Origin of the sequence: Pseudomonas sp. NPDC086251, from assembly GCF_044746405.1 — a bacterium.
Classification (GTDB): Bacteria; Pseudomonadota; Gammaproteobacteria; order Pseudomonadales; family Pseudomonadaceae; genus Aquipseudomonas.
In genome coordinates, this window is the sequence record NZ_JBIVBY010000018.1 from 1 (window position 1) to 57,671 (window position 57,671).

The 57,671-nt window shown below is 55.7% G+C and carries 46 protein-coding genes and 2 pseudogenes (1 of these 48 running past the window's edge); 21 read left to right on the forward strand and 27 right to left on the reverse strand.

The genetic code is table 11. The features are described from left to right. The 5 genes from ACIPL2_RS20780 to ACIPL2_RS20800 form a co-directional block, all read right to left on the reverse strand. Window positions 1-156 (reverse strand): hypothetical protein (locus ACIPL2_RS20780; protein WP_401359376.1); only part of this gene is annotated, 156 nt, incomplete at its 3' end. Window positions 157-226: 70 nt separating this feature from the next. After that, window positions 227-892, reverse strand: a complete 666-nt coding sequence (locus ACIPL2_RS20785; RefSeq protein WP_401359086.1) for a TetR/AcrR family transcriptional regulator — start codon at window positions 890-892, stop codon at window positions 227-229. A gap of 87 nt (window positions 893-979) precedes the next feature. Continuing rightward, window positions 980-2,521, reverse strand: a complete 1,542-nt coding sequence (locus ACIPL2_RS20790) for a DHA2 family efflux MFS transporter permease subunit (RefSeq protein ID WP_401359089.1) — start codon at window positions 2,519-2,521, stop codon at window positions 980-982. Continuing rightward, on the reverse strand, window positions 2,514-3,698 hold the full coding sequence (locus tag ACIPL2_RS20795) for an HlyD family secretion protein (RefSeq protein ID WP_401359091.1): 1,185 nt from the start codon (window positions 3,696-3,698) through the stop codon (window positions 2,514-2,516). The genes ACIPL2_RS20790 and ACIPL2_RS20795 overlap by 8 nt, the downstream gene beginning before the upstream one ends. Next, entirely contained in the window at window positions 3,688-4,155 is a 468-nt protein-coding gene (locus ACIPL2_RS20800; protein WP_401359093.1) for a MarR family winged helix-turn-helix transcriptional regulator, read from the reverse strand. Before ACIPL2_RS20800 ends, ACIPL2_RS20795 begins: the two co-directional genes overlap by 11 nt. Window positions 4,156-5,487: 1,332 nt before the next feature. On the opposite strand from ACIPL2_RS20800, the pseudogene ACIPL2_RS20805 reads away from it, so the two are divergent. Next, window positions 5,488-5,613: pseudogene (locus ACIPL2_RS20805) on the forward strand (HAMP domain-containing protein); the annotation flags it as partial. Between the two features lie 147 nt (window positions 5,614-5,760). Continuing rightward, window positions 5,761-6,474 (forward strand): methyl-accepting chemotaxis protein, encoded by a 714-nt coding sequence (locus tag ACIPL2_RS20810; RefSeq protein ID WP_401359379.1) that lies wholly within the window; start codon window positions 5,761-5,763, stop codon window positions 6,472-6,474. A gap of 51 nt (window positions 6,475-6,525) precedes the next feature. Here the strand turns inward: ACIPL2_RS20810 and ACIPL2_RS20815 are convergent, their stop codons facing one another. Then, complete coding sequence (locus ACIPL2_RS20815; protein ID WP_401359095.1) at window positions 6,526-7,560, reverse strand: helix-turn-helix domain-containing protein; 1,035 nt, start codon at window positions 7,558-7,560, stop codon at window positions 6,526-6,528. Between the two features lie 110 nt (window positions 7,561-7,670). Between ACIPL2_RS20815 and ACIPL2_RS20820 the strand changes: the two genes are divergently transcribed. From ACIPL2_RS20820 to ACIPL2_RS20840, 5 genes are all read left to right on the forward strand, one after another. Then, complete coding sequence (locus tag ACIPL2_RS20820) at window positions 7,671-8,840, forward strand: acyl-CoA dehydrogenase family protein (RefSeq protein ID WP_401359098.1); 1,170 nt, start codon at window positions 7,671-7,673, stop codon at window positions 8,838-8,840. A 9-nt stretch (window positions 8,841-8,849) separates the two neighbouring features. Further along, window positions 8,850-9,962: an acyl-CoA dehydrogenase family protein gene (locus tag ACIPL2_RS20825; RefSeq protein WP_401359101.1), complete on the forward strand. Its 1,113-nt coding sequence runs from the start codon at window positions 8,850-8,852 to the stop codon at window positions 9,960-9,962. Between the two features lie 428 nt (window positions 9,963-10,390). Beyond that, complete coding sequence (locus ACIPL2_RS20830) at window positions 10,391-11,017, forward strand: TetR/AcrR family transcriptional regulator (protein ID WP_401359104.1); 627 nt, start codon at window positions 10,391-10,393, stop codon at window positions 11,015-11,017. 104 nt (window positions 11,018-11,121) lie between these two features. After that, complete coding sequence (locus ACIPL2_RS20835) at window positions 11,122-11,874, forward strand: SDR family NAD(P)-dependent oxidoreductase (RefSeq protein WP_401359107.1); 753 nt, start codon at window positions 11,122-11,124, stop codon at window positions 11,872-11,874. Window positions 11,875-11,906: 32 nt separating this feature from the next. Further along, on the forward strand, window positions 11,907-13,364 hold the full coding sequence (locus tag ACIPL2_RS20840; protein WP_401359110.1) for an aldehyde dehydrogenase family protein: 1,458 nt from the start codon (window positions 11,907-11,909) through the stop codon (window positions 13,362-13,364). A 185-nt stretch (window positions 13,365-13,549) separates the two neighbouring features. Here the strand turns inward: ACIPL2_RS20840 and ACIPL2_RS20845 are convergent, their stop codons facing one another. The 8 genes from ACIPL2_RS20845 to ACIPL2_RS20880 all read right to left on the reverse strand — a co-directional run bounded on the left by ACIPL2_RS20845 (window position 13,550) and on the right by ACIPL2_RS20880 (window position 25,693). Next, a complete protein-coding gene (locus ACIPL2_RS20845) occupies window positions 13,550-15,877 on the reverse strand; it encodes an enoyl-CoA hydratase-related protein (protein WP_401359112.1) in 2,328 nt (775 codons plus the stop codon). A gap of 81 nt (window positions 15,878-15,958) precedes the next feature. Then, on the reverse strand, window positions 15,959-18,412 hold the full coding sequence (locus ACIPL2_RS20850) for a CaiB/BaiF CoA transferase family protein (protein WP_401359115.1): 2,454 nt from the start codon (window positions 18,410-18,412) through the stop codon (window positions 15,959-15,961). 108 nt (window positions 18,413-18,520) lie between these two features. Beyond that, on the reverse strand, window positions 18,521-19,657 hold the full coding sequence (locus tag ACIPL2_RS20855; RefSeq protein ID WP_401359117.1) for an amidohydrolase family protein: 1,137 nt from the start codon (window positions 19,655-19,657) through the stop codon (window positions 18,521-18,523). A gap of 47 nt (window positions 19,658-19,704) precedes the next feature. Further along, on the reverse strand, window positions 19,705-20,781 hold the full coding sequence (locus ACIPL2_RS20860; protein WP_401359119.1) for an acyl-CoA dehydrogenase family protein: 1,077 nt from the start codon (window positions 20,779-20,781) through the stop codon (window positions 19,705-19,707). Between the two features lie 15 nt (window positions 20,782-20,796). Continuing rightward, the gene (locus tag ACIPL2_RS20865) at window positions 20,797-21,981 is read right to left on the reverse strand and encodes an acyl-CoA dehydrogenase family protein (RefSeq protein ID WP_401359122.1); all 1,185 of its coding nucleotides are present in this window, start codon (window positions 21,979-21,981) and stop codon (window positions 20,797-20,799) included. Beyond that, window positions 21,978-23,264 carry a MaoC family dehydratase N-terminal domain-containing protein gene (locus ACIPL2_RS20870; RefSeq protein WP_401359124.1) on the reverse strand — a complete coding sequence of 429 codons (1,287 nt, stop codon included), beginning with the start codon at window positions 23,262-23,264 and terminating at the stop codon, window positions 21,978-21,980. Before ACIPL2_RS20870 ends, ACIPL2_RS20865 begins: the two co-directional genes overlap by 4 nt. Before the next feature lie 36 nt (window positions 23,265-23,300). Further along, complete coding sequence (locus ACIPL2_RS20875) at window positions 23,301-24,131, reverse strand: enoyl-CoA hydratase (RefSeq protein ID WP_401359127.1); 831 nt, start codon at window positions 24,129-24,131, stop codon at window positions 23,301-23,303. Between the two features lie 23 nt (window positions 24,132-24,154). After that, window positions 24,155-25,693: a class I adenylate-forming enzyme family protein gene (locus ACIPL2_RS20880; protein WP_401359130.1), complete on the reverse strand. Its 1,539-nt coding sequence runs from the start codon at window positions 25,691-25,693 to the stop codon at window positions 24,155-24,157. A gap of 398 nt (window positions 25,694-26,091) precedes the next feature. Between ACIPL2_RS20880 and ACIPL2_RS20885 the strand changes: the two genes are divergently transcribed. The 6 genes and pseudogenes from ACIPL2_RS20885 to ACIPL2_RS20910 all read left to right on the forward strand — a co-directional run. Further along, the gene (locus ACIPL2_RS20885) at window positions 26,092-27,177 is read left to right on the forward strand and encodes an amidohydrolase family protein (protein ID WP_401359132.1); all 1,086 of its coding nucleotides are present in this window, start codon (window positions 26,092-26,094) and stop codon (window positions 27,175-27,177) included. Window positions 27,178-27,225: 48 nt separating this feature from the next. Then, window positions 27,226-28,539: a phenylacetate--CoA ligase family protein gene (locus ACIPL2_RS20890; RefSeq protein WP_401359135.1), complete on the forward strand. Its 1,314-nt coding sequence runs from the start codon at window positions 27,226-27,228 to the stop codon at window positions 28,537-28,539. Further along, complete coding sequence (locus ACIPL2_RS20895) at window positions 28,536-29,225, forward strand: hypothetical protein (protein WP_401359138.1); 690 nt, start codon at window positions 28,536-28,538, stop codon at window positions 29,223-29,225. Before ACIPL2_RS20890 ends, ACIPL2_RS20895 begins: the two co-directional genes overlap by 4 nt. A gap of 15 nt (window positions 29,226-29,240) precedes the next feature. Then, window positions 29,241-30,797 (forward strand): AMP-binding protein, encoded by a 1,557-nt coding sequence (locus ACIPL2_RS20900; RefSeq protein WP_401359141.1) that lies wholly within the window; start codon window positions 29,241-29,243, stop codon window positions 30,795-30,797. A gap of 366 nt (window positions 30,798-31,163) precedes the next feature. After that, window positions 31,164-32,807, forward strand: a complete 1,644-nt coding sequence (locus ACIPL2_RS20905; RefSeq protein WP_401359143.1) for a DUF1302 domain-containing protein — start codon at window positions 31,164-31,166, stop codon at window positions 32,805-32,807. Between the two features lie 253 nt (window positions 32,808-33,060). Continuing rightward, window positions 33,061-33,315 (forward strand): annotated as a pseudogene (locus ACIPL2_RS20910) (nuclear transport factor 2 family protein); the annotation flags it as partial. A 582-nt stretch (window positions 33,316-33,897) separates the two neighbouring features. Here the strand turns inward: ACIPL2_RS20910 and ACIPL2_RS20915 are convergent. The 5 genes from ACIPL2_RS20915 to ACIPL2_RS20935 all read right to left on the reverse strand — a co-directional run bounded on the left by ACIPL2_RS20915 (window position 33,898) and on the right by ACIPL2_RS20935 (window position 40,368). Then, the gene (locus ACIPL2_RS20915; RefSeq protein WP_401359145.1) at window positions 33,898-35,190 is read right to left on the reverse strand and encodes an MFS transporter; all 1,293 of its coding nucleotides are present in this window, start codon (window positions 35,188-35,190) and stop codon (window positions 33,898-33,900) included. Between the two features lie 50 nt (window positions 35,191-35,240). Then, window positions 35,241-36,422: a M20 aminoacylase family protein gene (locus ACIPL2_RS20920; protein WP_401359147.1), complete on the reverse strand. Its 1,182-nt coding sequence runs from the start codon at window positions 36,420-36,422 to the stop codon at window positions 35,241-35,243. Between the two features lie 112 nt (window positions 36,423-36,534). Next, window positions 36,535-37,440 (reverse strand): LysR substrate-binding domain-containing protein, encoded by a 906-nt coding sequence (locus tag ACIPL2_RS20925; protein WP_401359150.1) that lies wholly within the window; start codon window positions 37,438-37,440, stop codon window positions 36,535-36,537. Window positions 37,441-37,898: 458 nt separating this feature from the next. Continuing rightward, window positions 37,899-39,248, reverse strand: coding sequence for an aldehyde dehydrogenase family protein (locus ACIPL2_RS20930; RefSeq protein WP_401359153.1), 1,350 nt, complete (start codon window positions 39,246-39,248; stop codon window positions 37,899-37,901). 13 nt (window positions 39,249-39,261) lie between these two features. Beyond that, entirely contained in the window at window positions 39,262-40,368 is a 1,107-nt protein-coding gene (locus ACIPL2_RS20935; RefSeq protein WP_401359155.1) for an NAD(P)-dependent alcohol dehydrogenase, read from the reverse strand. 270 nt (window positions 40,369-40,638) lie between these two features. Here ACIPL2_RS20935 and ACIPL2_RS20940 point away from each other — a divergent pair, with 270 nt between their 5' ends. The 4 genes from ACIPL2_RS20940 to ACIPL2_RS20955 all read left to right on the forward strand — a co-directional run bounded on the left by ACIPL2_RS20940 (window position 40,639) and on the right by ACIPL2_RS20955 (window position 47,460). Next, a complete protein-coding gene (locus tag ACIPL2_RS20940; RefSeq protein WP_401359158.1) occupies window positions 40,639-42,072 on the forward strand; it encodes a DUF1329 domain-containing protein in 1,434 nt (477 codons plus the stop codon). A gap of 207 nt (window positions 42,073-42,279) precedes the next feature. Further along, on the forward strand, window positions 42,280-43,443 hold the full coding sequence (locus tag ACIPL2_RS20945) for a WD40/YVTN/BNR-like repeat-containing protein (RefSeq protein ID WP_401359161.1): 1,164 nt from the start codon (window positions 42,280-42,282) through the stop codon (window positions 43,441-43,443). Between the two features lie 30 nt (window positions 43,444-43,473). Continuing rightward, entirely contained in the window at window positions 43,474-45,978 is a 2,505-nt protein-coding gene (locus ACIPL2_RS20950) for an RND family transporter (protein ID WP_401359164.1), read from the forward strand. A 39-nt stretch (window positions 45,979-46,017) separates the two neighbouring features. Continuing rightward, the gene (locus ACIPL2_RS20955) at window positions 46,018-47,460 is read left to right on the forward strand and encodes an MFS transporter (RefSeq protein WP_401359166.1); all 1,443 of its coding nucleotides are present in this window, start codon (window positions 46,018-46,020) and stop codon (window positions 47,458-47,460) included. 67 nt (window positions 47,461-47,527) lie between these two features. Here ACIPL2_RS20955 and ACIPL2_RS20960 read toward each other — a convergent pair whose 3' ends face one another. Then, entirely contained in the window at window positions 47,528-48,649 is a 1,122-nt protein-coding gene (locus ACIPL2_RS20960; RefSeq protein ID WP_401359168.1) for a nitronate monooxygenase, read from the reverse strand. 14 nt (window positions 48,650-48,663) lie between these two features. Between ACIPL2_RS20960 and ACIPL2_RS20965 the strand changes: the two genes are divergently transcribed. After that, window positions 48,664-49,740 (forward strand): flavin reductase, encoded by a 1,077-nt coding sequence (locus ACIPL2_RS20965; protein WP_401359170.1) that lies wholly within the window; start codon window positions 48,664-48,666, stop codon window positions 49,738-49,740. A gap of 48 nt (window positions 49,741-49,788) precedes the next feature. Here the strand turns inward: ACIPL2_RS20965 and ACIPL2_RS20970 are convergent, their stop codons facing one another. Then, window positions 49,789-50,667 carry an acyl-CoA thioesterase gene (locus ACIPL2_RS20970; RefSeq protein WP_401359172.1) on the reverse strand — a complete coding sequence of 293 codons (879 nt, stop codon included), beginning with the start codon at window positions 50,665-50,667 and terminating at the stop codon, window positions 49,789-49,791. Between the two features lie 187 nt (window positions 50,668-50,854). On the opposite strand from ACIPL2_RS20970, the gene ACIPL2_RS20975 reads away from it, so the two are divergent. Genes ACIPL2_RS20975 through ACIPL2_RS20985 form a run of 3 tightly spaced genes read left to right on the forward strand, consistent with a single transcriptional unit; the run spans window position 50,855 to window position 53,020 of the window. Next, window positions 50,855-51,628, forward strand: coding sequence for an SDR family NAD(P)-dependent oxidoreductase (locus tag ACIPL2_RS20975; RefSeq protein WP_401359174.1), 774 nt, complete (start codon window positions 50,855-50,857; stop codon window positions 51,626-51,628). 10 nt (window positions 51,629-51,638) lie between these two features. Then, window positions 51,639-52,655, forward strand: coding sequence for a phosphotransferase family protein (locus ACIPL2_RS20980; protein WP_401359177.1), 1,017 nt, complete (start codon window positions 51,639-51,641; stop codon window positions 52,653-52,655). Beyond that, window positions 52,655-53,020, forward strand: a complete 366-nt coding sequence (locus ACIPL2_RS20985; protein ID WP_401359179.1) for a DUF6285 domain-containing protein — start codon at window positions 52,655-52,657, stop codon at window positions 53,018-53,020. The genes ACIPL2_RS20980 and ACIPL2_RS20985 overlap by 1 nt, the downstream gene beginning before the upstream one ends. A 38-nt stretch (window positions 53,021-53,058) precedes the next feature. On the opposite strand, the gene ACIPL2_RS20990 is transcribed toward ACIPL2_RS20985, so the two are convergent. The 6 genes from ACIPL2_RS20990 to ACIPL2_RS21015 all read right to left on the reverse strand — a co-directional run. Continuing rightward, entirely contained in the window at window positions 53,059-53,853 is a 795-nt protein-coding gene (locus ACIPL2_RS20990) for an enoyl-CoA hydratase/isomerase family protein (protein WP_401359181.1), read from the reverse strand. Window positions 53,854-53,891: 38 nt separating this feature from the next. Next, a complete protein-coding gene (locus tag ACIPL2_RS20995) occupies window positions 53,892-54,683 on the reverse strand; it encodes an enoyl-CoA hydratase-related protein (protein ID WP_401359183.1) in 792 nt (263 codons plus the stop codon). Between the two features lie 60 nt (window positions 54,684-54,743). Then, entirely contained in the window at window positions 54,744-55,175 is a 432-nt protein-coding gene (locus ACIPL2_RS21000; RefSeq protein WP_401359186.1) for a Zn-ribbon domain-containing OB-fold protein, read from the reverse strand. Continuing rightward, complete coding sequence (locus ACIPL2_RS21005) at window positions 55,172-56,365, reverse strand: thiolase C-terminal domain-containing protein (RefSeq protein ID WP_401359188.1); 1,194 nt, start codon at window positions 56,363-56,365, stop codon at window positions 55,172-55,174. Before ACIPL2_RS21005 ends, ACIPL2_RS21000 begins: the two co-directional genes overlap by 4 nt. Window positions 56,366-56,481: 116 nt before the next feature. Then, window positions 56,482-57,327, reverse strand: coding sequence for an alpha/beta fold hydrolase (locus ACIPL2_RS21010; protein WP_401359190.1), 846 nt, complete (start codon window positions 57,325-57,327; stop codon window positions 56,482-56,484). 42 nt (window positions 57,328-57,369) lie between these two features. After that, window positions 57,370-57,671 carry the 3' portion of a TetR/AcrR family transcriptional regulator gene (locus ACIPL2_RS21015; RefSeq protein ID WP_401359193.1) on the reverse strand. 337 nt of this gene lie beyond the right edge of the window, so 302 of the gene's 639 nt are visible here — the last part of the coding sequence; its start codon lies off the right edge, out of view; it ends in the stop codon at window positions 57,370-57,372.

The following is a 57,671-nucleotide window of genomic DNA, read 5'->3' on the forward strand; positions in this document are numbered from 1 at the left end:
GCGATTGGTGATCAGGTCAACGAGGAAAGCTTCTTCGCCAGCCGGGGGATTTTTCAGCAGCTCGACCAGGCCTGCAGTTTGTTCGGCGTTAAGCGCCAAGGGCGGAAGCCCTTCATCGGCGCGGTGTTTCACGTGATGGTTGTAGGCGTCGAGCACTGCAGGATCTCCGATTTTTGTGTGTGTAATAGGAGTGGAACGTCAATTGTGTATGTCACGCGCGAGGGGCCTAAGCACATAGCGCACCCATCACCATGGCAGTGAGTTGGGCCGTCAGCTCCGAAGTGTCCAACTGAAGGGTTTCGTCGAACCAGAACGCCACGCTGGAAAGCATGGCAAGCACCGTTTGGATGGCAGTCGGCAAGTGCTGCGGACGAAATATCCCGCTATGCATGCCCCTGCTGATGATGGTGCTTAAACAATTGCGGTAGCGCTTTAGCAGCACCTTGATCTCTGCCCTTGATGCGGCGTCGAGGCTGCGCAACTCTAGATTGCTCAACAGTGATAATGCTTGGTGCTGAATGTGGATCTTGATATGGACGCGGATGAAAGTTCTAAGCTGCTCCAACACGTCACCGGCCTTTCTCACCTCAACTTCGACGCTGTCCAGGAGGTTGTGCAGGTGATCGTCAATCAATTCAAAAAGCAGCGACTGTTTACTGTCCAGATGGTTGTAGAGGGAACCTGCACTAAGGCCAAGCGGCGCCGCCAGTTGGCGCAAACTGACATTGCCGTAACCCTCTGTGACGAATAGGTGCAAAGCGGCATCACGAATTTGCTGGTAGCGGACCTGGGTTCCAAAAGAAGGCGCGGTTCTCCGATCTTCCATTGTCGGCACATGTGGATACTCAGCGAGATCATGAGGTGCAGGCGCTTGTGTAGAGGCTCGGTGCATGGTGGCGATCCAGAATTGAGCGATCCTCGCGGGGTCGATCCGTAGGCAATTTCAAACTGGTTACATGTATATCATATGTATGATTATCTATTCCAGTACAGGCCCATGATCATCACGAGCGATCACTGTCGGTGGTTTGATGACCAACAGCAGCGGCATGACTGCCAGAGAAAGCAGCATCAGCAGTTTGAAGTCGTCGAGATAGGCGATCCAGAGAGCTTGTGTGCTAATCATGCCGTCGAGCATTGCCCGGCCACTCACCGTCATAGGATCGAGGACACTGTTGAGTGGCCAGGCATGAAGCAGACGATTGAATCCTGTGATATGCGCGCCGATTTGCTCATGATTGACTTGGGTGTTTTGCACCAATAGCACGGTGACGATGGAGATCCCTACGCTGGAGCCGACGTTGCGCGACAGGCTATAAAGCCCTGTGCCGTCGGCTCGAAGCGAGGCGGGAAGGGTGGCGAAGGCAATGGTCGACAAGGGCACGAATAGCAGGCCCAGGCTGGCACCTTGAATGAAGCCGACATAGATGATGGTTTGCATCGACACCTGAGGTGTCCAGCCTGTCATCAGCCACATGGAGCCTGCGGACAATGCCAGCCCCCAGAACAGCAGCCAACGACTGTCGACCTTACTTATCAGTCGCCCGGCAAGGTACATCGTTGCCATCGTGCCCAGGCCACGCGGGCCCATGGCCATGCCAGCCTTGAGTACCGGATAACCCATCAGGTTTTGCAGGTAAGGCGTCATCAGCGCCAGCGAGGCCAGGTAGGTGATACCGATGATGAAAATGAACACCACGCTCAGGCTGAAGTTCCGATCCTTGAACAGCGCGAGGCTTATAAAGGGATCTTTGGCAGTGACGGTGTGGACCAGAAAAATATACGAGGCCGACAGCGCTATCACGGCTTCGAGCACGATCTCCATGGAGGAAAACCAGCCCAGTTGTTCGCCCCGGTCGAGGAACAACTGCGTGGCCATGATCGCAACGCTGAGTGAGCCGAAGCCTAGCCAGTCCAGACGCGATCCCTTGTCTGCCGGGGTGTCGACGACATAGCGCAGAATCCCTGCCAGAGCCAGGAGGCCGATGGGCAAATTGATGAAAAACACCCAGCGCCAGCTGAGATTTTCGGTGAGCCAGCCGCCCAACATTGGCCCCAGTACCGGTCCGACCATGACCGATACACCGAACAGCGCCATGGCGGAGCCGCGCTCTTTGAGCGAATAGATATCCAGCAAGATGCCTTGGGACAGAGGCACCAAGGCAGCACCGGCGAGCCCCTGCAGCAGCCGAAAAGCGATGATTTCCCCCAGGGACTGGGCGATACCACAAAGTATCGACGCCAGGACAAAACCGATGATGGCCCATAGCAGCACGGTCTTGCGCCCAAAGCGTCGAGCGAGGAAAGCGGAGGGCGGGGTCATGATTGCAGCGGCGACGATATAAGAAGTCAGCACCCAGTTGATCTGATCGGCACTGGCCGAGACACTGCCTTGCATATAGGGCAACGCGACATTGGCGATGGTGGTGTCCAGCGCTTGCATAATAACTGCAAGGACAACACAGACAGTGATCATCGTCCGTTGTGTGGAAGGCGCCATGGCGGTGCCGCTGTCACTCATGGATCGTGCTCTTACTGGCCAAGGCATTGGCGATGAATTCCGGCAGGCCGCGGGCACGACCGGTATCGATATCGGCCTCGACGCTCATGCCATGGCGCAAGGGTGGTTTGCCGGCCGTATCGTCGATACGAATACGCACGGGGATGCGCTGCACCACTTTCACCCAGTTGCCCGTAGTGTTCTGCGCCGGTAAGAGGGCGAAGCTCGATCCGGAGGCGGGGCTGATGCTTTCGACTCGACCATGCCAGATGACACCCGGATAGCTGTCCACCGTGATGTTCACCGGTTGGCCTTCCTGCATATGGGTCAGCTCGGTTTCTTTGGGCGATGCCGTGACCCACAAGCGATCGCTCGCAACCAGGCTGAACCCCGATTGTGGCGGTTGCAGGTAGGCTCCGGGAGACAGTGAATCGACATTGGTGACTATTCCATCGAATGGAGCTGTCACTGTCGAATTCTTTAGGTTGCGCGTGGCCTCATCAACCCGTGCCTGGGCCTGCAGGTAGGTCGGTTGCCGCTCCAGCGGCGAATCGATGCGTCCACCGAGCTGGGCCAGTATGGTCTGGGCCTGAGCCTTGGCCACTGCGACTTTTTGTTGTGTGGTCTCCAGGTTGTGACGGGCGTCGTCGTAGAGCGTCTTCGACACTGCGGAGACACTGACCAGTTGCTCCAGGCGTGCCAGGTTTTTTTGATAGTAAGGAATTTCCGCCTGAGCCTGGGCGATTTCTGCCTGAGCTTGGGCATAGCTGGCCTTGAGATTCATTATCTGGTTTTGCACATCAGCCAATTGTGCTCTAGCGCTCTGCAGCGCAATTTCGAAAGGCTCAGGGCGCAAGCGGAACAACACCTGACCTTTGGTCACGCTCTGGTTGTCAGCCACCTCAACCGACTCGACGATGCCAGCGACGTCGGTGGAAACGCCCACGCGATCCGCTTGGATATAAGCATTGTCGGTACTAATGATTTGGCCTCCGGTGACATACAGCCAGGCACAGCCAGCGAGCACTACCGGCAGCAGCAGAAACAGTCCAAGGCGAACTCTCTGGCGTGACGGTGGTAGGGCGCTGTGCTGGGCGGATTCAGTACTAACCTCCGGTGTCTGCTGTTGCAAGCCGGGGGGCGTAGTGGGTGACTGTTCAGCCTGAATTGCTTGCAGCTTGGTGGCATTAGTGGTCATTTCCGGGCTCCTCATCTTCAACCGGTCGTGCGCAAGCATCGATCAGGTTCTCGCGCATACGGGCCAGGAACTGCTGCAGCAGCTGGTGCTCCTGTTCGGAAAAATCGGACATGGTTTCATGGCGCGTTTTTTCGCCGAGTTGACGCATCAGCTGCAACAGCGGGTGTGCCGCTTCAGTCAGAAACAGCAGGCTCATACGCCGATCGGTTGGGTGTGGTCGACGTTCGATCAGGCCGCGCTCCTGCATTTTGTCGAGCAATCGCACCAAGGTGATGGACTCGATTTCCAGCAGGTCGGCCAGGCCTTTTTGATGAATACCTTCGTTGTGCGACAGCTTGGACAGCACCTGCCACTGAGAACGCGTGAGTCCTGCCTGCCGAGCACGCTGTTCGAAACGCTTGCGCATTAATCGCGCTACGTCGTGCAAGACAAAACCGATCGTCTGTTGGGTAGTCATTGAAATCCCCGAAAAATACATAAGCATGCTCATGATAGTTTGGCTTATCAGATGCAGGCTACCTATTTTTCAGAGTCGATTTTTCTACGCTCGCTTTCGCCGAGCCAAAAAAGATCTGACAGATAAAGATACTGGGTATCCGAATAAATCATATGTATGATGCGGATGATTTTGTCTCGAGTTAACTGGCTAAGCGTTGCCAAAAGTCAGCGCTACGGCGTACCCCACACAAGGTCAACAAGAACGAGCACGGCCTGCGGCAACAACCATAATAATTAGAGGCGTTCCGTGAAAACTTTCCTATCTCCCGCTATTTCGCTTTTGAATCGCCTGAGTTTCGGCATGAAATTCAGTCTGATCAGCATCTTGTTTTTTTTGCCCATGCTGGCAACCAATTCCTATTTGATTCGTGATGCCTACGCCCAGTTCGTCGGAACCCGGACAGAATTGGCCGGACTGGAGCTTCTTAAAGGGACGCTGGAAATTCGTTACGACATGCAGAGTCTGGAGAATCTAATTCGGTTTCAGGCGCAGGTTGGCTTAGCCAATCAAAGTGACGACTTGAACAATCGCATTGCTCGTCAAACGTCGGGTCTGATTGAGAGCCTGCAGAAACTGAAGGCCATAGCGTTGACCAGCGCCCAAGTCGAAGACATCAGCGCCAAACGTGACGCGGTGGTGGAATGGTTGCGTGCTGCGCATGCAGATACGTCTCAAGCCAAGCAGCAGCACGAGATCAAGCAGCAGCTGGCGAATGTCCAGATCCTGGTGATGTCGGTGGTATCCGGAACCGGGCTATCCCTGGATCCCAACCCCAATGAACGAAAGTTGATCAACCTTATTGTGGACAATGCTGACGACGTCACTATTGGATTAGGGGATGTCCGTTCGCTAGGTGCGTATTTGCTGGCCAGCGGTTCCAGGAGTTCGGGCACCATTACCAAAGTGGAAGGGGCATTACAGCAACTGGAAAAGCTGCAGGCTGAATATGGGCAACAGATCGCAGGTGCGCTGGTTGGTAATACCAAGGCCCAATCTGCGTTGCAGGCGAAGGCCGATGCAAGTCGCGATTCACTGACCGTCGGTGGAGGTTTATTGGATAGCGAACTGTTGAAGGACTCAGTCGACAACGCGGCGTGGCCAAAATTTTATGATTCACTGAGCGCCGAAATTGAGAAAACCTGGCAGTTCAGCGATGCAGTCCTGTCCTATATGGATGGGGAGCTTCAGCAGCGACTGGTCGACGATCAGCAGCGAATGATCCTGTTAATAAGCGCCTTGCTGCTGGTATTTGTTTTCATTGGCTATCTTTACGGCGGCTTTTACGTGGCGATGTGTAGCACGTTGAAAAGCTTCAGCCTAGTCATGGACGATGTCGCTGCCGGCGACATGACGGCTAATGTAAGGATTCAAAGTCAGGACGAGCTGGGAGAGCTGGGGAAGGTTATTAATGGGACAATTGGCAAGATTAACCAATTGATTCAGCGAGTAGGACAGACGGTCGTCAAAGTAAAAGGACAGGCTGATCGTGTCGAGTTGGTTTCCAATGAGAGCAGTCAGGCCATCTCCGATCAGCGCCAGCAGATTGAGCAGATCGCAACAGCGATGAATGAGCTGTCTGCTACCGCGCAAGAAGTTGCGCGCAATGCGACTGCTGCAGTGGACAGCGCGCACGAGGTGAGTAAAGAGGTGGTTTCTGGCCGTACGCTGGTAGAGTCCCAGGTGGACAGCATTCAACAGCTGGCCGGCGAGATTGACCAGTCGGTTGTTGTGATCAATCAACTGGCCAGTGATAGCAGCACCATCAGTCAGGTCCTTGACGTGATCAAGTCTATCGCTGAACAAACTAATCTGCTGGCGCTCAACGCCGCCATTGAGGCGGCCCGGGCCGGGGAGCAGGGGCGAGGGTTTGCCGTGGTTGCCGACGAGGTGCGCAATCTGGCTAAGCGCACACAAGTGTCCACCGAAGAAATCGAAAAAACGATCGGCAAACTGCAGAGTGGCGTAAGTGCCGCGGTGAAAGTGATGAACGCCAGTCACGTAATGGCCAGCAGTACGGCTAATCAGTCAACGCTGGTACGGCAGGCTTTGGAAAACATCTTCAACGCAGTGGGCACAATCGTTGACCAGAACCAGCAGATTGCTGCGGCCGCGCTGGAGCAAACGGCAGTGACTCAAGACATTGACCGCAATATCGTGCAGATCAACCAGGCCGGTGATCGTACGGCTGGCGGTGCCTGCCAAACCGAACAGGCGAGTCGCGAGCTTTCCCTGCTGGTCGGCCAACTCAAGGAACTGATCGGTGCCTTTCGTGTTTGAAGAAAACGATTGCACTGTCTGAGTCAGCCCGTAGGTCGTGCCCGCACTGGATCAGCTGTTGCCTTCGCGCCGTAACACCGAAGGGTTGATTCCCGTCCATTGCTTGAACGCACGGCTGAAAGATCGGGTCTCCGAAAAGCCCAACTGCTCAGCAGCATCAGCGATGCTTAGATGCTGATTCGCCAGCAGTTCAATGGCCTGATCGCGGCGCAGGTCATCGAGGATCCGCTGGAAGCTGGTGCCTTCCTGCTGCAGGTTCCGGTGCAAGGTTTGTGCGCTCAGGCACAGTTGGCTAGCAATGGCTTGCAGGCGAGGCAGGCCCATCCGTAGTTTGAGTGCTTCGGCCAGCAGGGCGCGAACCTGGTTTGAACAGTTTTCCTTGGCATCGGGCCAGCCGAGAATGCCTTGCCCCATCAGGCGGTCAACATTGGCAAGCCATTCGGCGCGCGTACGACTGATCGGCGTTGTCCAATACCTGGCGTTGAGTGTCAATGTGTTGGATGTCTGCCCCGTGAGCCAATCTCTGCGTATGTAGTGCAGCAGACGGTTAGCCTCGGGGGCATCCGACCGGGTGGAAGACAGTTGCCGCACAGGCAGCAAGGCATCGATGCTCCAGCTGAAAAAACGATGCAGGTACAACAACCAGTAGTCGCAGAGAAATCCCATCGGATCCAACTCAGGGTTATTCAATATGATGCTCAACTCAATCTGTTCGTCCGAGAGACTGCAGCGCACCTCGAGGTCATCCGTAACGATCCTGAAGAAGTTTGCGACTTGCTCCATGGCCGCCCCCAGCGTGCTGCAACCCAGTGCCAGATCGACCATCATCGCGCAGGTTCCACGCTTGGCGCGGTGCAGCGTGAGGCCATACAGCTCGTCGTCGAGTACCTCAGTGGTAGCCCTTAACAGCCTGGCAAACTGATGCGCCTTGATTGGGGCTTTACTGGATGCGTATTCCTGCAACCCGGCGGCCTCCCAGATCGGCTCCAGGGGCATCTGGTGACGGCGGGCACCCATCAGTAACTGGTTGGTGGCGTAGCGATAATTACCGCGTAGCGACCATGATTCATTCAAGTTTTCAGCCATGGGGTTCGCATTCAAATATCGGTGATGCAAAAAGTCGTTTTTTGTCCTTCATAACAAGCCTCGCATTATCGATAGTGTCGTATCAATGTCCATAACAAGAGAACAATAGGATGATTACGGATCTCAGCGATCAGCACCTGCGCTTTCGCGACCGTGTGCGAGCCTATATGGCAGAGCAAATGATGACGGCCGATTTTGAAGCCGAACTCAGAGACCCTCTCTGGGGTCATGGTGGTGGCCCGATCTACTGGCAAAAGCTTGAGCAACTCGGCCGCGACGGCTGGATCAAGATGTCCTGGCCGAAGGAGCTGGGTGGCGAGGGCGCCGATCCGGTCGAACAGTACATTTTGGTAGAAGAGTCCAAGCGGGTTGGCTTCCCCTGGCCGGCACTCTCGGCGAATTCCATTGGCCCCATGGTTGCTCGATATGCCCAAGGCGAAGTACGCGATAAGGTCGTGGGTGAAATCCTGTCGGGTTCCGCCTATCTGGCCATCGGCTACTCGGAACCTGGAGCGGGCAGCGATCTGGCCAATCTGCGTACCCGAGCGGTACGCGATGGCGATGATTGGGTCATCAATGGGCAGAAAATCTGGACCAGTTGCGCCTCTTTCAGCCAGTACATCTGGTTGGCGGCACGGACCGACCCTGATCCGGCCAAGCGCCACAAAGGCATTACGATCTTCCTGGTACCCACCAATACTCCCGGGTATTCCTGCACAACTATCCATACCTTGGGTGTTGATACAACGGCGACCTACTATCAGGACATACGAGTCCCCGACAGCTATCGCGTCGGTGAACTCAATGGCGGTTGGTCGCTGATCACCGCGCAGTTGAATCTAGAGCGCCTGTCGCTGGTCAACTACGGTTACGTGGCCATGCTCTACGACCAGACATTGAATCTGCTCAAGACCCATGAAGACTTCAAGCATCTGCTGCAATTGCCATGGGTACAGCGAAACCTGGCGCTCGCCAAGGTCAAGCTGGAAGGATTGAAAATGATGTGCCTGAAGGCGCTATGGGTGATGAATAACGGTGGCAGCGGGATGGTCGAGGCGTCGTCAACCAAGGTTTACGGGTCGCAAGTGTATATCGAGTTGGGCCGCCTGATGGGCGAAATCATCGGCTCGCAAGGCATGCTGCGTGAAGGCTCGGACGTACTTGCCCATGGCCTGCTGGAGAAATTGTATCGCAAGGGCAGCGTGCTGACTTTTGGCGGTGGCGCCAATGAAATTCAACGGAACATTATCGCGCAGGCCGGCCTGAAACTGCCTCGTTAGGAGATTTGTATGGATTTTTCCCTGAGCGCCACCCAGCAACAGCTGACGGAACTGGCGACGCGATTATTTACAGACCAGGCGACTCAGCCTCGTCTGCGAGCGGTGGACGACGCTGGGTATCATGATTCCGAGCTCTGGATCCAACTGGCCGAGACGGGTTTGCTAGGCATACAACTCACTGAAGCCCAAGGGGGAGTAGGCGAGGATTTTGAAACGCTCTGTGTTTTTCTTGAACGAGCGGCACAGGCGGTGGCACCGGTGCCTCTATTGGAGGTCCTGGTGGGTGGCGCTTTACCGTTGCAGGCACTGGGCAACGCACCTGTGCTCGAAGCGTTGTTGCCGAAGCTGGCGGCGGGTGAGGTTGTATTCACCAGCGCTACCGTGGAAACCCGGCAGATTGACCTACTGGACGTCAGCACCCGCGCGGAATTGGTAGACGGACACTGGCGTTTGGTTGGTTGCAAGCACCGTGTGGCAGTGGCCGACCGGCCAGGTGTGTGCTGGACTTTGGCGCGCTATACCGATGGCGTTGGCGTGTTTCTGTTCGACCTGCAATCAGCGGGAATCCAGCGTCAACAGCAAACCACGACCACTGGCGAGTATGTCTTTACTCTTACGCTCCAGGATGTGTCAGCCAACCTTTTGGTGGACGCTGCGTCGACGCCGGCATTTATCGAAAATGCGCAATTGCATCTGTTCGCAGCAACTACGGCGATGGCGGTGGGTGTCTGCAGCGCAATGACTCGTATGGGCGCTGAATACACATCCGAGCGCGAACAGTTCGGCCGCCCGATCGCGACGTTCCAGGCCGTTGCCCATGCTCTTGCTGATTGCCACATCGACAGCGAGTGCCTGCGAGGGTTGATGGAGCAAGCGGTCAGCCGATTGAGCCATCCAAGTGACCTCGCATCGGCAACCGAAGCGGTACTGGCGGCAAGTGTCTACGCTTGCGAAGCCTTGCACCGAGTCAGCCATGCAGTGCAACAAGTGCACGGTGGTACGGGTGTGGATCGAGACTATCCGTTGTTTCGTTACTGCCTGCTCGCCAAGAAGCTCGAACTGGTTCTGGGCGGTCAATCAGCGCTGCTCGCTCGGCTGGGTGGCATTATCGCGAACGGATGACTAGCTGGACAGAACCATGGTTTGGCCGCGAGCAGGTACTGCTTCGCTGTCAAGCCATGTGCTGATAGGAGAGGGGACGCGAGAGTTTTAACAATAAGGGGGCACGGATGTAGATCCGTGCCCCCTTATTGTATCTCAGCGGTTTTTCCACAGCGGCTTGCGGTTCTGTGCGAAGGCCAGCAAGTCGGCATAGAAATGCGCGTGACAGACCAGTTGTTGTAAATAGGTCAGAAACCTCTTCCCCGCCCACACGCTCTCGCCTGCCTAGCCAACATAGAATTGGCGCTAGCAGCTGCTCAGCTAGATAGCAGCAATACATACAATAGATTCATCTCTATTTCCTCCGGAAGGATGGATTTCAGATCCACTGTTGTATTTGAATACAATCATGTATATCATTAATATTAAATATATTATTGTGTGTTCTCATGGCCGTGACGAGATTGACCCGCGGGCAGAGCCGAGAGCGGACCAAGGGGGAGTTGCGGAAGGCAGCCCTTAATGAGTTCGCTGGTGCGGGTTATGCCGGCGCATCCATAGATCGCATTTGTGAAGCCGCGGGTTTTAGTCGTGGTTCGTTCTACGCGAACTACGCCAGCAAACACGAGCTGATGCTGGAGCTGATGCGGGAGATGAGTGAGCTTGAGGTCAAGCGTTGGCGCGAGTTGATCGCGGCCCATTCAGCAGACCGAGAAGACTTTGCGGCCAGTGTTGCGCAGCGATTTGAGGCGCTGATGGAGGAAACGCCTTGGGCACTTTTTGCTGTGGAGGCGCAGCTACAGGCACGACGTGATTCACAGTTCGCCAGCAAACATCGCGAATACATGAGCTTTGTCGATGTGAGTATCAAGGCATTACTTTCTATGTCATTTCAACACGCAGGAAAGCAGCTGCCGGATGACCTTGAGCTCCTTAGTCGTACTTTTTACAGCCTGTCGCTCGGAATGTTTTTGAGTTCCGATCTCGCATGCCCTAAGGCCAGCGCCAAGGTGGCTGGTGCTGCTATGGCAAGGCTCTATCGCGGTTTATTAGCGACCGCGCCAGATGCCAAATAAATCGGCAGTAGTGATGATTTGCAATGCGCTAAACCCCGCGTCAAGCGAGTTCCTTTATCAACGCCGTTCACGCTGAACGGGTCGAAAACCAGGAGAACAACAAGATGAGTTTCGATAATAAAGTCGCAGTGGTTACCGGTGGCGCCCAAGGTATGGGTCGTGAATATGTGCGACTGCTGGCGGAGCAGGGCGCATGCGTTGTGATCGCGGACATCAACTTGGATGTCGCGCAAAAGGCTGTGGACGACCTCGGCTTCAAAGACCAACTGCTTGCGGTGCGCACTGATGTTGGTGACCTCGATTCTTGCTTGGCCTGCATCAAGGCTGCCGAAGAACGCTTTGGTGGCGTGGACTTTCTCATCAATAACGCAGGCTTGCTGTCGGCCGCAGCGTTCCCTTCGCTGATCGAAATTCCGGTCGAGAAGTACCGCCAAATCATGGAAGTCATGCTCAACGGTCAATTGTGGATGGCTCGGGCAGTGGTTCCGGCTATGCGTAAACGCGGTGGTGGCGCGATAGTTAACGTGTCATCGATTGGTGCTTATCAGGCCACTGGTGTGTATTCGCTGTCGAAATTGGGCGTTAACGGCCTGACCATCAACCTCTCTCGCGAGCTGGCTAAGGACAATATTCGCGTCAACGCCGTGGCCCCGGGTACGGTTGCCACCGAAGGTATGCAGCCGCTTATGAGTGTCGATGACATGGCCAAGTGGGGCCAAGCACTTGGCCGGCCAACTGATCGTGTGGCAACACCAGACATGATCGCCCGCGTTGGCGTGTTCCTCCTGTCTGACGCCGCAAGCTATGTCCGCGGGCAAATTATTGCTGTCGATGATGGCCAGCAAATTCGCGTCTAAGCCACCTTCACCTCTCACAGGAGATTCACACAATGTCCCATGATCGTTCAGCGCCGCCGGTAGGTTTGATCATTGGCGAGCGTGAGCTACGCACTGCCAGTGGTGGAGTTTACGCCCATATCAATCCAGCCAATGGTGAGCACCAAGCAGATATTCCATTGGCCGGTCCGGCTGAGGTTAACCAGGCTGTGGCCTGCGCTAGCCAAGCGTTCGAGGTCTGGCGTCGAATGCCAGGTGCTCAGCGTGCGATGTTGCTCAACCGACTTGCCGACCTCATCTCGGCCAACACTGAAGAGTTCATTCGTCTATCCGCCATTGAGACCGGTACGCCCATCACCATCGGTGCCGGTGGCCCGCGGATCGGTGAAGAGTGGATTCGTTACTATGCGGGGTGGGCAGACAAAATCGACGGCCAAGTGGTGTCGATGCCTCCCGCTGAAGAGCTGATCTACACCCGCCCAGAACCGTACGGGGTGATCGGCATCATCATCACCTGGAACGGCCCACTGATTTCCCTTGGCATGAAGGTGGCTCCGGCCCTGGCTGCCGGCAATACTGTGGTGATCAAACCAGCCGAACAAACGCCTTTCGTCTCGCACTTGTTTGCCAAGCTCGCGCTGCAGGCAGGAATTCCACCCGGTGTAATCAATGTTCTGCCAGGGTCGACTGAAGCGGCGCAGGCGTTGATCGGTCATCCCGACGTGCAAAAGGTGACTTTTACCGGTGGCCCGGTTACGGCGCGGAAAATTCTTCACCAATGTGCCGATCTACTCAAACCCGCGGTCCTCGAGTTGGGTGGCAAGTCCGCCAACATAGTCTTCCCGGATGCCGACATTGCTGCAGTAGCGCAAATGGCTGCGTTCTGGAGTGTAGGATTGCTCAGCGGCCAAGGTTGCGAGTTGCCCACCCGTTTGTTGGTGCATGACAGCGTTTACGAACAGATGGTCGAGGCGGTCGCCGCAGTGGCGAGGCATTTGCCTATTGGCGACCCATTTGATCCGAAAACCATTGTTGGGCCGGTGATTAATCAAGATGCCTGTACACGAATTCTTGGTATGGTCGAACGTGCACGCAGTAGCGGTGCAGGTCGTCTGGTGTGCGGCGGTGAGCGGGTAGGGGGCGATTTGGCAGCGGGTTTCTACCTGCGTCCCACAGTGTTTGCTGATGTCGACCCGGCCAGCGAAATTTCCCAGCAGGAAGTATTTGGTCCAGTTGTAGTGATCCAGCGATTCAAGGACGAGGCGGAAGCAATTACATTGGCTAACTCCACCGGGTACGGTTTGGGCGGCTATATCCAGACAAATGATCTTGGCCGAGCTAATCGTTTGGCAGCTGCGCTAAAAACCGGCTACGTACACATCAATGGCACACGCAATATTCCTGCGTGCGCGCCGTTTGGTGGTATCGGTTTATCGGGGTACGGCAAGGAAGGGGGTCGACCAGGACTGGATGAGTTCATTCGCCTGAAGACCGTCAGCATGCCGGTTTAACGGCTTTTGCTCCTGACGTGCTTGCGTTGGGAGCTACTTTTTCAGTGAGGTGGCGCTCGAGGGAGTACCCAGTAATCGTTCAGAGGGTGTAATGCGAATACTAAGAGAAGAGGGGGGCGAAATGTTTATGGTCTCGCTACAACATTAAGGGGCACGGATATTGATCCCTGCCCCTTAATGTTATCTCAGCGGTTTTTCCACAGCGGTTTGCGTTTCTGCGCGAAGGCCATGGTGCCTTCGATGCGGTCTTCGCTGTTTACGACCCGATCAATTGCTTTATAGGACGCTCGCACCGCGTCGTTCTCGCTGGCTAATCGCGCTTGCTCGTTAAGCAATTGCTTACTCAGGCGAATCGAGTTAGGTGACGCTTCCAGCAGCACGTCGGCCAGTTCACGGGCTACTTCAAGAGCCTGCCCGGCGGGAGCGATTCGGTTGATGAAACCCAGGCCTCGAGCTTCCTCGGCGCCCACCCGGCGGCCAGTCAGGATCATGTCCATGGCTTGCTTGTAAGGAATCTGACGGGTGAGACGCTGCAGTCCACCCGCCCCTGCCAGTAAGCCGACACGTACTTCAGTCAGAGCAAATTGCGCTTCACTGTCGGCCACTACCAGGTCACAGGCCAGAGCAATTTCGAGACCACCACCCATGGCGTAACCGTTCACCGCACAGATCACCGGTTTTTCCCGATTCTGCCGCGCCGTCAAACCGGCGAAACCATTGCGTGGCATCCACATGCGCCGACCGGTCGAGGCTGCCTTCAGGTCATTGCCAGTACAGAATGCTTTTTGTCCGGCTCCGGTAATAATCGCCACCCACAAGCTGTTGTCGGCTTCGTAGGCGTTGAAGATCTGGTCAAGTTCGTCATTGGCCTCCGGGATCAGCGCATTGTTGACGTCAGGACGATTGATGGTGATCTCCAATACCGGTCCACGACGTTCGACCACCACATGCTCATAGCTGGATTGCAGCGTATTTGACGGAACAGGAACGCCTTCATCCAGAGCTTTCTGACTGATAGCGAAACGGTTGACTCCCTGGTGCAAACGCATGCACACGCGCTGTTCAAGACCATCGTTTTCAACGAAGGCGAATAAGGTCTGGGCGTCACCTTTGATGCTATTGGCGACGAAGCGCTCGCCGGTGCTTTCCAAGTGGCCAATGACGATGACTTCCTGCGGGCCGCTCTTGTCATGCAGTACCGTGTAGCTTTCCACGCGCCCCCAGCCTTTGGGATCGAGCGTGAACGCTGGCGCCGGCAGCGCATCGATACGAGCCTGCCGCAGGCTGCTATCACAACTGTGCCACTCACGAGGGATTGTCGAGTAGACCCCTACTGCGTGGGTCGAAAGAAAGCCTCCGTTGGCACCGACCATACCTATGGAGCCTGGGTCGGCGCGCAAACGCTCTACCAATTCCACTAACGCATGGCTGGAGTAGTTGTTGCCGGGACCACCAAAATACGGAAGGCCACCGGTTAGGGTCAGGCCACGTGGATCATCGGCGGCAAGTCCCAAAGCATCCAGTGCAGCGAACACTGCGATGGGGAAGCAGCTGTAAATGTCGAAGTAACGGATTTGATCAATCGTAACGTCGGCTTCCTGCAATGCTTGCTCATAGGCTTGCGCCATGGCTGCCGAGCTACCGAGGTCTTGCCGTTCAAGTACATGGCGCTCGTCCAGTGCACTGTAACCATGTAGGTAGACCCATTTATCTTCCCTAATACCCAGGGCGCGCGCGGTACCTACGGTGGTCAGCAAAAGTGCGGTACCCAGATTGACCTGGTCGCGCGCTACCACCGAAATGGGGTGAGGGTCGGCGATCATGCGATTGTCCGGACCGACACTCGCGATAGCCTCGGCGCTCCAGGGTTTTTTGCTGGATGCATGCGGATTGCTTTGCGCCACTCGCGAAAACGGAGCCATCAGCTCGCCCATTTTTGCGGCATAAGCGTCTCGCGATAAACCCAGGCGCTTACGGCGTGCTTGCTCAAGCAACGGATAAACCGTGGTCGGCATGATCAGGTTTTGATCAGCCATGTGCTTGGTTCGCATGGCCCCGACGTTCCAGTGGCGATCATCCAGCGGTTGCCCATGCTCCTCAGCCCAGCTCAGAGTTTGCTGGCTGGCTTGTGCTGCACGCTGGGTAGAAGCAGCTTCACCGCCACACAGTAACGCCATGCGAAACTCACCAGCGAACAAACGCTCGCAGATCTCACCGACCAGTTTTTGAGGTTCGTCGCCGCAGGCCGGTGAATAGACAGCCACCTGCGGCTGTGCGCCGATTCGTTCAGCGACCGCAGCAGGCACATTATTCGGACTGCCGAAAGGCGCGCGCTGGGGGCGAAGCGGGGCGGGAGCGGAATCGGCGACTGTCCGAATGGCGTAAATAGCGTCGATCTTGCCGGCCAGTTGTTCGACGCTCAGCGCATCAGCACAGGCGGCCTTCGCCGCTTCGGCGGCCAGATCGGTGGGCGACCATTGGTGATAGTCGGCATCATCCAGGCGCTCCGACACTTGGCCCACACCAATCACAATCGGAGTCTGGTCGCTGACAGAGTTAAGGCTCATCGAATAGTCCTTTTTTATAAGTTTGATTCAGGCCTTTAGGGCGGGCTCAGACAGGGGCGCCATATCTTCGAGATGACCGTCGGCGATTAGCGTTTCGATATCCTGGCGGCGTAAGCCCAGCAATCGGGTTGCGAGCTCGCGTGTATGTTCGGCCTGATACGGAGCGGGGCGAATCGTCGGGGCAGGCATATGGAGCGATTGCACTATTCGATTTTCGGTTGGAAGTGCCGCAGGCAAGCCCGGGTGTTCAAGGCTGGCGATGAATTCGCGTGCGGTGAACTGAGGATCCTCGCGGTACTCACTCAAGCGCTGCATAAACCCTGCACTGAGCCCCGCTGATTGAAGGTTTTCGGTCACTTCGCGTGGCGAAAATTTCAACGTCCAGTCCGTGACCAGCGCATCCAGCGTTTTCTGGTTGGCGAGTCGGCCGTCGCGTGTCGCGAACGTTTTATCGTCGAGCAAATCCCGGCGCTGGATGACGGCGAGAAACTGCTGCCATTCGGCGTCGCTGGTAACGGATATCGCGCACCATTGGTCGTCACCACTGCATGGATAGATGCCTTCTGGCGCGTTGTGCCTCGAGGTGTTGCCCTTGGCCACGAAGGATCCGGGTTGCAGCGATTCCTCGAGGAACTGCTCGGCGTTGGCATTAAGGAAAATTTCAGCCTGTGACAGACTTACGTTGCCACCCAACCCTGTGCGTTCGCGGCGGATCAGCAACGCGAGTACGCCAGTGACACCAACACGTGCCGCCAAGTGGTCCGGGTAAGTGGTTACGCCGTCGGCGAAGTAATCCGGTAGTTCGGGAGCTCGCCACAGTGAGGCGAGGCCGGTGCTCGCGCGCACCAGAGGCCCATATCCAAGTGTACGACTTTGCGGACCAGTGTTGCCCATAGCGCTGCTTTCAAGCATGACCAAACGAGGGTTGACCTCTTTAAGTACGTCATAACCCAGGCTGAGAGACTCAAGGGTTCCCGGCTTGAAGTTGGAGAGCAACACATCGGATTTTTCTACCAACTGTTTGAACAGCAAGCGACCAGCTTCGCTACGCAGGTTAATGCCCATGCTGAGCTTGTTGCGATGACCCTGTGCAATGGATGGAGTGATAGGTTCACCGGTCATTGACTGTCGGCCGCCGTCAGGAAATGCGCGGTTTTCGACTTTGATGACTTCTGCACCTTGGTCGGCCATCAGACGTCCAGCCTCGGCACCCGCAATAATGACACCCAGATCGAGAACTCGAATCCCTTCCAGTGGACGCCGCTTGAAGGTTGAGGAAAAGTTGCGTGCAAGGGTACCTGACACATGGCCTGCCAGCGCTTTCCAGACAGTGTCGTCATGTTCCCCCAAGGCTGGAGCGGGTTTGCGGATACCTGCGCGCTGGCCATCGATTTCCAGATAACCCGACGGTACACGACCGGTCCGACCAGGTGCTACCAGCAGGTCATCGAAGGCATCGCGGACGGCAAAGTGTTCATCCTGCAGTACTTGGGCCGGCGTGGCGACAATGGCTAATGGGACACCTCGGCGCTGACCTTCGGCGAGCAACTCGACTGCCATTGATTGGCTGAACAGCTTGCCAATCAATGCATTGATCTCATGAGCCACGGGCATACGCTTGGCAATGTTGGAAAACATTGGGTCGCGGAAGGGGTGCTCTTCGCCCAACCATTCGCACATTCCTTGCCATTGCCGCGGGTTGAGTACGCACAAACGCATGTACCCATCCCGGCAAGCGACGATTGGATACAGGGGAACAGCAGGTGGACGGCCATGGGGGGTTGAATCCAGCGCAGACTTACCGGCAGCGGCACTGCCGGTCACTCCCAGCCCAGGGTCCATTAACTGTGCGATGGCCTCATGAATAGAAAAGTCCAGATGATCGCCAACGCCAGCCTGCAATCGTTGCCAGTGACCCAGCAACGCAACCCAGCTTGCCTGGATGGCCGCAGACTCCCAACACAGTTTACCCGGCGGCAACAGTGGCGAATGTCCAGGTTTACCCGATCGGCACAAAACGCCGCCCATGGCGGTGTGTACGGCGTGGGAGGCTTTATAATCGCGGTAAGGGCCGGTGAGACCGAAATCGCTGATCGACAATTGCAGCAAGTCAGGTTTGTGCTCGCGCAGGGCGTCGAAGCCAAGACCCAGGGCATCCAGTACACCAGGACCCTTGCCATCGATCAGCAGATCAGCATGTTGGAGCAGGCGTTTGAACGCTTCACGCCCCGCATTGTCTTGCAAATCAATGACAACGCTTTGTTTGTTGGCGTGGTGCGTGACGAAATACAGGCTGGCATCATCGAGCAGCGGCTCGCTGGTACGAGAGGGGTCACCTTGGGGCGGCTCGACCAAAATCACCTGAGCGCCGAGGTCGGCGAGCACGCGAGCAGCCATATCGGTTTTGCCATTGGCCAGTTCGATAACTCGCATGCCATTCAGGGGCAGTGCTGAGAGGGCGATGGACTCGTCTTGGCTCATTGGTTCGATCCTCTTGGGTTAAACCGTTATTATTTTGGGAAGGCTTGAATCATATATATCATTGCAATAGCTGCGCGGCAACGCCATGTGGCAATTGCCGCGCCAGGATCAGACGCTTAGGACTCGTTTGGTTTCTTCAGCCACTTGCTCGGGAGTGATGCCGAACATCCGTGCGGCGTTCAACCCCAGCAATGCCGCACGATCTTCCTGACTCAACTCAGGCACTTGCTCAAACATCCCTGCGACCAGCTCACGCGAATAAGGAAAGGTGCCCTCGCTGTGCGGATAGTCAGTGGCAAACAGGAAGTTGCCGATACCCAGGCCTTTGATGGTGAGCAGGCAACCAAGGTCATTCTGGAAAGAGCAATGCACTTGGTCGCGTACGATTTGACTCGGTTTTCGGCTGAGTTTGGGAGAGATCGAAGGTGCATGTCCTTCATAAACCTCATCCATCCGTTCGGCCAGGCCCAGCAGCCAGCCGGCGCCAGCTTCGACGAACAGGATATGCGCGTCAGGGTTACGATCCAGGATGCCGCCGCCGACCAGAGCCGCGATCACGTCAACGGCGTCATTCATTTGCCTGGCATAGTTGAACAGGGCTGCGCCCGGACCGCGAATGGCACGTAGATTGACGTTACCGGTGCCGGTATGGAACACCATCGGTACCTTGGCCTCGGCGCATAGCGCAAAAAACGTATCCCAGGCCGGATCATTGTAACGAGGGGCGGAATCCAGCCCGGCGGGTGGCATCATGACCGCACGGTAACCTTTAGCGATGACGCGCTTGAGTTCCTCGATAGCGTCTTCGATATTGACCAATGGAATGATCGCCGCCGGTATCAGTTTGGAGCGAATTCCTTCCAGGTAATCCCAAGCCCAGTCGTTATAGAGACGGCAAGATTCTCGTGAGGCATCGCGATCGGGAATGCGGGAAACCAGCAGCCCCAGACTTGGGAACACCAGCTCTGCATCGACGCCATCGCGCTCCATGTCTGCGAAGCGCAACTTGAGATCGCGTGCGCCCAGGCGACGGACATCCAGATCATCAGAGTCGCCGACTTTGTGGGTATGAAAATCCACTGGAATCTTAAAAATAGTGTTGTTACCAAGCTTGTTCAAACGCATACGTTTGTCGTCGATTTCGACGTTTGGGGCCCAGTGCTGGAGATTGGTTGGCAGGCCTTTGGTGAACAGATCGGGCGGCTCGACGATATGGGCATCGCAGCTAAAAACAAAAGGACGCATCTGGAAATTCCTCGTGAAAGATTGAAAGGCTTACGCTGTTTGCACGATCAGGCCAATTCGCGTCTTAGTTGTGTGGCGCTGCCTAACCAGGCAGAGCCAAACATCGCGCGTTTGAGGTAAAGATGCAGGTCGGCTTCCCAGGTGTAACCGAAGCCACCATGCAATTCGATGGCGCGTCTTGCGGTGCGCAGGTAGGCGTCGCTCAGATGAGCTTTGGCCAATGCAGCGTGACGGCTGAAGCCAAGGTCTTGGTTGGCTGATGTCTGTGCGGCATGCCAGCACAACGGTCGATTGGGTTCGCCTTCGAGCGCGATGTCAGCAATCTGGTGTTTGACCGCCTGGAACTGGCCAATCTGCACGCCAAACTGCTCGCGAACTTGGGCGTATTCAACTGCCAGCTCCACACAACGAATAGTTCCACCACAGGCGTCGGCAGCTAACAGTGCGCGGCCAGCGGCCAGCAGGTTGGCAGCGTGTTCGATTCCGCCTGGCAATATATCTACCTGTGTTTGATCAATTTCGATTTCCGCGAGAAAGGCGGTGGGATCAATACAGGGAGCGTCCCGACGGAGGACTCCGTCAGCGTCGGGTGCAATAAGACCGAGGCCACCACCCGCGGTGCCAACCACAATCAGCGTCGGGGCGTTGTGACCGGGTATTGGTACAAAGCGCAGGGTGCATCGCTCGGCAGCTTGAGGGTCAACTTGCCAACCGCTCGGCTGCCAGGCGTGCGTTTCCGCGTGCAGTGCCACAGTGCCAATTAACGAACCATCAGCCAGGCCAGGTAACCATTTTGCCTTTTGCTCAGGGCTGCCGGCATGGGCAACCGCCAGGCAGGCCAGTTGATGGCCGACGAAGGGCAGGGGGGCTGCCGTAGCGCCCAGGGTTTCACCGATCAGGGCCGCATCGAACAGGTCCAGACCAATACCCCCGTACTCTTCGGGCACTAGCAGACCGGCAAAGCCCAACTGGGCAAAATCCTGCCAGAGATTCGCAAGAGACTCCTGCCATCCATCGCTGCGATCTGCAATGCGGTGCAACAAGGCAGAGTTTGCATGGGTGGCGAGAAACTTCTGTGCGGTTTCTTGAAAAGCGAGTTGATCTTCGTTGAGCAGATAATTCATGGCGGGGGGCTGCCTTCAAGAAGTCGCGACGTTGTCTCGGGGTAACCCCAGACCGCGTTCGGCAATGACGTTGCGCTGAATGTTGGACGTGCCGCCGGCGATGGCCATCCCCAGGGAACCCAGGTATTGGTTTAGCCACTTTTCCGGGCCTGCTTCGGCTTCGCGGCCAAAGGGCGACAGCATGAAGTCGTTGCCAAGGATGTCGCGGGCGATGTCCGCAACTTCGGCAGCAATGCGCGTGACGATCAGCTTGTTCATCAGCGACACATTGCCGGGCTCTTGCTTGGCCAGGCGCAGGGCGAACTGGCGCTGCATGTTGTGAAAGTGCGCGCTGACCATCCCCTCCAACTGAATCAACCGATCGCGTACACGCGGGTCGTCGATTGCCGGATGTCCATCAAGCTGGCAACGCCGCGCCAGCTCGACGAGTTTGCGGTGCAGGGTGACGGAAGTCTCAGCGGCCCCCATGAATCCCGAACGCTCGGCCGACAGGGTGGTTTTTGACACTTTCCAGCCTTCGCCGCGGGCACCTACAATCCAAGTAGCTGGCGTGCGTGCTCCGTCGAAAAATATTTCGCTGAACTCTTCACTGCCATTGATCTGGCGCAGCGGACGGATCGTGATCCCCGGTTGGCGCAAGTCCACCAGCAAGTAGGAGATTCCGGCATGCTTGGATGCTTGTGGTTCGGTGCGTACCAGCATGAACATGAAATGCGCCTTGTCCGCACCCGAGCTCCAGATCTTCTGACCGTCGATGATCCATTCGTCACCTTCCAGGCGTGCTCGAGTCCGAATCGATGCCAGATCCGAGCCTGAGTTTGGCTCGCTATAACCTTGGGCCCAGCGGATTTCGCCACTCAGGGTCGGCGCAATGAATCGCTCCTTTTGCCAGGGTTCGGCGCAACCGAGCAAGGTTGGTACCAACATCCCGTATCCGACGCCCGGAACCTCCATGGGCGCCCGAACGCGATTGAATTCCTCCTGAATGATCTGCGCCCGAGCCAGGTCTGGCGATTGCTCCGAACCACCATATGCCTTGGGCACATTGCGATAGAGGTAGCCACGTTCGACAGCTGCCTGTCGAAACAGCCCTTTATCGGAGGTTTTTGGCTGCCAGTTTGCGCCGAGGAAGTTGGCGACTTCCTGGCGAAAGGCACTCAATGCCTCGACATTCGCGAAGTGCTCGCTGGCGCTGCTCATTTGCTCTGTTTCCCGGCAGACAACTCCCAATGCCGCGCCATCATTCGCGCTGCACGGACTTTTAGATCAGTCGGTGGCTCTGGCAGTACAAGCGCGGCCTGGTTACGAGAAGGCAGGGCCACCACGGCATCGCAAAGCACGGTGTCTTCACCACGCTGGTTAACCATTTTCAGCTTAACGTCGACCAGGAACAGGCCGTCTTCCTCGCGTTTACCAACAACTTCACCTGAGATGAATTGGGTATCGCCCATGTAGTTGAATTTGCGGATCTCATCGTATTGCTTGTAGACCCAGCCGCCGTCGCCAACCCAGTCGGTCAAATAGCGGAACAGGTAGTTTTCACGCATGACGCCATAGTCGTACGCCATTGGGTTGCCGATGGCCTTGGCCCAGTCGCTGTCCCAGTGCAGGCGTTGGGCTACGTCCGGGATACCTTGGGCATTTTTTACGTAGAATGGAGCGATACGCTTACGGTTTTGATTCCACATCCGACCGGTACGCAATCCGTAGGGCACCCAGCCATATCCGCCGCCATGGAAGTTAACGACGTCGGTCACGGTCAGAGGACCGCTGGCGCCGCCAGGCAACGCATCGCCAACATTAAGGTCATCAAAGTACAGCGGTGTAGCACCGCGGGATGTCTCGGCGCTGTAGATCTCGTCGATATGCGCCAGGTCTTCGTCGCTGTACTGCGCCGGGCTGATGTCTTTGTATTTACCGGTCTCACGCGCTTTTTTTCGCTCGGTGAGTATTGCCCGATAGCGATACACCGAGACCACTTCACCGCGCTGGTTAACCTTGATCTGGCTATTGAATCGAGTCACCGAGCGGCCGGCGAACTCTGATTGCTTGACCTCAAGACCATCTTCGCCACCGAAGCTGTAAAGGGTGTCGCCCGGGAAAATTGGACGGTAAAACGTCCATTCCCCACCCGAAATAAACATGTGGATGCCACGGAACAAGCTTTTGGTGTTGGCTTTCAGTTCGGCATTCATCGGGTCGCCGAGCATGGGCCGATTGATAACGCCCGCCATCATTGAAGGCGCAATTACCGAGCCCCAACGGGTGCCAGCAGCATATTCAGGATTGCAGAACAGTGGGTTATCGCTGCCGCAGGCGTAGGCGAAGGAGCGGATGTTGTCGACTGTGGTGGTGCCAATCTGTTCCTGGTCGCGGCTGGCCATATCTACGCCAAGCAACAGGTGCGCGCGTTCGATGTCGTGGTCGGTCAGCTCGTAGGCAGTGGCTTTCTTGAAATCTTCAGTCAGGGCTTGATCGGACATGATGTCTCCGTGACAAACGAATAATGAGTAAAGGGCTTAGCTGCCGGTGAACTGCGGGTCTCGACGTTCCATGAACGCCTTGACCGCTTCTTTGTGGTCGTTGGTTTGCGCAGAAAGCACGTTCAGCGTGGCTTCCAGGTCGAGCGAAGCTGGCAAAGGCATTTCCAGCGCAGCGTTCAGATTCTGTTTCATGTAGCGCTGAATGATCGGCGAGCCACTTGCAAGGCGCGCGGCCAGCTCCGCGGTGGTCGCCTCCAAGTGATCGTCGGCGACCACCTGGCTGACCAGGCCGATGCGCAACGCCTCATCGGCTTTCAGTCGATCGCCTAAAAACATCAGCTCACGGGTCTTGGCAGTACCCAATAAGCGAGTGAGGAAATAGCTAACTCCGTAGTCGCCCGAAAGGCCAGCCTTGGCAAATCCCGTCATGAAGCTGGCGTTATCCGAGACGACTCGGAAGTCGCATGCAGCAGCAATTGCCATCCCCACCGAAACGGTTGCGCCACGAATCATGGCGATGGTCGGTTTGGGCATTTCGAACAACAACCGAGTCGCGTCCATGTTGCGGCGTAACCAGTCAATACGAGTCGCCAGACTGTCCGGGGCGCGAGGACGTGCCTGAGCCGCCGGGGACTCTGTGCTTTTATCCGCAGACTTGCCGCCACCCAAGTCCCCACCTGCGCAGAATCCTCGACCTGCGCCAGTAATCACCACGACGCGTGCCTCAGGGTTCGCCGCAGCATCTTTGACTGCCTCGGCGAAGGCTCGCATCAACGCCGGGTTGAAAGCATTCAAGCGCTCTGGGCGATTAAACGTCAGCGTCAGTACGCCGTTGTCCAGATGACTCAGTAGTACTGATTCAGACATGCGACTCTCCTGTTCGGGACTGTTCATTGCGCCAGAGTGGCAGGGGGAGTTTCGGTAACTGCATCGAACAGTTGGCGAACTTCGTATTGGCTGATCTTCAGCGAAGGAGTGCGAGGTAGTTTGTCGACGGCCTGCCATCTGACCGGTACCTGATAGGCCACCAACTTATTGCGCGCGAAGGCAACAAGGTCCTTTTCGTCAAGGCTGAGTCCTGGCTCCAATTCAAATGCAGCGACAGGGACTGCACCGAGACGGTGATCTGGTACGCCCACGACGCAGATTTCCTTGATTGCCGGATGCTCGCGAAGGATCTGCTCCACATCGCGTGGCAATACCTTGAAGCCACCGCGAATGATGGCGGAGTCGACTCTGCCACGAATGTAGAGAAAACCGTCGTCGTCGATCTCGGCCAGGTCAGTGGTACGGACCCAATGCCCAGCACCAATCTGCGCTGAACGTACCTCTAGCAAACCAACTACGTTACTGCCCAGCGGCGTGCCGGTTTCAGGGTCGATGACTCTAAGTTCGCAGCCTGGTTGTGGTCGGCCAACCGATCCGCGTTTATCAGCAGAGAAGCGTTGATGGTCGCGCAAGCTCCAGCCGGCTACCGCACCGGCAAACTCGGTGGCCCCATAGGCGTCGAGCAAGGGGATGTCATAGCGATCTTCGAAAGCTTGCTGCAAAGCGGGATCAAGAGGGGCGCTACCGGTGCGGATGGCCAGCAAGCTGTCGATAGATTCTTTAGGTACTTGTGCATCGAGAATCATACGAATCGCAGTGGGTGGCAGTGAAACCAGTTTTGGACGGTAGCTGGACACGGCCTGGGTCCACTCCAGTACCGAGAACTTTTCCAGAATCACGATTGAGCGACCGGCAATGATGGCCGCAACGGCCGCATACATGCCTCCAATGTGCACCAAGGGAATGCAAAGCATCGCGGGCGATGCTTTCAATTCCACTTTTCCTGAGGCGTTTTTCTTATTTTCATAATGGGCGGCATCAAGCAGTGAATGCTCGAAGTTGGAATAGTGCAGCGCAATGCGTTTGGCAGGCCCCGTAGTGCCGCTAGACAGCATCATGATGGCGATCCCTGACTGAGAGGGAGCGCTGACCCGCACAGGATCTACAACAAGATCCGGCAATTCCTGAACTGTCATTTCGGCGTGAGAGCTGATACTCAAGGCCAGGCAGCCTTTGTCCGTCACGGCCTGGCGAAGGGCAGGCGACTGCCAGTCCTGTTCGTCGGCGATGACAGCATCAACCTGGACCGCAGCCAGGTCACTGGCGATCTTGTCAGCGGACTGGAATGGGTTAAGGGTCACTACACAACGACGCGAAGCCAAGACCTGCAGCAGCATGGCCACTGCGGCAGGTTGATTGCGCAACAAGATACCGACTGACGCGCCTTCACCGAGACCAGAAGTGGCCAGCAGGATTTCGGCCCGCTGCATGATCGTCGCTACGTCACCCCAGCAATACCACCGCTGCTGATACTCCAGGGCAGGTTGGTCGGGGGCTAGCGCGAGGACGCTGCGGATGCTTGATGCGAGGTCTAACGTCATGGTGGTCTCTCGTCACTGGTTTCCATTGCTCGCCGGATTGAGGGCAAGATGTCGCAATGAAATTATCGTATCAATGAGCTGTATGATTAAGCAAATTATTTCTTTGTGCTACGAAGCGTCATATTTCCGTAAGGCTCGGGTATCACGCGGGCTGGGGGCAGTTTGAGAGTAGGGGAGACACCTTTAAATGAAGGCTTTCCGGGAGTAAAAAGGGCAAAAAAGGTGGGTGATGGGCGTGGCCATATAGACAGCAAAAAAAACGCATGCAATGATAATCAGCATAATGATTTATAGTTTTATTCGTTCAATGCCCATAGATGGGCGCTGTAAAGCGGCGTGGTAAATCGTCGTGTAAAGGTGCCCGATCCGTACTGACACAAACGATGGAGGTTTCACCCATGCCAGGCCATTTCATCTTCAGTGCGGACTCGCACGTTCGTGAACCTAACGATCTTTTTCGTGATGGTTTGCCGGCATCCCTGCGTCAGCACGCTATCCATGCTGTACGCGAAGGCGAAACGCTGATCACACGTACCGATGAAGAAGTGATCTTCAAGATGCGCCTCAATGTGGTGGATCTCGAAGGGGTCAAGCGGGTCGGATTGCATGACCTCAACGGTCGCATCCTGGACATGGAAAAAGATGGCATCGACGCCGAGATTTGCTTCCCGAGTCTGGGGTTATGGGCCTATGCCATAAAGAATATTGAAGCCGAGTACGCGACGGCGCAGGTGTACAACGACTGGAACAATGGGTTCTTCGCCGCCCACCTGGACCGTTTCGTATGCTGTGCAATCCTGCCGGTTCGCGATCTGCGTCATACCGTTGAAGAGCTTAAACGTGTTGCCCGTCTGGGTTTTACCGCGGCCATGTTGCCGTCTGTGACGCCGACGGGCGTTCCTCGTTACAACGACCCAGCGTGGGATCCGGTATTCCGTGAAGCGGGTGCCCTGGGTGTGGTCATTGTCATGCACACGGGGACGGGGCTTGAGACGGTAATCCATGAACGCGGTCCTGGAGCTGCCGTTGTGAACTACTCCCGGCAAATGAACGACGGTATCGACGCAGTGACCTACCTGGTATCGGGCGGGGTGCTGGATCGCAACCCGCTATGTCAGGTGGCGATCATCGAGTGTGGCGCCAGTTGGCTGGGTGCTCTGGCCGAGCGTATGGTCGAGGTCTACCACGCGCACGCCGCATTTGTTCAACCCAAGTTGTCGGTTAAACCGAGCGAAGTGATACGCCGTCAAATCAAGGTCTCCTTCCAGCATGACCGCGCCTGTATCGCCGCACGTGCCGTAACAGGTCATGAAGCGCTGATGTGGGCCTCCGACTACCCCCATGCCGAGGGCACTTTCCCGCATTCGCGTGAGATCGTCGCCAGTCTGTTTGACGGGATAGTGATCAGTGAAAAAGAAAAAGCCGATATTCTGGGCGGCAACGCAGCCCGACTGTTCCGCTTGCCGCGCCCGGAGTTTCAGTAATTCGCCCGAGCGTTGTTGAAAGCAGCACAACAATAATAAGGACTTTCCATGAGCAGACTAGATGACGACAGGTTCTTCGACCCGGTAATCGAGACGATGCCGCGCGAAGAAATCGAGCAACTGCAGGAGGCCCGCATTCTGCAATTGTTGCCTTACGCCTATAGCCAGTCAGCGCTGGTGCGTGAGGTTTGGGATGCAGCTGGGGTCAAACCTGAAGACATCCGTTCCCTGGCCGACTTTCGGGAGAAGGTGCCCTTCATCGACAAAGATACCATTCGCAGTTTTCGTGACCGCCACGGCGATCCTTACGGCGGGTTGGCCTGCGTAGGCCCGCCTCATCTGCGTGGTGTCGGATTTACTTCCGGGACGACCGGAGACCCAACGCCATTGCCACGTTCGGATTACCACGTTGCGCTTGCAGGGCTTAAGCGCGAACTCTGGCACATGGGTGTACGCCCCACAGATTATTTTACCTACGCCCTATTTACCTTCCGCGAAGGTCTGAATACCGATAAGTGGCTGGACTCAGGCATGCGTCCGATTGCTATTCAGCATTTGCCGGACCAGATGCCTCATTTGGTACAGGTCTCTCGGCAGTTCCGGCCCAAGGCACTGTTCATGCTTTCTACGCCCTTGATCATGGCGCTGGAGCAGTATCAAAAGAACACCGGTGATGATTTGAGAGAAGCCTTTTCTTCGTATGGTGGCGCCGTGTTTGGCGGCGAGCCAATGAGCCCGCATTTCCGCCAGGTTGTCGAGTCGTGGGGGCTTGAGATTTTCGAACTCAGTTCACTGGGTGACATCACCACCACCATGGATTGCAAGGCCCATGACGGCATGCATACCTGGGAAGATCTGGCAATGATCGAGCATCTGGATCCGTCCGGCTCGGAATCGGTGGCTGATGGTGAGCGAGGGGAGCTCGTGGTTACCGCATTGCTTGATGATGTGGCGCCATTGATACGTTATCGCACGGATGACCTGGTGCAGTTCACGCGAAAACCTTGCACCTGTGGACGTACTCACGGACGTTTGAAACCCATCGGGCGTAAAGGCGACGAGATGTTGATCCAGGGGCGTTCGATTCTGCCAATGGATATTTTTCCGCTGATGGAGCAGTTTCCTGAAACTCGAACGGGCCTGTTCCAAATGGTGCGTCCGCAGCGTGAGATGGATGTCCTGACATTGCGCGTTGGATACGACGAAAGCGCATTGACCGATGGTGTCGAGGCGCTGGGTGCGCGTATCGGCGACATATTGTCCTCAACCTTGCAGGTGCCGGTAATCGTCGAGGTAGTCAGCAATGAATCGCTTCTGAAAAACGGTCCGCCAAACAAGATCCCACGGGTGGTGAAATCATGAACAGTACGCAACCGTCGTTTGCTGTAGCTCCCATGGCTGTCGGTCGTTACCGAGATGCGGCTGGTGTGCGCCAGGCCTTAGCCTATTCGGCACTTGAAACCGAGCGTTCGACTCGTGCGATGAGCAGGATCCTCGGCACATTTCACTTCCGCACAGGTGAGAACCTGATGGTGACCGCCTTGATTGACGAGTCAGTCCAGGCGCTCGGCATGGAGCGGTCGATCATGCAGTACAACATGGTCGCGGTGTCCGCTGATTCATCGCTCTACGATGCCAAACGGGTGGAATCCATCATCCGTCGCTTCAAACTGGTTGGCGCGTTCGGCATCACTCAGGCGACGCTGACCGGGCTGCGTGGACTCGGCCATGACCCGGAGCAACTCTTACAAGGCATGGTCGTCTGGGCTTGGCCAGGGGCTTATGAAAGCCTGGTTGGCAAGCCGGGCCTGAACGTCTATCGCTGTCTGGAGCTAGGGCCGGCGGTCGCCGTTGAATGCAATGCCGGAGCCGGGGCACATATTGATCGCTTCGAATGGCATGTCGAGGAGCAGAACGGCGAGGTGACCCTGAGTAGTCGACTGGAGCGCTGCGAGGTGTTTCAGCACTATCGAACAGGGGTCAAAGGGAAGGTTGTCCATGGTGTTTGCCGTTGTGGGAATCCTGACCCACGCATCGTTCCAGTTTGAAGGAGGGTCGATTATATGCAAGAGCAGTTAACGTCACTGGCATCCTTCACACAGATCCGTCAGCACGGACTCGCCGATGTACTGAGTGAGCATCGCCGCTCCCGGCCACTGCTCGACGCAGTGGTTGATGGCGAGCTGCGATTGACTTGGCCGCAACTCGATGCCCGAGTCAATCGCCTGGCCAATGCGCTGGAGTCGGCAGGGCTGGGGCAGGGTAGTCGAATGCTTTGGCTCGGACAGAACTCGTTCAGGGTGCTCGAGTGTCTGCTGGCGGCCGCTCGCATCGGCGCAATTTTCTGCCCAGCCAACTGGCGTCAGAGTGAGCACGAACTAGCATTTGTGATAGACGATTTCACGCCCGGAGTAATCCTTTGGCAGGAAGAAGAAGTCGGAGAAACGGTCAATGGCGCCCGGCGTCTTTGCCAACATGTCAGTAAATGGGTCCAGTCTGATCTGGGCGGCTCCGACGGATATGAGGGCTGGCTGGCCGGGTTCCCGGAGCATCGTGAAGAGTCCCGAGTTGACGAGCAACTGCCCTTGCTTGCGATTTACACGGCTGCCTTTGGTGGCAATCCCAATGCTGCATTGTTGAGCCATGCCACCATCCTCTATCAAGGACTGATGGTGGCTTACGCGGAAAGCGTCAGCGAGGTATCGGTGTTCCTCAATTCGGGGCCGCTGTTTCATTTGGGTACCCTGGTAACAACACTATCTACCTTCATGTTTGGCGGCAAAAACGTGTTCATTCCACGGGTCGATGCCGAACAGATGCTGAAGTTGATCGAAAACGAGGGCGTCACTCACGCCTTCGTAGCTCAGCCGACTATTGAGCAAATACGAAGCATCAACAGTGACGGCCAATACGATACGGCCAGCTTGTGGAGCTCGCCATTGGCTCCCGAATGGACTAGCCCGCTGGTCATGCCAATGTCTGCGCCCCTTAATCGTAAGCCTGTCCTTTACGGTCAGACCGAGATCATGGGGTTTGCAGTAATGGGCTGGTTGGGCGGTGAGGGCGCCGGTCGACCCTCGCCACTGGTACAGGTGCGCATCGTCAACGACGAAGGGCAGGAGTTGGCTGTCGGGGATACTGGCGAAATTGAAGTGCGTGGTTTGCAAGTGATGAACGGTTACTTTAATCGACTTGAAGAAAACGAGCAGCGCACTTGGGACGGCTGGTATCGCACGCGCGACCTGGGCAAGAGATTGCCAGACGGTTCAGTGGCCTTCGTTGGGCCGAAAACCACTATGATCAAATCTGGGGTAGAAAACATCTATCCAGTGGAAATCGAAGGCTGTCTGCGGCTTTTGCCCCAGGTGCAGGAGGTCTGCGTGATAGGTGTGCCTGATCCAACTTGGTCGCAAAACGTCAAAGCGATTGTTGTATTGCGCCCAGGGCAAGCACTTGCTGAGTTAGCGTTGGTTGATCATTGCCGGCAGCGTTTGGCTTCCTATAAAAAACCTAAGCAGGTTGAGTTTGTCGAGGCGCTACCCAAAGGCCGAGACGGGCAGATCGATAGAGGAGCGGTGGATCGCATGTACGGTGGCGGAGGTTATCCCTCGGTCGGCTGATGTTTTTTGAACGCGCATTTTGACGCGCACGCATCGTTGGTTGCACAACGGTGGGTGCGCGTTTTTTTTTGTCCTCAATCCGCTAAAGGCGTTTTGGCCAGCGGCCGATTCGAAATTGAAAAGCTACTGCAAAGCCTACGCCTCCACGCCATCTCTCAAAAATTCCTATGCCTATTTTTAGGTTAATCATATTGACGATTAATCACATACAGGATTAGTATGATTGCTATGTTAATCGAGTCGCGGGTTGATGCTGAATTCCGCCCTCGGTGGTACATGAGGCTGGGGAAAGCCTGGATATATCGATGCTCGACATGAAGAAAATCACTCCGCATAACAAATTCAAAAAATGGTTTGGAGGTTCAAATGTTTGAAGGCAGGTTTTTGCGTAGAAATCGTTGCAGTCGCGTTTCGATGCATGCAATAGGAGTCTGTCTCGCGGCTGGTGTTGTCCTGCCGGCCGGGGCTGTGCAAATCGATACTGGAATCGAAGGTTTTACTGCGCGTTTCGACAATACCCTGCGTTACAACCTTGGAACGCGCATCGATGGCCGTGACAAGCGCATCGGTAATAATGCCAACGCGGACGAGGGCGATTACAAGTTCGACAAAGGGGACATAGTAACCAACCGTCTTGATCTTCTTTCCGAGTTGGAGCTGGACTGGCAGGAAAAAGTTGGGATGAGGTTGTCTGGCTCGGCGTGGTATGACCAGGCCTATGATGATGATACTGTCGAGAAGAACCCCGCTATTGCCGGGCCGACCAGTTACGATAACAACAAGTATTCTTCCTATACTAAGCGCTACTACAACGGTTTTTCAGGCGAGCTTCTTGATGCTTTTGCCTACACTAACTTCACCGTTGCCGATCGTCCGGTCAACGTTAAGGCAGGTCGTCACGTGGTGTATTGGGGGACCTCTATCTTCTCCCAGGCCGGTATCTCCTACAGTCAGCACCCAATTGATGGTCAAAAGAGTGCTGCTTCGCCGGGTATCGAAACCCGCGAGACATTCATGCCACTCACGCAGATCTCCATGCAGGCTCAGGTGACCGACCTGCTTTCGTTGGCAGCGCAGTATTACCTTGATTGGGATCATATTCGGGTCCCGCAAGGTGGTACATTCCTCGGTTCCACCGACTTCTTGATGGAAGGCCCGGATCGCTTTGGCGGGAACACTCCACTGGCAAATTTCCGGGCTGATGACCCACTAGGTCCCGATCACAAATCTGGTAACTGGGGTTTGGCTGCGAAATTAACTGTTCCTCAGCTCAACGCTACAACCTTCGGTCTCTACTACCGGCAGTTCGATGAGAAAAACGGTTTCTGGGTGTTCCGCGAGCCCGAAAATCCTACGCAATTCCGCGCAGTGTTTCCACGCGATACCAAGCTGATCGGCTTGAGTATGGACACTAGCCTCGGCCCTTTTGCTGTTGGTGCGGAACTGATGACTCGGCGTAATGCGGGTTTGAGCTCAGTTGGTTTGAGTACTGCTGATGAAGGTGCTCGAGGCAACACCTGGCACGCGTTGGTCAACACCATTTTCTCCCTGCCCAATACGCCTCTGTATGACACCGCCACGATGGTCGCGGAAGTGTCGTACGACTACCTTGAAAAAGTTACCGAAAACGAAGCGTTGTTCAATGGTGAAAACACCGTCGGCTGCCCACTTGGCAAAGAATCTGGTTGTGCGACCCGTAATGCAGTGGGTTTCAACATGTCGCTCACACCGCAGTATCTGCAGGTATTCCCTGGTGTCGATCTCTCCGTGCCTTTGACAGTGGGCGGCGGTATCAGTGGTAACACGGCTGACTTTGGTGGTACCAGTGAAGGCCTTTATACCTATTCGGCGGGTTTGCAAGCTGACTTCCGTAAGCAGATGACAGCGTCTTTGGTATTTGCCGATTCCTCGGCTGAAATTCGGCGCAATGGATCGACCTATTACGGTGCCGGTACATGGCAAACCACTGACCGCGGTCGGGTAACACTGACTCTCAAAACTACGTTCTGACGGCTGGTTCAGGTCTCGATTTTCAACAGCGTCAACGCGCAGCATGGGTTCGCCCATGCTGCTTTTTTTTGCCTTGATTTTGACTGGAAGACAGTTATGAACGCTCTTGAACTATTACTTGCGGAGCAAGGAATTCGCCAGTTGCGATCCAATTACCACAACGTGCGGACGACATGGATGCTGTAGAGCTGGTCCGACGCTCGGTAGAAAGCGGTGCGTTGGTGCTTCCTGATAAACGTTTGTCGAAGGTCGAGCTGCTATTGAGGAATGGTTCACGGGCACGTTGCAACTGGACAAGATGCTTCACCAGTTCGAACCCGCTGTCATTCTCGACTGGCCTGTTCAGGCCCACGGTAGCTTGGACATGCTGGCATTGAGAAGCGGTGACACCGGCTGGATTTTGGCCGCGACCCTGCGATACAACGACCGATATGTAAAAACCGATGCCGGGTGGAAGTTAAGAGCGTCAACTCCAGCCCACGATGCTTTGAAGTGGGCAGTATTTTGAGGGGGGATTTTGAGTGGCAGGTCCGGACCCGTTGACTGTCGATGTCCGCAAAGTTTTGCCAACTGTTGGCCGAATCCGTTTAGCCACCCACGCTGAAAACAGAGCGCTGTCGTCTCTGCCAAGCGTTCATGCACAGCGATGGCATAAAACCCTAACCGAGTTTGATCTGGCAGCACAGGTGACTATTCTTGCGCACCTCCAGGGCGTCTTGGAGATCACGCAGTTTATCGATACAGCGCATCGCAGCTTCAAGGTATGAGTCGGGGCTGGATAGCAGTTGGCGAGCGGGATTTGGCCCTGCGCCATAATGGCTAGGAAGGACGGATATATCGGTTGTTGGATAGGAGGCCTCCTTGCCACCGTTATCCAAGGTGTATCCGTCTGGGAGGTTGGTGCGCAAGGGTTGTTAATTCGGCCGCGGGGACACATTGCGCTGATACAGGAAACACAGAAGTTCATCTGTGTAGATTATTTTCGGGCAAAAATCTGCTGATCGGTAAGTTTGGATTTCGGAGGATAACGGCGGCCGGTAGCTCCATTGCTACCGGTATTCGATACTCACAATTGCAGACTGATTTTATGTCAATGTGCACGAATCCAGCGAATGCGAGGTTGCACGGGAACGGCTTTGAGCTCAAGCCGGGTAGCCTCTGGGGTCACGATCCTTAAGCCAATCAACGCGCATATTAGAATTGCGAGACCAAAGCCGGAAATTGCCAATTCGAACCCACGTGCAATTTCATTTCCGTTCCATGCGATTAGCTGTCCGACAAGTAAGGGGACGAGCATGCCAGCAGATGTTTGCAGAGCATTGTGGATTGCCAACATCGAACCTCGTTGCTGCACGGGAGTGAAGTGCGACGTGATGGTCATACTGAAGCTGGGAAGCACATTAACCAGGGCTGTCCCCAGGCCCATCAATGACATAATCAGCACACGCTGATCAGTCGAAATGCCGATCAATGCAAATAGAAGCCCACCCAAGGCGCTGCAGGCTAATGGCGGGGCGACCATGGTCCAGAAAAGGCTTCCGCCGCGTTTCAATGCTTTCTGAGCAAGGCTGGAAACAGTCAACCCGGTAATCATGGCCAGAACTGTCCCACCCAACATGAAATAGCCGGCCTGTAGGGTGCTCAGGTTCAAGCCCTTCTTCAGGTATACAACTGTCCAACTGACCCCTAAGGCGCTGGGTACATAGCAGAAGAAAGCCAACAACGTAATACAAACAAAAGTGCGATTGAACAGTAGCGCCTTGTAGGGGATGTTTGGCTCGATTTCATTCTCGGCGCTGTCGCTGTGAATTTGCTGATTGCCTTCTCGACCGAAGGTTAACCACAGAATGAGCCAAATCAGACCAACCACAGCCAGGCTTAAATACGCCAAGCGCCAACCCAAGTGCTCAATGGCGTATGGAAGGGTGATTGCGCCAAGCAGTCCTCCGAGCATGATTGAACTGTAAATTAGCGAAGAAGGCAGCATGCGTTCTTTAGGATTGAACCACTTAAAACATGCATGTTGGGTTACCGCAGTCGCTGGTCCGGTGCCGATGCCCAGTAACAGCCGACTGACTACCAGTGCTGAAAGGCCGCTGCTAAATGTAACCAGCAGTTGAGCCGCCATCCACACGAGCGACATCCCTGCCAGGATCCAGCGCGTGGGTACACGGTTGGCAAGGAAGCCAACCAGTACGCCTGACAATGAGTAAAAAAAGAAAAATGAGCTGCCTACAAAACCGAATTGTTCCGGCGTTAGCTGTAATTCATCGATGATCTGGACGCCGGCGAATGCGAAAATGGTTTTATCCAATGCACTGATGATCATCACGACCAACAGCAAAGCGATAACAACCTTTCTCCTCTTGATGATTTCAGACATGTTCTTCTCTCAGGGGCGGGATGCTCGATGACATAGGGATGGCGTATGGGCTAAACAAGATAGGTTTGCACCAGTCTGGCCCAGTAGCTTGCGCCGTAAGGAATGGCCAAATCGTTGAAGTCATATCCTGGGTTGTGTACAGAACAACCGGTAGGGCCACTGTTGCCATTGCCGAGTGCCACAAAGCAGCCGGGAAGACGTTCAAGCATCCATGCAAAGTCCTCACTTCCCAATCCGCCTTTGCTGCCCGTGGCAATGACGTTCTTCGGGCCGACCAAGTCGCTGATCACTTGTCTGGCAAGAGCTGTTTCTGCTTCGCTGTTAAAGAGAGTGGGGACCATAGGGCGGTAGTCGAGCTCCACCTGCATGTCGTGAACCATGGCTACGCCTTGGACGACTTCACCGATGCGTTTTTTTAATAGCGCCCGCACTTCGGGCGTTGTCGCGCGCACACTCAATTTCATGGTTGCATGGGCAGGAATTACGTTCGGAGCCTCGCCGGCGGCGACCATACCTACAGTAATTACCGCCGTTTCACTGGCTGGCACATTACGGGCTACGATCGTTTGCAAGGCTAAAATGGTTTCGGCGGCAGCGACCACTGGATCCTTGGCGAGATGCGGCATGGCGCCATGGCCACCTTGACCCACCAGTCGAATTATCACCTCATCGGAAGACGCCAGCATCCTGCCGGTTTGTACAACAAAGTAACCCACAGGCAATCCAGGCGCGTTGTGCAGGGCATAAACCGCGTCGCAAGGGAATCGCTCGAACAGCCCGTCATTCATCATGCTTAATGCACCGCCAAGCGTCTCCTCAGCCGGCTGGAAAATGAGATTCAGCGTGCCGTTGAAGCATTTACTTTCTGCTAAATATCTGGCTGCGCAAAGCAGGATCGCGGTGTGTCCATCATGACCACAGGCGTGCATTTTTCCTGCATGTTTGCTCTGATGCATCAGGCCGTTTTCTTCCTCAATTGGAAGCGCATCCATGTCCGCGCGCAAGCCAATTGCGCGCGTCCCATCACCAAACTTTAGTACCCCGACAACACCGGTGCCACCGATGCCTTCATGGACTTCGTAGCCCCACTGGCGTAGGTAGCCGGCTACCAGTTTGCTTGTTTCAACCTCTTCAAAGCCCAGTTCGGGATGCTGATGGATGTGTTTGCGGATCTGCATGAACTCTGCTTGGAGCGCTTCGATTTCGGGTACAAGGCCTGGTAGCGAATTCATTTGTTTCTCTCTTAGGATTATTCGATGGATCTGAGCATGCCAAAGCATTTTCCCGCTGAGTAATCGTCTTTACGTATCGCTATACCTTTTTTAGTAGTCATTCGACTCCGCGCTAAAGTGGGTTGGCAGAGCGGTTGCCATGGAACTCGTAAACAATGTCTTCCGCCAGGAGCTTGGCCTCTTGAGTGAGCAATTCCGCTTCTCGACTGATAAGAGAAAAAGCAAATCCAGGCACTTGTTCGGAGACCTTCAACACATCGAGCTTTTCGTTCAGGTTGCTCAAGGCCAGGTGCCGCATCGACCAGAAGCTGACTGCGTCAGTGCATACGGCCAACTCCAGATACATGACGAGAGAGGAGCAGACCATGACATTTTCGGGGGCTGCGAGTCCGTGTTCACTGAAAAGCGGGCTGACAGGTGAATCCTCGAATGTGTCGGGGAGGATCCACATTAATTCGCGTAAGTCGGCTAGGGAGCCCAAATGCCGCTGAGGGTGGCCTTTACGTACTGCCAAAGCACCTGGTTGCAGGTATAACTCAACAGCCCGAAACCCTTCCAGTTGACGAGTTCCACCATGGGACGTCAGAGCCAGATCCAATCGGCCTTCCCGCAGTCCTTCGATGAGTTTGTTGGGTCGCAACTCTTCGATCTGTATCGATACCTTTGGGTTGCGCTTACTAAAACGTGCCAGGCAATTGACGAAGCGAGAACTTGGCGTGACGGGAGACACCCCGATAATAATATGACCACCTGTACGGCCTTTGAGAGTCTCGATTTCATCTTTGGCCCGTTTCGCCTCTTCGAGGATCAGGCGGGCACGACTCAGTAAATGGTCTCCATAAATCGTCAGGGTAACGCCTCGATTGGAGCGCACTAGCAGGTGCACGCCAAGCTCTGTTTCGAGCTCCTTAATGCTTCGAGACAAAGAAGGCTGGGAAATATGGAGGATTCTCGATGCTTCTTGGATGCTGCCGCTTTCGCATATCGTAAGGAAGGCGCGAAGCTGGTTATGTTTCATGGAGATTCCAATGCTAATGACGCATGCGCCCGTAGAAGGCGGTCGCTAGCGAGCAGGTTAGCAAACAATGTTCGACGCTCGGTAACGTCGTAGCAGTCAAGATCAGGACTGATTGTTTACGGGACTACGTACGCATGGAGTGACTGGTGGAGTTTTTTTCGAGCTACACGCGGGGCCCCGTATTTCAACGGATATGTCGGGCAGGAAGTGGCCGCAACTGCAGTCGGCGCGAAATTCCAGATTATAGTTTTTCAACAAATATTAACTAGAGTTGCAGCGGGCCGCGGCGTCGTCCAGTGGATGGCGGCAAGCGCCTGATCACCGAACGGCTGGTAGTGGAGCAAAAAAGGCGGTCAACGTTTCTCAGCCACTCATGACGTTGCCGATAGTGAACCACCAGGCTTGATGTTTTAGCCTGGTGGTCAGATGTGGCCGTTTCAAGGCGCTAGAAACTGAACTTAGGCCGATGCCTTGCCTTGAATCAGCACTGAGCGGGCATTGGACAATTCGAGGAAGCCGGCATGACCGTGGTAACGGCCCATGCCGCTACCGTTGACGCCGCCGAACGGCAGGTTCTTCTCAACGTAATGCATCATGACGTGATTGATCGTCACGCCACCTGACGAGCTTCCCTGCAATGCTTGGTCAACGAAGGTCTGGTCGTCGCTGAACACGTACATCGCCAACGGTTTGCCGTTGCCATCGATGTGTTCAAGTACCTCATCCAGTTCGTCGTAGGCGAGAATGGGCAAGACGGGCCCGAAAATCTCTTCCTGCATGATTCGCGCATCCCTAGGCACGTCCACCAACACCGTTGGATGGATAGTCAGGGTCTCGCGATCCGACTCGCCACCACACAGGATGCGTGCGCCGCGGTCAAGCGCATCGTCGATGTAACCGAGCACTCGATCGAAGTTACGCTCGTTGACAATGCGCGGTTGTTTTTCCAACTGCAATTGCCCGTTTTCATAAAATTGATGGGCGACCATGGCCTTGACCTTTTCGCCAAACGCTTGCGCGTCGCTGCGCGGAATCCAGGCATGGTCAACGGAAAGGCAGAGCTGGCCGGAATTGTTGAAACGACCACCGACTACCTTGGCCGCCGCTTGTAACAATTCGACATCTGGTCCAATGATGGCCGGACACTTTCCGCCCAGCTCCAGAGTGACGCTGCTCAGATGTTTCGCTGCTGCTGCCATTACCAGTTTTCCTACCGCCGGGCTGCCGGTGAAAAACACGTGATCAAAAGGCAGCTCCTGCAAGCGCTCGGCAACCTCGACGCCGCCTTCGATCACTGCAACATCATTGGGTTTGAAGGCTTCTGCGATCAGTTTCGCAACAACTCGGCTGGTGGCAGGTGTCAGCTCGTTGGGTTTGATGATGGCGCTATTGCCCGCCGCAATGATCGGAACAAGAGGGGCCATGATCAGGGCAAACGGGAAGTTCCAGGCCCCCAGCAGCAGAACAGTGCCGCGTGGTTCATACAGAATATGTGCGGCAGTATTTGGGAGGTAAGGCGTAGAGGGAACAGGTTTGACAGCCATCCAGTCGGCCAGTTGTGACACTGCTGTGTCGATATCACCCAGGACCGAGGCGATTTCGCCAGCCTTGCCGCCATTGGGTGTCTTGCGCAGGTCTTCGTAAAGAGCCTGTTCGATATCGTCGATATGCGCCACGATCACTTCGCGCAAACGCAACAGACGAGCCTTACGCTGATCGACTGTTTCGTCCCGACGTGCTCGTCGGGTCTGGCGCTGGCTGACAAAGGTGTTCTCTATAAACGTGTTGAAAGCGTTCTCGATGGTCATGGAGTGAGGCTCCTCAAGGCATGCGGATCACGGGTTTGATAGCGGAACCATCATGGGCGTCGTGGATGGCCTGATTGATGTCCTTGAAATCATAAAAACGCAGCAGTTTTTCAATCGGTAACAGGCCGGCTTTCCAATAACCGATGAGCTGCGGGATAAACAAAGACGGCACCCCGCCTTCGCCCGCCATGATGCTGCCCTTGATTCGAGTATTTCTGGACTGCACTTCCATAGGGTTGAAGGTGACACTGGCTTGCGCACCGGCCATACCCACAAGAACGGCCGTGCCACCATGCCCCAGTGCCTGAATGGCTTGTTCCATTACCTTTGGAATACCAGTGGCTTCGACGACGCCGTCAACCCCACCGCCGCTGAGTTCACGGATGGCCTGAACGGCGTCCTGATCTCCGGCATTGATTACATGCGTGGCGCCAAGCTCAAGGGCAAGTTCAAGCCGACTGGCAATTCGATCGACCACGATGCGTTGGGTGCAACCGGCGATTTTCGCTGCCATCAATGCTGACAAACCTACACCGCCAGCGCCAAACAGCGCGAAGCTGGTACCTGCGCGTGGACGCAGCGTATTGAGCACGGCTCCGGCGCCGGTCTGAATACCGCAGCCTAGGGGGGCAAGGATATCCAGTGGCAACTCAGCATCTATTTTGATCACGCTGCGTTCGTTGGCCAGGCAATGACTGGCAAATGAAGACTGGCCGAGAAATCGAGCAAACACAGGTTTTCCGGCCAGTTGATGGGTGCAGCTACCATCGCTGCAACGACCGCCTGACATATTCAGTTCACGGAAAGAAAGACAGTAGGACGGCTGGCCGGAAACGCACTGGGGGCATTTGCCACATGAAGTGGTGGTCATGATCACATGATCGCCCGGGACGACGCGACTTACTCCCGCACCCACCTTCTCGACAATCCCGGCACCTTCATGTCCGAGCAACGCCGGCCACGGCATCTGCGGATTGGCCAATACCGTCAGGTCGGTATGGCACAGTCCTGTGGCAATAACTCTCACCAGTACATCCCCAGGTCCAGGCTCAACCAGGTCAATCTGCTCCATTTTCAGGGGGGCATTGGTATCAAAGGCCAGCGCGGCTTGAATCTTCATTGAACGTTCCTTTTTAGTTGTTTTCGGCGTTTTTGACGCTGCAGGAGCTCAAGAGTGCGAAGCAATCATTGTGAATATCATATATATGATTGTGCTTTGCTTGATGAAAATTAAGTTTTTGTCATGAACTTGAGAAGAATGCTTGCCTTGGTCCATTGACACCAATGATACACATGATTATTGTGATTACACAATTTCTTGGGAGGACCTGTCCTCTCAAACATTGGGCTTCTACCCGCCGATAAAATAAACAATAAGCTGGAGACCGCGATGAAGACAGGCAAACCAATCGTCGAAACCGAAGGTGCAGTACGCGTCTTGTCAAAAGCAGGGGGAGTGCTGGCAGTGGGGTTCACTCTACTGTTTCATCAGGGTGTTTATGCCACGCCTGGGGTGACGCCTGAAGAACTGAAGCAGCTGGGGACGACACTCACTCCCTGGGGTTCGGAGATCGCTGGTAATAAAGATGGCACCATCCCTGCCTATACAGGGGGTGTGAAGCCGCCTGCGGGTGCCAACCCGTCTGACAAGATTCCACTTGATCCCTATGCAGATGACAAGGCTGTTGTGACGATTACTTCGGCCAATATGGCGCAATACGCCGATAAGCTGACCCCCGGTACTCAGGCCTTGTTGAAGCGTTGGCCCGACTACAAAGTCAATATTTACCCGACTCGCCGTGGTTATCCGCAGATGTCAGCGGAGCGAGCTCAAGGCTCGATTAAAAACGCAGGGAACCCAGACTGCAAAACCACCGATGATGGGGTTGGATTGCGGGGCTGCTGGGCCGGTACGCCTTTCCCGATTCCCAAGAGTGGTTATCAGGCGATGTGGAACGCCCTCACGCACGAGCAAACCGAGTACGAATTGCGCATGCAAAGTTGGATCGTCGACGCAGGAGGCAATCGAACGATGACCAACGAAGCCATACAGCAGTCTGACTATCCATTCTGGGACCCGAAGGAAACTCCTTATGCTGGCGCGGCTGAAAATTACTACCGTTTCCTGAATAAAACGTTTGCACCGGCGCGCGATGCGGGGCAGAAAACCATCGTCTGGTACCCAGCGGAGTTTGATCGTAAAGATCAACGCATTTGGGCCTATACCACTGGCCAGCGCCGTACACGTCTCGCGCCGGAATTTACTTACGACACGCCGAGCGCTGCATTGTCTGGTGCATTGAATTATGACGAGCTTGGTCTTTTCGCTGGTCGCATGGATCGCTTCGATTTCAAATTGGCAGGGCGTAAGGAGATGTACGTCCCTGTCAATCAGTACCGAATGCTGACCCATACTCCGGAGCAAGTACTTGGTAAACAGTTCATTAATCCTGATGTCACGCGTTGGGAGTTGCGCCGCGTTTGGCTGGTAGAGGCTACCCGTAAAGAAGGGAAGCGTCATATTGCGGCTAAGCGCAGATTCTTCATTGACGAGGACTCCTGGTCGATTTTAACGAGTGAGTCGGAGGATGATGCCGGTAAGCTATTCCGGGTGGGACAATCCAATGGGTGGCCGCAGTACAACCGCAATGAAACGGGCGCGGCCGGGAATATGGATTATTCCAACACCACCTACGACCTGAGCAAAGGTCAATACCTACTGGCCAGCTTCATTGATCCGGCCACTGGTTGGGCGAAACAGGTCAAGCGTTTCCCAGACTACACTTTCCGTGCGGAGTCCATGGCCGGCACCGGCGTCCGCTAAACGATCCCCTTAACCGCGGCACGAGTTTTCGTGCTGCGGTTTTTTTTCGCCTGCGAATTGTGGAGCCAATGTTCAGTTGACGATAAACATATATAGGATTAGTATGATTGTGCGAATTGAGCCGGTACTGGTGCATTAAGCATCATGCCTGTCAAGTCGCTTACATCACTCCGCACAACAAGTTTAATAAGAAGTCTGGAGGTTGAAATGAGCCATTTTGGCTTGCCTTTATTTGCCAGGGGTTTGCGACTAGCCCTGCCCATGCGAGGTGCGTCAGCTGCCAATCTCAGATGGATCGGCGGTTGCTTGATCGGTGCTTCGTTGTTGTTAAGTGTCAACGCGAGCGAAGGCTCCCGGCCTGGCATCGACCCGTTGTTCAATCCTGCAGTGCAGAGCAATATGGCGCCTGTCACTCAGCTTATCGGCTTGGCTAGAGCCGGGCAGAGGCTGGTTGCGGTTGGTTGGCGAGGGCATATCGTCTATTCCGACGATCAAGGTCATAGCTGGCAACAGGCCGACGTGCCGGTCAGTGCCGACCTCACGGCTGTCAACTTTCCCACAACTGAATCAGGTTGGGCCGTTGGTCACGGAGGTGTGATCCTGCGTACCCGCGACGGTGGCAAAACCTGGGTCAAGCAACAGGATGGATTTTCTACCGGTAAGCTGATGACCAGCTATTACCAGCAGCGCCTTGATCAGGCCAGCGAAGCCGAGCAGGCGCAATACGCAGGCTTGATGGATCAGGTTCGGCTCAACTACGAGACGGGTCCCGAGCAGCCATGGCTGGATGTATGGTTCGAAAATGATCAGCACGGTTACGTGGTAGGTACTTTCAACCTGATTATGGAAACTCGTGATGGCGGCGAGCACTGGACGCCTCTGCTCGATCGGATGGACAACCCAGATGGCCTGCATTTGTCCGCCATTAATGCCGTGGGTGGTGAACTTTACATCGCCTCGGAGCGGGGGACGGTGTTTCGCCTGGATAAGGACAGTCAGCGCTTCGTTGCGTTGAACTCCGGCTATATCGGCAGTTTCTTCGGCGTGACGGGGGATTCTCGTGCATTGGTTGCTTACGGCTTGCGCGGCAATGCCTGGCGAAGCCTGGATAAAGGTGTGAGCTGGGAAAAAATCAGCACTGGCATTGATACCACACTGACTGCAGCCACCATGCTCGACCACGGACGTTTGGCTCTGGTCAGCCAAGGCGGCGCGTTAATCCTTGGTGATGCCGCCACTGGCGCACTGAAGCCAGTGAAGCTGTTACGTAGCGTGCCCTTTGCCAATATCGAACCCGCGGCTGCAGACAGTGTGGTCATCGTCGGCACCCAAGGTGCTCAGCTCGAGCCTTTGCCGGCTTCCGGCAGCTGAGGCTAGTGGTATGGAAAATCTGGAGAAATCATGGCTGTAGATACCGAATCACTTCGCCTGCCCGTGATACGGGACATCAAGGACTTCGACAAAAAATCGGGTGACTGGCTCGAGCGACTGATCTTCAATCATCGCGCCTGGGTGGTGTTCCTGGTTGTGGTCATCACCGCTTTTCTGGGGGTGCATGCTTCGCGTCTGACGGTGCAGGCCAGCTTCGATGACATGATTCCACATTCCCACCCTTACATCCGCAACTACCTTGACAACAAGAGCGAACTGAAGGGTTTGGGCAACTCAGTGCGCATCGTAGTCGAAAATACGCAGGGCGATATTTTCAACAAGGACTACTTGGCTGTCGTGCGTGATATCAACGATAAAATATTCCTTACGCCAGGTGTAGATCGTGCCTTCATGCGTTCGGTCTGGACACCAATCGTGCGCTGGACCGAGGTGACCGAAGAAGGCTTTCTCGGTGGTCCGGTCATGCCGTTCGATTATGACGCTAAGGAAAAGTCGATTGCCCAGTTCCGCGCCAATACGCTGCGCGCTGGTTTACCTGGAACGTTGGTGGGCAAGGACCTTAAATCGAGCATGATTTTCGTGCCGCTGCTCGATGTAATTCCTGAGACAGGTAAGCCACTGGATTACAGTGAACTCTCGACTTTTCTGGAAAAAGAAATCCGTGACAAGTACCAAGGCGTAAACGATGGCCACTATCGTGTGCATATCATCGGCTTTGCAAAGCTGGTAGGCGACCTGATCGATGGGTTGATTCAGGTCATGATGTTTTTCGCCATATCGGCCCTGATCGCGTCATTGATCATCTACCTTTATACCCGTGATCTGCGCAGTACCCTGTTGTTGGTGGCGACTGCAACCATCGGTGTGGTCTGGCTGCTGGGGTTGCTGGAGTTGCTTGGTTACGACCTCAATCCTTATTCGATCCTCGTACCTTTTCTGATTTTCGCCATCGGCTTGTCCCACGGCGCGCAGAAGATGAACGGGATCATGCAAGACATCGGACGGGGGACTCATAAGTATGTTGCCGCCCGATATACCTTTCGACGGTTGTTCCTGGCCGGGTTGACGGCGCTGATTACCAATGTGGTTGGTTTCGCAGTGTTGATGATCATCGACATACCCGTGATTCGCGACTTGGCCATGACCACCAGCCTGGGTGTATTGGTGCTGATCTTCACCAAACTGTTCTTCATTCCGGTCGCACTTTCTTATATAGGTGTCAGTCAGTCTGCCGCCAAACGCAGCCTGCGGGAGAATGGGGCAGGGCAGGGTATCACTGGCTTTCTGCAACGGTGCACTGAGCGTCGCCTGGCCTTGCCACTCACCTTGTTGGCGGTACTGGTCGGCGGTGGTGCCATGGTGATCAGCCTGACCAGCCTGAAGATGGGTGATCTGGATGCTGGTGCGCCAGAGCTGCGTCCCGATTCGCGCTTCAATCTGGATGTCGGTTACATCAACGAACACTATGGTATGTCAAGCGATCAGTTCGCCGTCATCCTCAAGACTAAAACCGAAGGCATGCGCGACTACGATTCGTTAGTGGCGCAGGATCTTTTGGCCTGGCGCCTGCAACAACTGCCCTCGGTGCTGGCCACATCCTCACTGGCAGGCGGAATTCGTAGGGTCGCGTCAGGTTCGTTCGAAGGCAATCCGAAGTGGATGACGTTGCCGCGCAACACTCAAACGCTCGGTAACGTCACGCAAACCCTGTTGGTTGGTAGTCCTGAGCTGATGAACCCCAATGCCAGTGTTGCTCCGGTCATTGCCTACCTTAGGGATCATCGAGCTGACACGTTGAGTGAAGTGGTCAAGGTTACCGAAGAGTTTGCGGCCGAGCACAACACTCCTGACCGACAGTTTCTATTGGCAGCAGGCCCTGCCGGTATCGAGGCGGCCACCAACATTGTGGTGGAACAGGCCAACTATCGAATTCTTGGACTGCTGTATGCCGCTGTCGCGATTCTGTGTCTGATCACCTTTCGCAGTTGGCGTGCGGTGGTGGTTGCCATGGTGCCTCTGATCATTACTTCCTTCCTCTGTGAGGCCTTGATGGTGATGCTGGGTATTGGCGTCAAAGTCGCTACTTTGCCGGTTATTGCCCTGGGTGTTGGCGTCGGCGTTGATTACGCCCTGTACTTGTTGTGCGTTCAACTGGGTGCGCAGCGTCGCGGGATTTCCCTCGCACAATCCTATGGGCTCGCTCTGAATTTTACAGGCAAGGTTGTGGCTCTGATTGGTGTGACCATGGCGGCGGGTGTGGTGACTTGGGTCTGGTCTCCGATCAAATTCCAGGCCGACATGGGCATCTTGCTGACGTTCATGTTCCTTTGGAACATGCTCGGCGCACTGACGCTGATACCGGCACTGTCGTATTTCCTGTTGCGTGATGTCGGTCGCGACGTCAAAGCAGAATCAATCACGGTGTCACTTCCCATGACAGGACTCGATCCTGTAGTCGAAAGTGAGCTGGAGCAGCAAACGGACCTTCAGAAACGCATGGCCAGCAGGGCTTGAGGCCTGAGCCGTTCTTTGATGAGCAAGGAGTAGACCCGCATGGCCTTGAGTGAGAAAGACACACGCTGGAAAACGATCATGTTGGCGTTGGTTGCAGCCGAGGTGGCTTCTGCTTTCGAGGTCAGCATGGCATTTGCTGCCTTGCCTACGTTCTACAAGCTGTTTCAGGACCCGGCACTGGTGGGATGGGTCATTACCGCCTATCTGTTGGTGGCGGCTGCCGCCTCTGCAATCTGCGGCCGGATCGGTGATCTATATGGACGCAGCCGGGTGCTGATTGGCATGTTGATCCTGGCTGCCGTTGGCTCAATGATCAGTGCTTTATCTTCCTCCCTGGAAGGGATTGTTTTCGGACGCGCCGTGCAAGGGGTGGCTGCAGCTGTCCTGCCTCTGTGTTTCGGTCTGGTGCGGGAAAACATCAGTAAAGAGCGTATACCACTTTGCATCGGAATCGTCGCAGGTACCGCCTCAACAGCTGCAGGTATCGGTTTCGTGTTGGGTGGCGTGTGCATTGACTACCTGAGCTGGCATTGGATCTTTTACATCAGTACTGCGGTCGCTGTGCTGGGTTTGTTGTTGGTGATTGCGCTTCTGCCGTCGTCGGCTGGCAAGTCCAGCGACCAGAAAGTCGATATCCTCGGAGGTGTATTGTTTGCACCGGCGGTGGCGGGGATTCTGTTCGCTTTGACCAAAGGTAGCACTTGGGGTTGGTACGATCAGCGCACCGTTTGGCTGGGTGGATGCAGCCTTGCCTTGCTGGCATTCTGGGGCTGGTATGAAGCTCGACATAGCAATCCGCTTATCGACGTACGGTTGTTCGCGAACCGTCAGTTGGCCATGTCCAACCTCTGTTATGCCTTGATTGCCTTGGGAGCAATGCAGTTTGCCCAAGTGTTGTTTGTATTGTTGCAGCAACCCACTTGGACTGGTGTCGGGCTCGGCATGGCCGCTACGGCTGCCGCGGCACTGAAATTACCTTCGTCACTGGTCGCTATCGTCGCTGCACCTTGGGGTGGGGTTGTCGCGGGGCGCCACGGTGGGAGGCGTGCATTGCTGTATGGATTGTTTTTCCTGGTTGTGGGATGGGCCGCCTTAACGCTGCACCACAGCACCATCTGGTTTGTCGGGTTTGCGGTCATTCTCAACGGCATTGGGACGGCCATTGCTTTCAGTGCTGTGCCGAATCTCATCGTAGAAGCGGTGCCGGCGCAGCGGGTCAGCGAGGTGACTGGTTTGAGCCAGGTGATTCGCACGACCTTCATGGCCATCGGAGCGCAGATGATCGCCTTTATCTTCGCCACTCAAACGATCAGCGACCCGGCACAAGGCCCGGGAACCTATCCAGCGGGCTCGGCGTTCCAACTGGCGTTTTTTACCATCACCCTGTTGTGCGTGCTCAGTGTCTTTGCTGCTTTGGCCTTGCCCAAGCGCCGGCCTGATGCATCGCGTGAATCCGTCGTGCAGCCTGCCAGTCATTCGTAACTGTTGCTGTTGAAGGGCCGTCATCCTGGTGATTCGGGGCGACGGCCTTATTCGTTTCAAGCCATGATCACTCCAGTGACTTGACCAGTGTTGCCAAGCGTTCGGCGCTATCAAGGAATTCGCTCAGCAGGTCGTAGAAAATCTCTTTGACTGTCGTTTCTCCGTGCATATCGCCGACGATCTGGCCTACCGGATGAGTCAAAAAATCGCTCGCCCTGGCACGCTCGATGCGTGCGCGGGCTTCGAACACCGACAGCGTCTGCAGGGGCATAGGTAAAGGCTTCGGTGCATCCGGTTGTTCGAAAGCATCGGTGAACTTGCTGCGTAACATCCGGCAAGGTTTACCCGTCATGGCGCGCGACTGGATGGCTTCCTCAGAGCGAGCGGCAAATAGGCGGGCTTTCATTTCTGGAGTGAGCTCGCTTTTGTCTGTACCCAGCCAGATAGAGCCGCACCAGATGCCGTCCGCACCCATTGCCAGGGCCGCAGCCATTTGTCGTCCACGACCAATGCCCCCAGCCGCAAGCACTGGGATCGGCGCCACGGCATCGACCACCTGTGGCCATAGCACCATCGAGGTGATTGTACCGGTATGGCCACCGGCTTCACTGCCCTGAGCCACCAGTAGATCCACACCAGCCTCAACCTGTGCTTTTGCGTGGTCCAGTCGGCCCACCAACGAGCCGACCTTAATTCCGCGCGCTTGCAGTTCGCGCACCTTTTCCTTAGGCGGCGTGCCCAGGGCGTTGACCACCAGCTTTACCAGTGGATGACGCAGCGCCACCTCAATCAGTTCTTCCGCCGATTCCGGCGTCATGTGCAGGCGATCCATGTACTCACTGACCATGCGCTCGACTTCGTTTTCGGGAAGCGGCGCCATCCCAGCGTCATCACACAGTTTCTTAAGGAAAAGCTGATTCTCGGCCGGCAGTTCTGGGCGACGCTTCTCTGTCGGGTTGCCACTGGCGGCATATTTGTTCGGAATCAGGATATCAACCGCGTAGGGCTTCCCATCAATGTGCTCGTCGATCCAGGTCAATTCCTGCTCCAGTTGTGCGGGAGTGAAACCGCTGACGCCGAGAACACCCATGCCACCGGCCCGAGACACTTCAGCGACAACATCCCGGCAGTGCGAGAAGGCAAAAATGGGGAGATCGATGGACAACATTTCGCAGACTTTTGTTTTCATTGTTAGCTCTCTGAGTGTCATGGAATTCGAAGTGGCCGGCACTAGAACCGGTTGCCTATTGTATTAATGATATATACTATTTAGTCAAATGGCGCGCTGTGATCTCAGGCAGCAAGCGGTTCGAACAGAACGAGGAAAAGTCCGTGAGCAATCCCAATCTGGTAATCGACAGTAAGCAGTTTCGTAATGCATTGGGGGCTTTCGCGACCGGCGTCACGATCGTCACCACGCGCGACGCCGAGGGTGTAGATGTCGGTCTCACTGCCAGTAGTTTCAACTCGGTGTCGCTTGAGCCACCGATGATTCTCTGGAGCCTGTCAAAAACCTCTGGCAGCCTCTCGGCCTTCATGACTGGCGACTACTTCGCGGTACATGTGCTTGCAGCCGATCAGCAATCCTTGTCGGATCGGTTTTCCAAGCGTGGCATCGATAAATTCGCCGGATTGGAGTTAGAGCGTGGCCCTGGACAGGTGCCTTTGCTCGGTGATTGCGCGGCCCGGTTCAAATGCAAAACCAGCTTTCGCTATGAAGGTGGTGACCACATCATTTTTGTCGGCGAAGTGATCGAGTTTGATCATTCCGCTCATCCGCCATTGGCCTTCCATGGCGGCAAATACGCCAAGGTTCACCCCCGCGCGCTGGAGAATCCAGTAGAAGTCGAAGATGTGAACAGCAGTTTCAACAAGGATTACCTGGGGTTTTTGCTCGGCGTGGCCTCCATGCAGCTGTACCAACCGGTGCGCAACGACTGGCAGCAAATGGGCCTTACAGAGTGCGGGTATTTCGTACTCAGTGTGCTGGCTGCCGGCAAGCACAAGACCCAGGGTCAGATCGAAGAGTTGTTGAAGCCCAGTGGTCATCGTCTCGGTGACGAAGAGCTGGGAAGGTTGCTGGAAGCTGAGTTAGTGACAGTGCAGGGCGATGGCTCGGATCGTCAGTTCGACCTTACTTCAAGGGGCCATGAATACGCGGTCAAGTTGTTCGTGCAGGCTAAATCGTCGGAGCAGAAGGCTATCGCCGGATTGGATTGGGATGATCTGGCGTTGTTCAAAAATCTACTGAAAAAGGTCATCCGAAATACTCGTAACTGATGACGCAGACGATATGAAAAGCCCCGGTACATACCGGGGCGCAGCGCCTCAACCGAGTTGGCGGAACAGCGCATGCTGTGCGGCATTGGCTATCAGCCTGCCATGACTATCATAGATGGCGGCATTGACCAATCCAGTGGCACCCACCAGTGAAGGGCTGTGCACATCGAACAATAGCCATTCATCGGCACGAAATGAGCGATGGAACCAGAGGTCATGAGTCAGCGTTGGCGCAAAAAAATCACGGCTCATGCGAGTTGCCACATGGGGAAGCAACATTGCACTGTTGATCCAGGCATCGGACATGTACACCAGCGCTGCTTCGTGCAGCCTCGGGTCATCGCTCAGACGATCACGGCTGCGAATCCAGTACCGCATGCTCGGTTTACGAGCACCGCAAAAGAGGAAGGCTTCACCATCCACCGGACGCAGTTCGTGCAGATGCCTAGCCTTGAGCATTCTTTGATTACCTTCGCTCAACCGATCCTGATGCTGGTCGGCTAAACGCGCTAGATCCAGTAGCGCCTCAGGAACAGGAACTTCAGGCGCCGAGTCCTGATGGCTCGGCCCATTTTCCTCAGTTTGAAAACACATGCTGGCGCGGAATGCTACCTGCTGGCCGGTCTGTGATTGCACCTCAATGTTGCTGAAGCTGCGACCTTGCAGTGTTGTTTGGACTTGGTAACGCAATAGCGGATCGAGTGGCAGTGGCTTGAGAAACGAAGCATGCAGCGAGCGAAGCCGTCTTTGCGAATCGAGCCCGTGAGCGGCAGCAATCACGGCTTGGGCCATCAACTGTCCGCCAAAAGCGTTGCCAGACAGATTTGCTTCTCCGTACTGACTGATGAAGTCATTCCCGTCGATTTTCAGCTGCAGCAATGCGGCGAAATCGTCGGGGCGTGGAATACGGCTTGAAGGTGCTTGCATTCTGGTAGTCCTGTTCGCAATGAAGGGCGGGCACTGGCCTGAACCTTGGCTAAAACGGGAAAAATCCCTGGTGGAACCTGAGTCGTACAAAATTTGTCAGGTTGATTAAACATATAACTCATTGATATGATTTTTCCAAGCCGACGGGTCTTTACCCGTCATCGGAAATTGATCACGGGAGAGGTCCATGACGAGTTTGGACTTGAATGCGCTATTTGGTCTGGAAGGCAAATTGGCGTTGGTGACCGGGGCTTCAAGTGGCCTGGGTTTGCACTTTTGTCGGGTGTTGGCCGCAGCAGGTGCGCATGTGGTGATGGCCGCAAGGCGTACCGAGTTGCTGGAAGAGCTGGCTGCGCTAACGCCTGGTCTGGTATCCACAGTTCGAATGGAAGTGAGCGATGGTGCGGGCGTTCAGCGCGCATTCGATGAGGTGGTTGAGCGCTTTGGTGTGCCGGATATTGTGCTCAACAACGCCGGGGTTACAGTCACCAAGCCTGCGCTTGCCCAAACCGAGGCGGATTTCGATGCAGTGATTGGCACCAACCTCAAGGGCGGTTGGCTCGTGGCTACTGAAGCTGCTCGGCGCATGGTCGCAGCGGGTAAGGGCGGGGTTATCGTTAATACTGCTTCGATTCTGGGCGAGCGGGTTAGCGGAGCGGTGGCGCCCTACGCAATTTCCAAGGCCGGTGTAATCCAGGCAACCAAGACCTTGGCATTGGAGCTGGCGCGTTACGGCATTCGTGTTAACGCCTTGCTCCCCGGTTACGTGGCCACTGATTTGAATCGCGAGTTTCTCGCCAGTGAACCTGGCGAGCGCATGCGTCAACGCATCCCGAGTCGACGCTTCGGCGAGTTATCGGATCTCGACGCGCCGCTTTTGCTCCTGGTGGGTGAGGGTGGGCGACATATCACCGGAGCGACACTCGCTGTTGATGGCGGTCATCTGGTCAGCGGGCTTTAGGAGAACATAGGTGGACGCTCAATCACGCAGTGCAATCGAGCAGTACCTGAGCGATGTTGGTCAGGCTTCTCATGTCGAGTTGAAGTTAGCTGATTTGCTTTCAGGTGGCGCTATTCAGGAAAACTGGCGCGTCGACGCCGAATTCTACGATGGACCTTATCGTGGTTTGCAAAGCCTGGTTATTCGTACGGATGCCCCTTCCGGGGTTTCGGTCAGTCACGGCCGTGCCCAGGAATATGCCTTGCTGATTGCGGCTTTCGAAGCCGGAGTGACGGTGCCTCAGCCGTTATGGCTGTGTGAGGATCGTTCCGTGTTGGGTAGGCCATTCTTTGTTATGCGTCGAGTTGAAGGCACTGCCAGTGCTCACCTTATCGCCCGCACGGGTTCAGGATATGGCGGCGACCGACGCGAACTAGCCGAGCGCCTGGGTCGGGAGATGGCACGTATTCACTCGATCCGGCCGCCACGTCAGGACCTCGACTTTCTGTCGCTCTACGAAGAAGCACCAGCTCACTATTTAATTGCCCACTTCCGCGATTTTCTCGATAACTATCGCACACCGTATCCAACGTTGGAGTGGGGGCTGCGTTGGCTCGAGCGGCATGCTCCACCACGCGGCGATATCGTGTTGACCCATCGTGACTTTCGCACCGGCAATTACATGGTCGACGAGGCCGGTTTGACTGCAATCATCGATTGGGAGTTTTCTGCCTGGAGTGACCCGCTTGAAGATGTCGGCTGGTTTTGCGCACGCTGTTGGCGCTTCGGTCGGCCAACCCTCGAGGCGGGCGGCATTGGCGAACGTGAGGACTTTTATCGAGGTTACGAGGCTGAGAGTGGCAGGCGCATTGACCGCGATCAGGTTCGGTATTGGGAGGTCATGGCGCATGTGCGCTGGGCTATCATAGCTATCCAGCAGGCCGAACGGCATATCTCAGGCGAAGAAGAATCGTTGTTGCTGGCTTTGACGGGGCACATCGTTCCTAAGCTGGAATGGGAAATCCTCAATATGACGGAGAATGATTGATGCGTACGCGACCTGAAGGTGCCGATTTGTTGCAAGCTGCCCAGGTGTTGTTGCGTGAACGCCTGCTGGGAGATTTACCGCAGCATCGCAGGCATGAGGCGCTGATGATCTGCAATGCCATGAAAATTGCCGCGCGCCAATTGCGCTTTGGTGAGCAGCCGCAACGGGAGGAGCTGCACTCATTGCTGGCCTTACTGCAGGAGGAACGGGTAGGGCTGTTGGCCGGTAATCGCCTGTTGGCAATGCGCCTGCGTGAAGGGTTCGGAGACCCAGGGCAATCTGCGCGTGAACAAGTCCTTGCCCACCTGCGCAGCAGTGTCGGTCAGGCGGTGGCTGAAAGCAGCCCTGACTACCTTAAGCAATGATGTGGGAGGCAGGGCTTTCGGGCCCTGCCGCTCAAGCTTCAGCGTACCTCGTATGAGCGTGATTGTTTGCGAGCGGCCTCTACGTCCATCTGTGTCTGGGCTACCGGGTTTCCAATCATCGTGTATTTCAAGGATTGCGTCAGCGCCGTTGTACGGGGGACATCCAGCGACTCCCAGATTGCCCGCACAGTGCCTTGCACGGCGGCCGGTGGCTTAGCTGCGATCTTTGCCGCCAGCTCATGGGCTCGGTCCCACAATGCGTCATTCGACGTGATCTCGCTCACCAGTCCAATGCGCAGTGCGGTGTCGGCACCAATCCTTTCATCATTACCCAATAAGGACATGCGCAGCACTTCGCCCAAAGGCAGGCGGTAGGACATGCCGATGGGTTCGACTGCACAAACAAGCCCGTAGGAGACATGGGGATCAAAGAACTGTGCATCTTGCGAGCAGATGATCACGTCACTTTCATTGAGCCAGTAAAAAGCCCCTGCGCAGCACAACCCGTGTACAGCAGTCACCACCGGCTTCCAGACCTTGTTCGAGCGTGCCCCCAGGCTTTCGCCAGGGTCACGGGCGTTCCAAAGGTTGTTGGCATGGCCCACCGGCTCGGTAGCATGGGATTTGACGTCGGCTCCAGTGGAGAACGCCCTGCCTGCCGAACCGCGCAGTACCACCGCGCGCACATCATCATTTTCACGGATATGCGCCCACAGATGATCGAACTCGTGCAGCATGGTCAGAGTGAACGAATTCATTGCTTCGGGACGGTTGAGAGTAATGGTACCAACGCCATCATCGGAAAGATTAAACAATAGGGTGGTGTATTCCATGGTCGCGCTCCTTGAAAGTATTGTTGGTTTTATCGGGTTCAACGGCCGGTCCATTGTGCGGGGCGTCGTTCGAGAAAGGCTTTGGGGCCTATTCGCGCATCTGCACTGGTAATCACCCGGCGAGCGGCCTCTTTATTCAGAGCCCAGAGCTCCTCTAGGGTACAGTCCGTGCTATTACGCGCCAGTTGCAGGCTTTCGCGCACGGCCAATGGAGCGGCGCAGGCAATTTTTCGGGCAAGATTCAGAGCCGTCTCGTACACATGCTCCTGAGCCACCAAATAATTGACCATGCCCAGTTCATAGGCGCGACGCGCACTGATCGGCTCACCGCTGACGATCATTTCCAAAGCAACTGCTCGTGGCAGTACGCGAGGTAGTCTGAACATACCGCCGCCTGCTGCAACCAGGCCGCGTTTGACTTCCGGTAATGCCAGTTCGGCCTGGTCGGCGCATACCAGCATGTCGCAGGCTAATGCCATTTCCAAGCCGCCACCGACCGCCGTAGCGCTGATTGCTGCGATCCACGGTTTACTCCGGGGGGCTTGGACGAAGCCGGCGAAACCACCGCGCTTGGTGGCCAGATTGCGTGCGTTGCCTGACGCTATCTCGTTGAGGTCGGCGCCTGCGCAAAATGTCTTGTCACCGTTTGCTGCAAGAATACAGACTCGGATCTGTGGATCGTCTTCGATGTGGGTCAGGTAGGTTTCGAGCGTTCGCACCATTTCGCTGTTAATGGCGTTACGAGCTTCCGGGCGGTTGAGCGTTAGAACGGCAATGTGTTGCTCAATGACTTCAAGCAACACCGGGCTTGGAGCGTTTGCAGGGCTCATGGGGCAATCTCGCTGACAGCAGGGTGGAGAAGCCCGGCATCCTGCGACGCCGGGCTTCGATCAGCAGGCGCGAAACACGGGTTGGCGCCAATCATCATTGATTGGATTCCACTCGACCGAAACTGGCATGCCGATCTTGACCAACTCAGGATCGATGCCAACCAGATTCGACACCAGGCGAATGCCCGGTGCGTCATCAAGCTCGACAACTATCGGAATGTAGATGAAGTCTTCAACGCCCGGGAACGGTGAGCGATTGCACACTGCGTAGCTGTAGACCGTGCCGGTGCCGGCCAGGGTCGGCCATTGCGTATTCTGGCTCTGACACTGCGGGCAATAGGGCGTGGGCGGCATACGAAAGTGTCCGCAAGCGCCACACTGCGCGGCCACCAATCGACCTTCGCGAGCAGCCAGCCAGAAAGGCTCGGTCCAGGGATCGGTGGTGATATGGACATGTTCGCCCGGCAGGGCGCGCGACAGATGCTTGCTCATGCGGATCTCCTGAGAATGAGGCCGGATACCGGGATCGATGCGGGGCCGCCGGTCACCAGTGCCAGTTCGGCATCTGCAACCTGATTGATGGCAGTTCCACGCAATTGTTCGACACCTTCGATAATGTGGGTCATGCCGATAATGTAAGCCTCGGACAATTGGCCACCGTGCGGGTTAACCGGGATAGAACCGGACATCCGTATCGCGCCGCTTTCGACGAAGGCACCGCCTTCGCCCTTGCCGCAAAAGCCGTAATCCTCCAGTTGCATCACCACCATCGGCGTGAAGTGATCGTACAGCAGCGCCACATCGATATCGCTCGGCTTGACGCCTGCCTTGGCGTAAAGGCGATTTGCGACATCCTTGTGCCCGGACGAGGCGAAATACTCATCACTCATGCCCATCCAGGCAAAGGCCCGGCCCCATTCAGCGCGACCGCCATGCGTGGCGGCGGTGACTAGAACGGGTTTTTGTTTCAGGTCGCGAGCGCGTTCGGTCGACGTGGTGATGACTGCAACCGCGCCGTCAGTTTCCAAACAAAAATCCAGACGGCAGAGCGGATCGGCAAGCATCGGCGAAGCGAAATATTCTTCCAGGGTCAGTGGCGTACGGCGGATGGCCTTCGGACGGTTCATGGCGTTCAAGCGGCTGTTGATCGCCACCTCAGCAAAAGCTTCGCGACGCGTGCCGTACAGGTGCATATGACGGCGAGCAAGCACCGACATCAAATGCCCCGGTCCTACTAGCCCGGAAGGCTGCAGGAAGGAGTTTTCCGGATCAGGCTTGAGTGCACCGAACACCGTTCCGAGGCGCTGGGCCCGCTGCTGCAAGGACATTACGGTGACCACATATTTGGCGTCGCCGGCGATAATTGCAGCCGATGCGAGACCGATGGCACCGGCTGAACCGCCGCCGCCACCGGTGAGCGTGGCGGTGAAAGTGACTTCGGGGATTCCGAGCATCTCCATGATGCTGGCGGTGTCCATGGTATCGATGTATCCGGCCTTGGCACCGCCGTAGTAAGCGAAGCCGTCGATATCTCGTACCGACAACCCGGCATCGGCACACGCGCCGAGAATTGCCTCGCCGATCATCTCATTGATTGTCCGGGGCCAAGATTGCCCGCGGACGTAATACGGCGTCGCACCGACACCGACGATGGCGGTCTTGTCGCAATGTTCCCAGGTCATTCGCACTCTCCCTCTCGGCGTTCATCGGCAAGGCGGATAAACGTCATGGATGAATAAACATCTAAATTATTATTGTGATATCTATGATTGGTCAAGGACTCATGACAAGGGATGAATTACGCCAGTCGCTGCAGGAATGACTCGATGGCCTCATTGAATACGTCGTTACGATCACCTGCGACCATATGTCCGGCGCCTTCGATGTCGACATACTCAGCGTGGGGGATCAATTCCAGTAGGAGACGTGCGCCTTCTTCGCTGACCACGTCGCTCTGCCGCCCTCTGACCAGAAGGGTCGGTACATGGATCTTGGACGCGGCGTTTTCCATGCGAAGGTGTAGGTCGGCCAAGCGTTCGCGGGCACCTCTGGCTTGGAATGCTGGATCCCAGTGCCAGTAATAACGTCCGTCATCTTTTAGGCGCAGGTTTTTCAACAAGCCCTCATTAGTTGGTGGCTTCGGTCGGTTAGGGATGTAACGCGACACGGCTGCCGCCGCTTCTTCGAGGTTGGTAAAACCTTCGGGGTTGCCCATCATGAAGTCACGGATATGCCGCACACCTTCGGGTGACATGCGAGGTACCACGTCAACCAATACTAATGCTCTTGCCCGTACGGTTTCAGCTTCACCCATCGCCAACAGGGCGGTTGACCCACCCAGAGAGGCGCCGACCAGTACTGGTGGTTGGTCAAGGGTATCGATGACTGCGTTCAGGTCGGCGACAAAGGAATCCGTGGAGTAGTCGCCATCCTCTGCCCAGGCACTTTCACCATGCCCGCGCAGGTCCATGGCCAGCGTGTGGTAGCCGGTCTGCGCCAGGCGCCGGGCGGCTCTTCCCCAGGAGTGCCGGGTCTGACCACCACCGTGTAACAGGATTACGGGTGGCGCATCGGCTTGGCCACCGACATCGGCGCAGAGCGCCAGGTTATGGAAGCCGGTGAAGGTTTGGCGCTGCAATGTCATGGCTAATTCCTTTGTGCTTGTTTGAATGGAATTTTTAACAATTCAGGCGTTGCGCGAAGGCTTGGGCAAGTCGGGATCAAGCTCTGGATCGATGACGCCATGGCAGAACAATTGGTATACCGCGTCGCCAAAACGATCTGCCAGGGCTTTGCGTTGTTTGACGGTCTTGCCTTGTGAAATGGCCATCAAGCCCGCGAAATCCAGTGCGGAAGCAATGAAGGCGATGGCATCCGGATCGATCGGCACGCCATTGGCCGGCTGGCGCATTCGCTGTATCGAGGCTGAACTGCGAAAGCGTTTCAGGTAGGCCACGGTGGCCGGATCGGCCAGCGGCCCTTGTTCAA

Coding starts and splice junctions, on each gene's coding strand:
- ACIPL2_RS20915 (WP_401359145.1), bottom strand. CDS start 35,190: ATGTCTGAAATCATCAAGAGGAGAAAGGTTGTTATCGCTTTGCTGTTG.
- ACIPL2_RS20835 (WP_401359107.1), top strand. CDS start 11,122: ATGAGTTTCGATAATAAAGTCGCAGTGGTTACCGGTGGCGCCCAAGGT.
- ACIPL2_RS20950 (WP_401359164.1), top strand. CDS start 43,474: ATGGCTGTAGATACCGAATCACTTCGCCTGCCCGTGATACGGGACATC.
- ACIPL2_RS20820 (WP_401359098.1), top strand. CDS start 7,671: ATGATTACGGATCTCAGCGATCAGCACCTGCGCTTTCGCGACCGTGTG.
- ACIPL2_RS20985 (WP_401359179.1), top strand. CDS start 52,655: ATGCGTACGCGACCTGAAGGTGCCGATTTGTTGCAAGCTGCCCAGGTG.
- ACIPL2_RS20855 (WP_401359117.1), bottom strand. CDS start 19,657: ATGCGTCCTTTTGTTTTTAGCTGCGATGCCCATATCGTCGAGCCGCCC.
- ACIPL2_RS20880 (WP_401359130.1), bottom strand. CDS start 25,693: ATGACGTTAGACCTCGCATCAAGCATCCGCAGCGTCCTCGCGCTAGCC.
- ACIPL2_RS20815 (WP_401359095.1), bottom strand. CDS start 7,560: ATGGCTGAAAACTTGAATGAATCATGGTCGCTACGCGGTAATTATCGC.
- ACIPL2_RS21000 (WP_401359186.1), bottom strand. CDS start 55,175: ATGAGCAAGCATCTGTCGCGCGCCCTGCCGGGCGAACATGTCCATATC.
- ACIPL2_RS20825 (WP_401359101.1), top strand. CDS start 8,850: ATGGATTTTTCCCTGAGCGCCACCCAGCAACAGCTGACGGAACTGGCG.
- ACIPL2_RS20995 (WP_401359183.1), bottom strand. CDS start 54,683: ATGAGCCCTGCAAACGCTCCAAGCCCGGTGTTGCTTGAAGTCATTGAG.
- ACIPL2_RS20870 (WP_401359124.1), bottom strand. CDS start 23,264: ATGTCCGATCAAGCCCTGACTGAAGATTTCAAGAAAGCCACTGCCTAC.
- ACIPL2_RS20990 (WP_401359181.1), bottom strand. CDS start 53,853: ATGGAATACACCACCCTATTGTTTAATCTTTCCGATGATGGCGTTGGT.
- ACIPL2_RS20885 (WP_401359132.1), top strand. CDS start 26,092: ATGCCAGGCCATTTCATCTTCAGTGCGGACTCGCACGTTCGTGAACCT.
- ACIPL2_RS20960 (WP_401359168.1), bottom strand. CDS start 48,649: ATGAAAACAAAAGTCTGCGAAATGTTGTCCATCGATCTCCCCATTTTT.
- ACIPL2_RS20955 (WP_401359166.1), top strand. CDS start 46,018: ATGGCCTTGAGTGAGAAAGACACACGCTGGAAAACGATCATGTTGGCG.
- ACIPL2_RS20860 (WP_401359119.1), bottom strand. CDS start 20,781: ATGAATTATCTGCTCAACGAAGATCAACTCGCTTTTCAAGAAACCGCA.
- ACIPL2_RS20830 (WP_401359104.1), top strand. CDS start 10,391: ATGGCCGTGACGAGATTGACCCGCGGGCAGAGCCGAGAGCGGACCAAG.
- ACIPL2_RS20790 (WP_401359089.1), bottom strand. CDS start 2,521: ATGAGTGACAGCGGCACCGCCATGGCGCCTTCCACACAACGGACGATG.
- ACIPL2_RS20975 (WP_401359174.1), top strand. CDS start 50,855: ATGACGAGTTTGGACTTGAATGCGCTATTTGGTCTGGAAGGCAAATTG.
- ACIPL2_RS20785 (WP_401359086.1), bottom strand. CDS start 892: ATGCACCGAGCCTCTACACAAGCGCCTGCACCTCATGATCTCGCTGAG.
- ACIPL2_RS20925 (WP_401359150.1), bottom strand. CDS start 37,440: ATGAAACATAACCAGCTTCGCGCCTTCCTTACGATATGCGAAAGCGGC.
- ACIPL2_RS20920 (WP_401359147.1), bottom strand. CDS start 36,422: ATGAATTCGCTACCAGGCCTTGTACCCGAAATCGAAGCGCTCCAAGCA.
- ACIPL2_RS20890 (WP_401359135.1), top strand. CDS start 27,226: ATGAGCAGACTAGATGACGACAGGTTCTTCGACCCGGTAATCGAGACG.
- ACIPL2_RS20840 (WP_401359110.1), top strand. CDS start 11,907: ATGTCCCATGATCGTTCAGCGCCGCCGGTAGGTTTGATCATTGGCGAG.
- ACIPL2_RS20970 (WP_401359172.1), bottom strand. CDS start 50,667: ATGCAAGCACCTTCAAGCCGTATTCCACGCCCCGACGATTTCGCCGCA.
- ACIPL2_RS20895 (WP_401359138.1), top strand. CDS start 28,536: ATGAACAGTACGCAACCGTCGTTTGCTGTAGCTCCCATGGCTGTCGGT.
- ACIPL2_RS20930 (WP_401359153.1), bottom strand. CDS start 39,248: ATGACCATCGAGAACGCTTTCAACACGTTTATAGAGAACACCTTTGTC.
- ACIPL2_RS20905 (WP_401359143.1), top strand. CDS start 31,164: ATGTTTGAAGGCAGGTTTTTGCGTAGAAATCGTTGCAGTCGCGTTTCG.
- ACIPL2_RS20945 (WP_401359161.1), top strand. CDS start 42,280: ATGAGCCATTTTGGCTTGCCTTTATTTGCCAGGGGTTTGCGACTAGCC.
- ACIPL2_RS20865 (WP_401359122.1), bottom strand. CDS start 21,981: ATGAGCAGCGCCAGCGAGCACTTCGCGAATGTCGAGGCATTGAGTGCC.
- ACIPL2_RS20900 (WP_401359141.1), top strand. CDS start 29,241: ATGCAAGAGCAGTTAACGTCACTGGCATCCTTCACACAGATCCGTCAG.
- ACIPL2_RS20800 (WP_401359093.1), bottom strand. CDS start 4,155: ATGACTACCCAACAGACGATCGGTTTTGTCTTGCACGACGTAGCGCGA.
- ACIPL2_RS21010 (WP_401359190.1), bottom strand. CDS start 57,327: ATGACATTGCAGCGCCAAACCTTCACCGGCTTCCATAACCTGGCGCTC.
- ACIPL2_RS20810 (WP_401359379.1), top strand. CDS start 5,761: ATGAATGAGCTGTCTGCTACCGCGCAAGAAGTTGCGCGCAATGCGACT.
- ACIPL2_RS21005 (WP_401359188.1), bottom strand. CDS start 56,365: ATGACCTGGGAACATTGCGACAAGACCGCCATCGTCGGTGTCGGTGCG.
- ACIPL2_RS20795 (WP_401359091.1), bottom strand. CDS start 3,698: ATGACCACTAATGCCACCAAGCTGCAAGCAATTCAGGCTGAACAGTCA.
- ACIPL2_RS20940 (WP_401359158.1), top strand. CDS start 40,639: ATGAAGACAGGCAAACCAATCGTCGAAACCGAAGGTGCAGTACGCGTC.
- ACIPL2_RS20875 (WP_401359127.1), bottom strand. CDS start 24,131: ATGTCTGAATCAGTACTACTGAGTCATCTGGACAACGGCGTACTGACG.
- ACIPL2_RS20935 (WP_401359155.1), bottom strand. CDS start 40,368: ATGAAGATTCAAGCCGCGCTGGCCTTTGATACCAATGCCCCCCTGAAA.
- ACIPL2_RS20850 (WP_401359115.1), bottom strand. CDS start 18,412: ATGAGCCAAGACGAGTCCATCGCCCTCTCAGCACTGCCCCTGAATGGC.